Origin of the sequence: Chloroflexus islandicus (assembly GCF_001650695.1) — a bacterium.
Taxonomy (GTDB): domain Bacteria; phylum Chloroflexota; class Chloroflexia; order Chloroflexales; family Chloroflexaceae; genus Chloroflexus; species Chloroflexus islandicus.
This window is the reverse complement of sequence record NZ_LWQS01000058.1, coordinates 1-50,570: the sequence shown is the minus strand read 5'-3', so window position 1 is coordinate 50,570 and position 50,570 is coordinate 1. Positions and strand designations below refer to the sequence as shown.

The following is a 50,570-nucleotide window of genomic DNA, read 5'->3' as shown; positions in this document are numbered from 1 at the left end:
GGGGGGGGGGGGGGGGGGCCGGGGGGGGGGGGGGGGGGGGGGGCACAGCGGCGCTGTGCCCCTACCCCACCCCGCCGCCCAAACCACTCACAACTCCCACCGGCGCAGCTCTTCCAGCCAGCGGTGGCTGGTCAAATCCATCTGCACCGGCGTCAAGCTGGCGTAGCCTTCACTGATCGCCGCGATGTCGGTGCCCTCTTCGCAGTGGTCTTCCGGCTCGGCCCCGTCGATCCAGTAGTATGGCCGCCCGCGCGGGTCGTAGCGCACGACCAGCTCGTCGCGGTAGACGCGGCGGCCCAGCCGGCCCGCTTTGATCCCGCGCAGCTCGCCGGGAGCGACCACCGGGATGTTGAGATTGAGCAGCACTTCCGGCGGTAAACCGCGCTCGCGAATGATCGTCACCAACCGCCGCACCGCTACCTGCGCCGCCCGAAAGTCCCACTGGCCGTCTTTGGGCCGCACTTGCGAGACCGCTAACCCCGGTATCCCGAAGACGATGCCCTCCATCGCCGCAGCGACGGTGCCGGAGTAGAGCAGGTCGGTGCCGAGATTAGCTCCCAGATTGATCCCCGATACCACCAGATCGGGTTTGCGGTCGAGCAGGCCCATCACCGCGAGCGCCACGCAATCTGCCGGCGTGCCGTCGCAGATCAGCGCCGGCGAACCGTCGCTCAGCGTTCCTTCCCACGCCCGCAGCGGGTCGAACAGTTTGCGGTAGTGGCCGGCGGCGCTCCAGTTGCGGTCAGGGGCAACCACCGCCACCTCGCCGATTTCGCTCAACACGGCGCGCAATGCCGCTAACCCCGGACTTTGGTAGCCATCGTCGTTGGTGACAAGAATGTACATACGTGGTGTCCTTATGTGAAATGCCTGCGGTATGCCGGCGCCCACGCGCCGGTTGGTCAACTGGCCATGGTCGAACTCCCTCCATTCTACCGAGACTGTCCGTGATGAGGCAAGCGTCCGTTGGCCGCAAAGGGTTCAAACGCCAAGGCGCAAAGCGAGCAAAGGCGCAGAGGATGTAAACGCAAAGGCGCGAAGGACGCAGAGGGCGCAAAGGGTTTTGGGATATTCGTAGCGCCGCACGGCCGTGCGGCTCCACCCAACGGTTGTGGAGATCACCCGTAGAGCCGCACGGCCGTGCGGTTCCACCCGATGCGCCAAGAACGCAAAGACGCAGAGGATTCAAACGCAAAGGCGCCAAGCACGCAGAGGGCGCAGAGGGTTTTGTGTCACCGCTCACCCTTCCCCTCCGCGTCCTCTGCGCTCTCTGCGGTAAATATAACTCTCCTCACTCCTTCGGCAATTCAATATCAGTCAAGCGCACCGTCTTGCGGCCCTGAAACTTGATCGTCTTTTGGCCCTCGCTTGACATTTGGCCCTGTTGTTCGAGGTTGGCAATCTCTTGCTGCATCGTCGCCGCTAACTCCACTTCCCCCTGATTGAGCAGGCGCGTCACCGCGCTCTTCAGCTTCTGCGTTGCGCCGCTCACATCGCCGGCGGCAAGGTCTTGCAAGGCGCGGGTCTGGAGCTTAAACGCGCTCACCTTTTCGACAATGTTCATCACCGCCGGATTCACTTGCTGCAATTGGGATTGGTCGGCGGTGAAGGTGAGCATAATGTCGATCTTGGCCTTTTCGCCGGCCAGCCGCAACGCCGGCGCGTCGTAGCTCAGTTCGGCTTGCCCGATCCGGTAGGTGCCGAGCGGACGCGGATCGACCAGCAGCTCGATCAGCAAGGCGCGCGCCTGTGAGCTTTCGAGTTCGCCGAGATTGACGCTCACTGCCCGATCGCTGATCGGCTGGTAGCCGAGGTTGTCGATCAGCGGCGTCACTTGCCAGACGGCGCGCGGCGTCACGCCTTGCACTAAGCGCAGGGTGAGCACGCTGTTCTGAATGACGGTCTGTTGGGCGCGTTGGACGGTGTGCTGGAAGTAGTTGACGATTTCGCTCGGTTGGGCGATGTAGTCGGCCACGCCTTTCGAGCGATTCGCCATCTCGATCAGCAGGTCTTCGTTCCAGTCTTTGCCGATGCCGAGCGCGGTGATCGGAATGCCGAGCCGGCCCGCATCTTCGGCCCGCAGCAGACATTCCTTCTCGTGCTCGGTTTGGCCGTCGGTGAGCAGGATCAGGCGGCGCACGCCGGCAGGCATCTTTTGCAGTTCTTGCAACCCCTTCTCGACTGCCGGCGCAATCCGGGTGCCGCCGGCATCGCGGATGCGGTGAACGAGATCGAGAATGGCGGCCCGGTTGCGCACCGGTTGCGCCGGCACAATCACTTCGGTGCGGTGATCGAAGATCACGATCGCGATCGAGTCTTGCTGGTCGAGTTGCTCGATCGCCTTCACCACCGCCTGCCGCAGCCGTTCGATCTTCTCGCCCTTCATCGAACCGCTGCGGTCGAGCACAAAGCAGACGTTGACCGGCATCCGCACTTGCGTCATCTGTGGCGCCGGCTGCGCTTCGAGCAAGATGTACGCCACCTGCGGCGTAGTCGTAGCCGCCAAAAAGGGACGCGCCAGCGCGGCGCGCAGATTCACTTCTCCTGCCATAGCCAACTCCTCGTCGTAACCGGCTCGCCCGGTTGGCGAACGGCCCCGACGTATGCGACGATGCGATAGCGGCGGCGGTTGCAATTAATTGTATTGTACCGCACCCCGCCAGAGATCGCACCCCCGTAGAGCCGCACGGCTGTGCGGCTCCAACCAACAGTTGTGGGGATCAACCGTAGAGCCGCACGGCTGTACGGCTCCAACCAACAGTTGTGGGGATCAACCGTAGCGCCGCACGGCTGTGCGGCTCCCACAGCGCGCCGCAACCAGCGCACTGCTGGCTCTGCCTGATCACCGCAGATACCGCAACACCCGCCGGTTCAGCAGATCGCTGAGCAACAGCCGGTCGATCAACGGATCGCGCTGCAGCATGAGGTCAACTTCGGCGCTGCAATAGGGGCACGAGGCGATATGGTGGGCAAGAAGCGCTTGTTGGGCAGGAGACAAAAGACCTTGACAATAGTCAGCCAACTGCTCGGTCGAGGGGCAAAGAGCGCGGTAGAGACGGCGCCGCAACGCCTGTTGCATCGCGCGCAACGCCGCTACCCGTTGGCGGCACAGCTCACAGTGGCGTAAATGGTCAACGATGGCTTCATCAGCTTCGCCATCGGCAGCAGCAACAATCTCAGAGCCGGAAAGATGGGTTGCGCCGTCGCTCAATTGTTCTTCTTCCATACCGGCGCGCCTCCGTGAGCAACCAATTCAGCAGATGAACCTGCAAGCGTTTCCTGTTGAAAGAAACGCAAACGGGAACGTTTTTCACGTTCCCGCTTACACAAGATTTTCAGTATTGACCCTGAAGGTGCTAGGTATGGTTCAACACCGCTGTTCGATCCGCGTCAATCAGTCGCACTCGTGATCCATGCCCTTGCGTCACCGTATCGATCGCGCTTCAGCAGGAGATTGCTTCGGGCGCTGCGCGCCCTCGCAATGACAATCGGGAACGCCCACTGCGCGCCCTCGCGCCTTTTCATTAAAATCTCTGCGTCCTTTGCGCCTTTGCGTTTAAACCCTTTGCGTCCTCTGCGTCCTTTGCGCCTTTGCGTTTAAAACCTCTGCGCCTTTGCTCCCTTTGCGCCTTTACGTTCACGCCTGCGCAAACAGCGCCCGCAGGTGGTTATTGCGGCTCAGCCGGCTTAATACGTTGCGTTTGACGTTGTACACGTCGTAGACGCTCTCGAAAAGGGAGGCGTAGCGCTCGAAGATGGCGCGCGGCGTCAGGCCGAGCACGAACGAACCGTAGACCACCACCCGCTCGCTCTCGTTGTGCAATTGGCTGTCAATGAAACGCCAGAACTCTTGCCGATCGACCCGCTGCATCGCCTCTTCATCCGGCGAGAGGCGCGGCATGCGCTGTTCGCTGATCCGCTCCTCCGGCATCATCTCGGCCCACGACTGCGCCCGCACCGAGTCGATCACGACGCTTGACGCGCACAGTTGCAAGTATTGCAACAGCGAAGCCAGATTGGGGAACGAGGCGAAGCGTTCAGGCGTTACCGCGCGCCAAAACTTCGCGAACGCGCCCACGACAAAGTATTCGCTGCTCTCGCCGCTGCTGACAAACGCGCCGCTGCGCCGGATCCAACCCTCAACCAACGGGCTATAATGTTGAAAGAGATAATTCCACGCGGTTTCATCACGCTCAACCAGCGCCCGCCGGAATAACTCATAGCTGTAGCGCGAGTCGTGCGACTGGCCGCGGTAAAACCGCTCACTCTCAATCGCGCAACGACGGGCTAATTCTTCCACATCTATCGTGGCAAGGCCGGTCGCCGCTTCATCGCCCACGACTGACGCATGCAACGTTGCCGGTGAGTTCAAGGTGGTCATGGTAGGCGCAATCATCGATTTCCTCGCTTCGTATGCTCAACGTCTCCGCTTCGCGCCTCGGTGGCCGAAACAACCGGCGACACGATCGCTTGGTGTATGTCCCTCTGCGCTGCATTGTAGGAAGTTACGGCGCGATCGAGAAGTATGTAAGATGAGCAGGAGATGACAAATAAGGTTTAAAAATCGTAGCGATGTTGTTGCCCAATGATGCCCCGAATGAGACAATCGCATAGTTTAGCGACAAGACAATTGCTGAATAAACCATGAGTCATCTAACTATCAGCCCGCTATCCACTGAGATCCCCGCTCTGATCGATCCAGCGGTGTTGGCCCACCAGCAGCGCCACCCGCGCTACCGGCCTGATTTGCACCTGATCGCTGCCACCGAGAGCGGCGATCAGGCTATCGGTCTCGTCACCCATACACGCTGGCAACGCCAGCTCGCCCGGTTTGAGGTGGGCGAAGTGGAATTGGCCGGCAGTAACCATCCTGACCTCGTGGCTGCGCTGCTCGCCGCGGCTGCCGAGATTGCCGTCGCCGCCGGGATGGCATGGTTGCGTTGCCCATTGCCCCTGAGCGTAGCCGGCCAGTGGGGGATGATCCCGGCTACGCTGGATAGCCGGGTCGCGTGGCGCGGCGGTGATGGCTCGTTGGCGCTGGCCACCCTCGATGACGTGGCCGATTTGGTGGCGCTCGATCAGCACGCGCCCGCGCCCCGTTGCGTCATTCCGTTGCGCTACGAAGCCGATTGGCGCTGGCAGATCGCCGCGCAGCCGCCGCTGGTGGCGCGCGATCGGTTTGGGAATGTCACCGGCTATGCGATGCTGTACGGCGAATCGGTGATCGAGGGCCGTGCGGTTGATACCGGCGCGGCGCGCGCGTTGCTCAGCCGGTTGCCAAATACCGTGCGCGAGCTGTGGTTAACGCCCGATCACCCGCTGGCGCAGGCTGCGCTCGAATTAGGCGCAAGCGTGACCGTGCGCTTGCCGCCGGACGAAGCCGTGACGCCGGTCTGGATTGCGATCGATCCGCTCGCTGCGTTGCGTTCTCAGCAGCCGGCGCTGGCTGCGCGCTTGGCCGCTTCACGCTACGTCGGTTGGGAAGGCAGCATTGGCTTGCGCGGCGAGTGGGGATCGGCGCGGATTGAATGCCGCGCCGGGATGGTGCAGATCAGCGCTGGGGCCGGTATCGCCGATGTTGAGGTGGCGCAGATCACGATCGGCGGTCTCTCGGCGTTGCTGCTGGGCCGGCGCAGCGCGAGCGATCTGCGCGCGACCGGCGATCTGCGCTGCGCCAGCCATGAGGTGGGGGTGGTAGAGGCGCTCTTTCCGGCGGCGTGGTAGGGTCGAGCGCCGCTAGATTTCGCGCAACCGTTCCGCCGCCTGTTCAGGGGTCAGGTCGCGCTGGGGTTGGCCCAACATTTCGTAGCCGACCATAAACTTGCGCACGGTGGCCGAGCGCAGCAGCGGCGGGTAGAAGTGGGCATGCAGGTGCCAGCCATCATGTGCCAAGCCGTCGGTGGGACGCTGGTGGAAGCCCATGCTGTAGGGGAAGGTGACGTTAAACAGCCGGTCGTAGCGCGCGGTCAGTTCGCGCAAGATGGCAGCCAACCCCTCGCGTCCGGCTTCATCAAGATCGGGCAGCGCGCCGGTATGGCTGCGCGGCAGCACTAGCGTCTCGAACGGCCACACCGCCCAAAATGGCGCCAGCGCCACCCACGTCTCGTTGGCGCAGACGATCCGCTCGCCGGCGGCCAGCTCCAGCGCCAGATAGTCGCAGAGCAAGCAGCGGTTGTGCTCGTGCCAGTAGGCCGTCTGCGTCGCCAGCTCTTTGCGCATCTCGTTCGGCAATTGCTCATTGGCCCAGATCTGGCCGTGCGGATGCGGATTCGACGCCCCCATCATCGCGCCGCGGTTCTCGAAGATCAACACCGACTGCACCCAGTCGATTTCGCCCAATTCACGGTACTGCTCGGCCCAAACCTCAACCACCCGCCGCACATCGGCCTGTGACATCTGGGCCAGCGTCAGATCATGGCGCGGCGAGAAGCAGACTACCCGGCAGATGCCGCGCTCGGCTTCGGCGTGCAACAGCGCCGGGCCAATCTCGCCATCAACACCCGGTGCGCGGATACTGACCCGCTCGAGCGGAATATCCGGCAGCAACGCGGCAAAATCGTTCTCAAACACAAACGTCTCGGTGTAAGCTGGGTTCTGCGCCCCGTTGGCCCGCGTGTTGCCGGGGCAGAGGTAACAGTTCGGATCGTAAGCCGGCAACTCGGCGGGTGGCAACGTTTCCACCTGCCCCAGCCATGGGCGCTGCGTGCGGTGAGGCGAAACCAGCACCCACTCGCCGGTGAGCTGGTTGAGCCGGCGATGGGGCCGGCTAAAAAGTTCGTGATGGCGCATGCGCATCCTCCCCGCTTATCGCCCGGCCAAACCGGAAGTGGCGATCCCTTCGATGAAGTAGCGTTGGGCGAACAAAAAGACGATCAGCGTCGGCAAAATGGCCAGCGTCGAGCCAGCCATAATCAGATCGACGCGCGCTGCATAGAGCGCCTGTAGATCGACGAGGCCCTGCGTCACCACCTTGCGCGCTGGACTGCTGATGATGATCAACGGCCACAGGAAGCTATTCCACGCATAAAGGAAGGCGAACGTCGCCAGCGTCGCAATCGCCGGACGGGCCAGCGGTAAAAAGATACGGAAGAGGATGCCCCAATGCGACGCACCATCGATCAGCGCCGCGTCTTCTAAGTCTTTCGGCACACTCATAAAGAACTGGCGCAGCAAGAAGGTGCCGTAGGCGGTAAACAGCCACGGAATAATCAGCGCCTCTAACCGGTCAACCCAGCCAAAGACCAGCATCAAGCGGTACATCGGCACAATCAGCACAGCAAACGGCACCATCAGCGTGGCGAGGTACGCGCCAAACCAAAACTCGCGCCCGGGAAATTCGAGCCGGGCAAAGGCGTAACCGGCCAGCACCGACGTAATCACCCAGCCGAGCACCACCAGCGCGGTCACGATCACGGTATTAATCAATTGGGTGCCGAGCGGCACGATATTGAGCACTTCTACGTAATTTGACCAACGAATCTCGCTCGGCCACAGCGTCGGCGGCACCTGCACCACCTCGGTCGAAGGCTTAAGCGAGGAGAGCACCATATAGATAAACGGAAAGACCATGACAAAGCCGGTGATGCTCAGCACCACATAAGCCAGCAGCTTTTCCCATGGCCGGCGCAAGATCAAGCTTGCCATCACCCCACCTCGCTTACTCGTAATGCACCCACCGCCGCGACATACGGAACTGGATGAAGGTCAGCAGCAGAATAATCACAAACAGCAACCATGCCAGCGCCGAAGCGTAGCCCATCCGCCCGCCGATAAAAGCTTCGCGCCAGAGCAACGGCACGATGGTCAACATCGAATCGGCTGGCCCAACCGTATTCGAGCGGGTCAACCCGAGCGCAATCGGCACATCGAACACTTGCAGACAATTGATCAGCGTTGTCACCAGCACAAAGAACGTCGTCGGCGAGAGCATCGGCACCGTGATATAGAGAAACTGCTGCCAGCGGCTGGCCCCATCCAGACTAGCCGCCTCGTAGAGCTGCGGCGGCACGCCTTGCAAGCCGGCCAGAAAGATCACCATATTGTAGCCAATCGTCTTCCACGAGAAGACCAGAATCACGCTGGCCAACCCCCATTCCGGGCGCGTCAGCCACGGAATCGGCTCGAAGCCGAGCAGACGAATGGCGTAATTGACGAAGCCAAAATCGACGTTGAGCAGATAGCGCCAGAGCAGGGTCACGCCGACCACTGACGCCACCACCGGAATAAAGAAGACGGCGCGGAAGAAAGTGCGGCCAGCGATCCGCTCGTTCAAAATCACGGCCAGCAGCAAAGCCGGCACCGTGGAAACAATCAGCGTCACCAAAGAAAACGCTGCCGTATTCCACATCGCCCGATAGAAGGTCGGGTCAGACAACGCGCGCTGATAATTGTTCAAGCCAACCAGATTCGGATCACCAAACAGGCGCGCGTCAGTAAAGCTCAAGTAAAACGAGATAGCGAGCGGCACCAAAAAGAAGATCAAAACCCCTAAAATGGTCGGCAACAGCATGCCGAAAGCGTCGATCCATTGCCGCACACGCCGCCCGCTCAGACGGCGCGCGGTTGGTGCAGGCAGAGCGGCCGGCGCTTGGTTGGCCATGGCGTACCTCCGGGACATGGTGACGAGCCTGCCATCGCCGCCTGCGGCAACAAACGGCGAAGGCGAGCTATCACACGAGAATACGTTTTTGCACCGTTTTACGCTGGGCAGGCGAAGGTCACGCCCCCCTCCCCCAGTTGTCATTGCTTCGCCGTGCGGGGCAATGCAGCGCATTGCCCCGCACGGCGAAGCAATCCCCCACGAGCGCGGGAGCGGCACCCTTCCCGCTGACCCCCTCCCCCAGCGGGGGAGGGCTGGGGTGGGGGCCATTGTGCGTTCGCTCTCGCCGAAGCGGGAGATTGCTGCGGGCGCTCTGCGCCCTCGCAATGACAAAGCACGCCTCCTCGCAATGACAATCGGGCTCGCCCCCGCTCCCTTCCTGTCATTGCGAGCCGCCACCGGCGGCGAAGCAATCCCCCGCGAGCGCGGGAGCGGCACCCTTCCCGCTGACCCCCTCCCCCAGCGGGGGAGGGCTGGGGTGGGGGCCATATCCCCCCACGAGCGCGGGAGCGGCACCCTTCCCGCTGACCCCCTCCCCCAGCGGGGGAGGGCTGGGGTGGGGGCCATATCCCCCCCAACCACGGGAGCCACCCGCTCAGGCATCCTGCCCTCTACCCCCTCCCCCAGCGGGGGAGGGCTGGGGTGGGGGCCATATCCCCCCCGACCACGGGAGCACCCCGCTCAGGCATCCTGCCCTCTACCCCCTCCCCCAGCGGGGGAGGGCGGGGGTGGGGGCCATATCCCCCCACGAGCGCGGGAGCCACCCGCTCAGGCATCCTGCCCTCTACCCCCTCCCCCAGCGGGGGAGGGCTGGGGGAGGGGCCATATCCCCCCACGAGCGCGGGAGCCACCCGCTCCGGCATCCTGCCCTGTCCCCCCTCCCCCAGCGGGGGAGGGCTGGGGTGGGGGCCATATCCCCCCACGAGCACGGGAGCGGCACCCTTCCCGCTGACTCCCTCCCCCAGCGGGGGAGGGCGGGGGTGGGGGCCATTGTGCGTTCGCTCTCGCCGAAGCGGGAGATTGCTGCGGGCGCTCTGCGCCCTCGCAATGACAAAGCACGCCCCGCACAAGGGTATAGCCGATCAGGCGAAGCGGCGCACGCCCGCCGCTCCGCCCATCGCGCCGGCCTCTACTTGAAGGTGCTGGCCGTCTGCTGGCAAGCCTGCTGGCCAAACTGCTCAGGCGTGATCTGGCCGGCGATCATCTGATCCCAAAGGCTCTGGACAATACCGCTGAAATCGGCCCAGTTGCCGTCCCACACCGGCGCTTCCAGCGCCGCGTAGGGAATGCCGTCGAGGAAAGCCTGATTGTTGGCCGGCGGGGTCGAAGCGAGGAAGGCATTTACCGCCTCTTGATCGCTGCGCGGCGGGATGTTGGTGCCCAGCGCGGCCACCTTCGCCGTTGCCTCGGCGCTGGTCAACACCTTCAGCACCTCCCATGCCGCCTGCGAGTTCGCCGTCTTGGCGCTGACAAGGTACGGCCCCCAGAAGAGCCACGTGCTCTTGACCTTACCCTCCGGCATCACCGCCACGTCCCAGTTGAACTGAGCATTGGTGCGGACACCGGGGGTAAACCAGCGACCGTTGAAGTACATGGCGACCTTGCCGGCATTGAAGAGCGCCTCGCCGTCGGCGTCACCAGCCGGCAGCAGCTTCTCGTCGTAGAGCGTGCGCACCATCGTTGCGCCGGCAATCGCCTCTGGGGTGTTCAGGGCGCAGCCGCGCCGGTCGGGGGTGAAGGGGCTGCCGCCGGCGGCATTGATGAAATAGCCCCAACCCGGCCCCCACCAGTTGCCGAAGCCGAGACCATACTGCTGGTTAGCCGGATTGGTCAGCTTGCGCGCCGCATCCAGCATGGTGTCCCAGTTCCAATTGCCTTCAGCCGCTAGCTCCTTGGGAGTCTTCAGACCAGCCGCCTTGAACAGGTCTTCGTTGAAGTAGACGACCATGGTCGAGATGTCGCGCGGCAAACCGTAGATCTTGCCATCGCGCGTCAACTGCTCGATCACATTGGGGTAGAATTTGCTCAACTGGAAGCTGCTGTCGGCATCAATCAGCGGCTTGAGATCAAGAATCTGGCCGGTATTGACGAAATCGGCCAGCTCAACACCGCCGATCCAGAAGATATCGGGCGCATTGCCGGCAGCCAATTCGGTCTTCAGCTTCTCGAAGTACCCCTGATTAGGCGCCGGATCGTAGACCGCGGTAATCCCTTTATCCTTCAGCTTCTCGTTGACTAGAGCATTCAGTTCTTCATAGACACGCTGCTCGGCGGCATCGCCGGGGCGGGTGCGCCAGCGAATCGTCACCGGCTGGCCGCCAGTGGTCACATTGCTGCCACTACCGCCGCTACCGCCGCTAGTAGCCGGTTGCCCGCCGCCACAAGCCGCGAGCAACGTTGCCAACAATGCAACCAGCGCAATCCACGACAGGGTGTGTTTCCGTAGCATCTTCGCTAGATCCTTTCTCAACAGAACATCCCTTGCCACACACTACCCGTTCACACAGGCAATCATCAACGGGGCGTGCCGCCGGCGAATGCAGCGCTGCGTGTGACGGGTGCAATGCATGGTGAACGCATTATATGGTTGTTGTGCGAACTATGCAAGTATATCCCGCCATAACCCAACGGGCCGTACCTGCTTGTCTTGTCACACATCTGCGCAAAACGCGGTACAATGTGTCACATAAGGCCGTGTCGGCGCTCAGCGCCGGAAAGGAGAGAGGTATGCAGCCCGAGTGGAGCGGCGATCCTGAGGTCAAGCCCGTCTTCTTCGCCATTACTCTGACCGGAGCGGTCGCGTTTCTGCTGATGGTCTGGCTGTTCGCATTCTACTGGTGAGCACGCCGCAACCGCTGCGCCTGACACCGACACGCTTGGGGTCAGGCGCAATTCTTACTTGCCAAATCCAATACTTCTGATACAATAGTTGACAAGTCTAGGATAAGCGTATGCCTGAAATTAGCACCACCGATTCACCCCAGATCGAAGCCTATCGTCTCTTCCTGAAGCTGCATCGCCGCTTTCAGGAGCTCAATCGTGATGAGTTCCGGCCTTACGATCTCTCAACGCCGCAGTATGCGATCCTCTTCTACGCTACCGAAGAGGGGGTACCGCTGAGCTATATCTGCAACGAGATGCTGGCTGATAATTCCAACCTCACCCGGCTGGTTGACCGGCTTGAGCGGCGCGGCTTGGTGCAGCGCGCTACCGACCCGCGTGACCGGCGGGTGACACTGGTGCAGTTGACGCCTGCCGGCAAGGCGCTGATTGAGGAATTGCGCCCGCGCCACCGGCGGCTGGTGGAACAACGTTTGAGTTACCTTTCCCCCGAAGAGTTAACCGCCTTCCACGACGCGATGCAACATCTGTATGAAGCACTCCAGACTCATCGCGATCGTGAAGACACCGAGTAACGTCTATGCGCACAAGCCATGTTCTTGCCGACTCTGACCATTGGCCGGCGATGTTCCGCGCTCTGCGCCATCGCAACTACCGCCTCTTTTTCAGCGGGCAACTGATTTCGCTGACCGGCACGTGGATGCAGAGTGTGGCGCAAGGCTGGCTGGTGTTGCGGCTATCTGACTCGCCATTTCTGCTCGGCTTGGTGGCGGCAGCCAATTCGCTGCCAGTGCTGTTGTTTTCCCTCTTTGCCGGCACCATTGCCGACCGCTTCCCTAAACGACGGATTTTACTCATCACCCAATCAACCGCGATGGCGTTGGCGGCAATCCTTGCTGCACTCACCCTCAGCGGAATGGTGCAGATTGGCCATGTGCTCATCTTGGCGTTGCTGTTGGGGGTGGTGAATGCCTTTGATGCGCCGGCCCGGCAGGCGTTTACGGTCGAGATGGTCGGGCGCGAGGATTTGCTGAATGCGATTGCGCTCAATTCGTCAATCTTTAACGGCGCGCGCACGATGGGGCCAGCCGTGGCCGGTATGGTCGTGGCATGGATTGGCGAGGGGCCGGCGTTCCTGTTTAATGCGTTGAGTTTTGGGGCGGTGTTGGCTAGTTTGCTGCTCATGCGCCTCGACTCCCAAGCTCCGGCTGGCCCGCGCCGCGGCGGAATGCTGCAAGCCGGTTTGCGTTATATTATGACCGAACCAAACGTGCGGGCGCTATTGTTCCGCGCCGGTGCGGTGAGTTTCTTTTGCTTCGTGCATCTGCCGCTGTTGCCGGTCTTTGCCCGCGATATTCTGCACATCGGCGCTGCCGGCCTCGGCTGGCTGTCGGCGGCGAGCGGGTTGGGGTCGCTGGTAGCAGCATTGATACTGGCCCAATTACGCGATGATGCACCCCGCGATAAGCTGCTAACCGCAGCGGCGCTGCTCTATGCCCCGCTGCTGATCGCCTTCACCCAAGCGCGCAACGTGCCGCTCGCACTCGTGTTGATCGGGTTATGCGGCTGGGCCGGTGTGACCACGATGGCATTGACCAATACGCTCATTCAACTGATCGTGCCCGATGAGCTGCGCGGGCGGGTGATGAGCGTGTTTACCCTGATGCTGATGGGTCTGAGTCCATTGGGTGGTATGCTGGCCGGCACCATTGCCGAACTCACCGGCAACGTACCGTTGGTCGTCGCCGGGAGTGCGGTGATCGGTTGGGTATTAGTGGTGCTGGTCGAGCGGCGCGCTCCTACCGGGAAGGAGCACACGCCGGCGGCGCCGTCAACCACGGGGCAAACGTGATATTGCTGCCAACCGCTTCGCCAATGCCTTGCGGGTTGGCGTCAGGCTCATACGGCCCCGAAGCATGCCCCCACCAATTATTGCGCATATCGAGCGCGATCTCGCTGGCCGCGCCGCGGCCAATGCCAAAGGTGAGGTAGGTTGGCCGGATCACCGGCGTATGGCCCTCGATGAAGTTTTGCTCGACGCGCAACGGCATGGGGAACGTGCCTTCAGGGTTCACTTGCACCGTCTCGCTGCGCAAACTCAGGCCAAGATTGTCGCCGATCAGCGCATTGCAAACGATCGTGCCCTGTAACGTGCCATTGGTCGTCAGTTGCAAATTAGCGCTACCGCCGCGGAAGAGATTTCCTTCAATCGCCAGATTAAGGGTATCGCGGGCATTTTGATTGGCCAACCGCACCATCGGCGCGCCAGCGCTCAGCACATTGCCGCCAATCCGGTTGCCGGTGAGGGTAACGAAATTGCCACGGCTGTAGGCCGCATCGAGGGCAGCGCCAAATGGCACATCATTCCCGGCAATCTCGCTGTACGTCATTTCGAGCCGCGAATCAACCACTAACACGCCGCCGCCGTTATCGGTAATCCGGCTAAACCGCACGACGAGACCGCCCTCTTCGCTTACCAACACCGTCCCACCCAGACCGCCACCCCGAATCTCGGTATGTTCAAGCGCGATAAAGCCGCCGGGTCGGCCAAAAATCCCGCTCCAGCGCGCGCCGGTCGCCCCCACAAAGCGCACCGGCTGGTTGGGCTGGCCCAGCGCAATCATCCGGCCACCATCAACATAGATCGATACCCCCGGCGCCAACCGCACTTCGACCCCCGGCTCGATAATCAACTCACTGCCGGGCGGAATTTGCACATCGCGGTTGAGGACAATCGGACTCTGCCCGGTAGCCCAGCGCGTGCTGCCCCGCAACACCAGCGCCGGGATGGGAGTAGGCGCGGGAGTCGCCGTCGGTAATGGCGTCGCGGTTGGCGGCGGCGGCACGGTCGGACTATCGTCAATCACGAGATCGGACGTGGTTGGCGTGGGAGGCGGCGGCGAAGTTGGGCGCGGCACGGCAATCGTTGGCGGCGGGGACGTGGGAGGCGGCGGCACCGTTGCAGTTGGCGCAACCGTCGGCTGAGACGGCGGCGTCCCTTCTGGCACCGGATAGGCCGGCGCTGCCGTGGCGGCAGTGGCGGTCAAGGTCGTTTCCGCCTGCACCGTAGCGGCGAGCGCAGTCAGTTCGAGCACCACGCTGGTTTGGGTTTGGGCCAGATCAACGGTCGGCTGCGTAGCGGGGTAGGCAGGCCCGACCGTTGCCACCCCGCCAGCCGGCGCTGGCGATGTTTGCACCGGGTATGGCCCAACCTGCGTCGGCGGGCGTTCGCTGGTCGCCGTTGGCACCGGGTTCGCTACATCATTCGTGCCGGGTGAAAAGATAAAGGTCAAGGCGACGCCAAGCGCCAATAATGCCAGCGCGCCAATTAAGAGCAACGTATCGCGGTTGAAGCGGGGGGCCGGCGATGGTGGCGGTGAAGATTCGGTCTCAGACACAGCAAAGCCTCCGCTGCAAAGCAAGCATCTCTCGTTATCTTATCACACGGCGCAAGTAGCTATGACACCGCCAACGCCGCTAATTCGGTCAGCATTTCCACCGGTGTCAAACCGCCGTGCAAACCGCGTTGCTTGAACGGCTTGGCCCGCGGGTGATCCCAGATCATTGCCTCGCCGGGTGCAGGCAAAATGGTCAGTTCACCCAACCGCGCGCGTAATCGTTCGCTGGGTTGGGGGCCAAAATAGCCGGCAGCCAGCAGTTCGGCAGTCGGCATGACCGTTGCCTTCCCGGCCAGCCGTTGCTGGAGCTGCGCTTGCACGTCAGCCACTGCTCCCGGCTGCACATGAAGGATGGCAACGCGCGGCGAACCTGACGGCGGCAGCGGCTGGCGATCGCCGCCACGGCGCAGATAACGTTCGAGATCGGGCCAGAGCCGGTTTAAGACGATCGCCTGCTGCGGATCAACGGCGATATGGCCGTGATCGGCAGTCAGCAAGAGCAGGGCCGGCTGCGGCGCAACGCGCAATGCCGGCAACAGATGTTGTTCGAGCTGATCAAGCACGGTTTGGATTTCAGCCATCACCGCATCCGCTGTTGGCCCATGCTCATGCATCTTCGCATCAATTGAATCAACGTACACGAGATAGAACGCCGGCCCGCGCTGGCGTTCGAGCAAATAGTGTAAACGGGCCGCTGCATCAGCAAGGTTTTGAAATGGCGTCACTAGCGCGCCGCTGCACAACGTGCGCGTGTAGACTGAATGGGCCAAGGGCGCCGGTAGCAAGACGGCACTCGCTACGCCGGCTGCACGCAAGCGATGGTAGAACCGTTCGGGCGGATAGACTAGCGCCGGATCGACCCCATACGCCATCAAGCCATCCGCTTTCACTTCAAACACCGGTGAAAAGAGCAATGAACCAATCACCGCTTGCAAGTCAGGGTCAAAGATATGCCACTCGTAAATGCCGCTCTGATCGGCAGCCAGACCAGTATGCAACAACGTCACATGGACGGCGGTGGTCGAAGGGAAGGCGCTGGTGAGCTGGCTAATCCGGCCTTCATGCAGAAACCGGCGTAGAAACGGCGCCTGATCAACGAACTGGCTGAAAAACTGCCAGCCAAACGAATCGAGCAACACGAGCACGACCGTCTGCGGATGTTCCGGCAAGCCGGCCAGTGCCGCAGCCGGCAACCCATCAACCTGAGCGCCGGCCAACAGCCGCTCGATCGTCGCCGGAATGCGGGCAAATCCGTAAGTATCGTAAAGCGGACGGACGTGATCTTCCGCCTGTACTGCCGCAGTCACAACGGCAGTCGATTCGGCAACCAGCATACGATGCTCCTTTGCACCGAGAGATGACAATCCAGCGTCTCGCCATCTCACTTCGCCTTATAGCAACGTTACGTCGCCCCATCTGCTTGCACGTTCTTGGATATGGATGCAACGTTAGTATACTGCGAGTGCTGCGGGTATGCCACCCAGCATCGCCGTCAGGGGGCAAAAGAGGACGCAACAGCGCTTGCCGTAAGCTCGTAGTGGAGGGATGGAGCGTGACAACCACCGCATTCCAGCAACTGGCTCGCTACTTGCCTGCCGCTTGGTGCGTAAACAGGCATAGTATGCTCGCACTGAAGATTGTCATTAAACATTCACACGATATACCATGATTGATCAATTGACGATTTGCCCGCCTACGGTATAGAATAAGAGGCAAGTTTCGCCATCGATAGCATCGGCGCCACTATGAGTACACGCGATCTGATCGGCCTGCTTGTCTCGTTCGGGTACGCCTTTGGCCTCCTCATCATTGCTGAAGTGATCCGCCGTTGGCGCGGCTATCCGCAAGATTTCACCCGCAAGTTCGTCCACATTGGCGCCGGGATGTGGGTATTTGGCGTACTAGCCCTGTTTGAGAACTGGACGATCGGCATTATCCCGTTTGCCACCTTTATCGTGCTCAACTTTATTTTTTACCGTTTCCGGCTGCTTGCAGCGGTTGACGCACCTGACAGCACACCGGGAACGGTCTATTTTGCTTTGTCAATCACGATCTTGTTTCTGATCTTCTGGCGCACCAATTCACCAGACGATCGTGGATATATTGCTGCCGCCGGCACGATGGCCATGACGTGGGGCGACGCGCTCGCCGCCATTATCGGCAAGCGCTGGGGCCGCCATCACTACCAAGTCGGGCGCGGAAGGCGCTCGTTTGAAGGCTCAGCCGCAATGTTTGCGGCGAGTGCGATCGCAATGTTCCTCACCCTGTTGCTGGTGCCGGGGTCGGCGCTCAGCCCGCAGAGCGCGCCGATCGGGGCAGGGGCGGCGCTGGCGGCGAGCGTGGTCGCGGCATTAGTTGCGACGGTGGCCGAAGGGGTCTCCCCACACGGCACCGATAATCTAAGTGTACCATTGCTGGCCGGTGCAGTCGTTGCCGGAGTGCTCGCAATTATGCGATAATATGAGGGCGAGAAGATAACACTCGCTGGAATGAGATGAGGAGCGCGTCTTGGATAATCTTCGCATCCCAATCTTGAAAATTGGAGACATCCTGATCGCCTCGATTCAGGTGGCTCTCCATGATGCCTCCGCAGTACAATTCAAAGACGATCTCTTGCAAAAGATCCATGACACGCGCGCTCGCGGCGTGATTATCGATCTGACGGCGCTCGATGTCGTCGATAGCTTCATCGGGCGTCTCATCGCCGACATCGCGGCGATGGCCGGCCTGATGGGGGCGCGGGTGGTGCTCACCGGTTTGCAGCCGGCAGTTGCGATTACCTTGGTTGAGCTAGGGCTTGAATTACCGCGCGTGCTCACGGCGCTCAACCTCGAAAAGGGGTTGGCTATGATGCAGCGAATGACCAGCGAGGAGAGCGACGATGGCGCAGAGTAAGACTGCTGTCATTCGAAGCGACCTTGATATCGTCATCGCGCGCACCATGGCTCGCGATATGGCCAAAGCGCTTGGCTTTGGGCCAATCGATCAGGCGCGCATCGCCACTGCCGTGAGCGAGCTGGCCCGCAATATCTTTCTTTATGCAGGCACCGGCAACGTGACGGTACGCGATATCGAGAAGGGGTCGCGCAAGGGGATCGAGATTATCTGCGAGGATCAGGGGCCCGGCATCCCGAATATCGATCTGGTGATGCAAGATGGCTATAGCACCTCGCGCGGCATGGGGATGGGGTTGCCCGGCGCCAAGCGGTTGATGGATGAATTCGATATTAAGTCGAAAGAGGGCGTTGGGACGACGATTGTTTGCCGCAAGTGGCGCACGTAGGGGCACATGGAGGGGCACAGCGACGCTGTGCCCCTCCATGTGCCCCTACGCTGTACCCGCCGGTTTGTTACCCAGCCATCCGGTCGCCTTCGTCGTAGGCTTTGGCGTACAATTCGATAATCTCTTGTTTGGTCGGCTTGCGCGGATTATTGGCCGGGCTGCCGCTATCGATCGCCGCATCCGCCATAGCTGGCGCTAGCTCCATCAACCGCTCGCGCTCGACACCCAATTGACGCAACGACGGGATCTTGATATCGCGCACCAACCGCCGGATCGCCACGACTGCCCGATCAGCGGCTTCCATCATCGACAGACCCTCGATCGGTTCACCCATCGCGCGCGCCACATCAGCATAACGCTTCGGATCACCCACCAGACTGAATTCTGTCACCACTGCCAACAAGGCGGCGTTCGAGACGCCATGGGCAATATGGAAATAGGCGCCAATCGGGCGCGACATACCATGCACCAGTGCCACCGATGAATTGCTAAAAGCGATACCGGCCTGCGTCGCGCCTAACATCATCTTCTCGCGCGCCTCGATATTGTTGCCGTTTGACCACGCTTGGCGGATATTGCTCGAAATCAGCTCGATCGCCGACAAGCACAGCACATCGGTCATCGGTTGCCGCTTGACTGACACGTAGGCTTCGATGGCATGCACCAGCGCATCAACGCCGGTGGCCGCCGTCACGCTCGGCGGCGACGAAACGGTCAACATGGGATCGACAATTGCAATCGTCGGCATCAGGTACGGGCTGCCGATCAGCATTTTGACATCGGTTTTTTGATCAGTAATCACCGTGTAAATCGTTGCTTCGCTGCCAGTGCCGGCAGTGGTCGGAATGGCGACCAATGGCACACCGGGATTAGCGATCTTGCCGATCCCCTTATACTGCTCAATCGAGCCGGGGTTCGTCACCAGCACCGCCACCGCCTTAGCAGTGTCGATCGGGCTGCCGCCACCCACCGACAAGACAAAATCACACCCACCCTCGTGATACGCCGCTAACGCCTCTTGCACATACTCCACCACCGGCTCGGTATTGACGCCGGCATACACGACGCTGGCAATCCCATGATTGGCCAGATTCTGCTCAACCTGCCCAACAACGCCGATCTTCTGCATAATCTGATCGGTGACAATCAGCGCCTTTTTCCATCCCCGTTTGGCGCACTGCGCGCCGGTCTGCTCAACGGCGCCCGAACCGATCACCATCTGCGCAGGCATGATAAACTCTCGTGGCGGCATCATACGCCCTCTCCTTTCTGGCGAGTAGATTGCGAACATGTGGGACAGTAACACGGCGTGATTGCTGTGAAGTGTAATACAATGTGCGCATTGCGTCAAAATGTGTCCTGACGGTGATTAAGAAGAATTGCCGTCAAAAGACGCAAAAACGCACAAATGAAACACTATCTGCTGCGCTGTCCCGCTTGGCGCGCATCGTCGCCACTCACGGTATAATCAAAGCATTCGTGTAGCGGCGAGCGCGGCTGGCCCGCTCGGCCCGATACAAAGGAGTATCGCAATGGATTTGACGGCAAACTACGACATGTTTCTCGGCCCTGAACACGACATGCTGCGCCAGACGGTGCGCAACTTCGCCGAGCGCGAGGTGGCGCCGCATATCCGCGAATGGGATCGCAGCGGCGCAAAAGCTGAAGGGCCAGAAGATCGCCCGCATCTGCGCCCGGTGCTCAAACGAATGGGAGAATTGGGACTGCTCGGCATCTGCATTCCGCAACGATACGGCGGGGCCGGGATGGATTATCTCGCTTTGGCAGTGGTGTGTGAAGAGTTGGAGCGGGTCGATAGCTTTCTGCGCGTGGTGATGAGCGTGCATACTGGCCTCAACTCGCTCTCGCTGTTGCAATGGGGCACCGAAGAGCAGAAGCAACGTTTCCTCGCGCCGCAGGCCCGTGGCGAAAAACTGGCCGCCTACTGCCTCACCGAGCCGAACAGCGGCACCGATGCCGCCGCGATGCAAGCCACTGCACGCCGCGACGGCGACGCTTACATTCTCAACGGCGAGAAGATCTGGATCAGTCTGGCTGATTTAGCCGATAACTTCCTCGTCTTTGCCAAGACCGACCCGGCAGCCGGGCCGCGCGGCATCACCGCGTTCATCGTCGAGCGTACCATGCCCGGCGTGAGCAGCTACCCGATCCACGGCAAACTCGGCGTGCGCGCCGGCAACACCGGCGGCGTCGTCTTCCAAGACGTGCGGGTGCCCCTCTCGCACCGGCTTGGTGAAGAGGGTGAAGGCTTCAAGATCGCGATGGCTGCGCTCGACAACGGTCGCTACACGGTAGCTGCCGGCGCCACCGGCCTGATCCAAGCCAGCCTCGAAGCCAGCATCCGCTATGCCCGCGAACGGCAGACCTTTGGTGTGCCAATCGGCGAACACCAGCTCGTGAAGCGCATGATTAGCCACATGGTGCGCAAACTCGACACCTCGCGGCTGCTGGTGTACCGGGCCGGCTGGATGAAAAACAAGGGCCTGCGCAACACCCGCGAGACGACGCTGGCCAAATGGCATGCCACTGTGAGCAGCTTTGAAGCCGCCGACGACGCTATCCAGATCCACGGCGCGTATGGCTACGCCGACGAGTATCCGGTGGAGCGGTATCTACGCAATGCACGCGGTGCAATCATCTACGAAGGCACCCGCGAGCTGCAAGAGCTGTTGCAGGCCGATTTCGTGATGGGGTATCGCAAGTATCCCAACCTGCGCTGCGAATTGCCGGCGTACGATCCAGACGTGTGGGAGGGTGAGGGGTAATGCGCTTGTGAGCGGCACGGACGTTCCCGCACCGTGCATTACATCCAGCATTGCGGTGTGGAGTGCGGCAGTCAAACTGCCGCACTCCATATTTGAGCGAGCGTGCCCAATGGTCATTGCGAGGAGGCGTGCCCGATTGTCATTGCGAGGGCGCGCAGCGCCCGAAGCAATCTCCTGCTTTGGCGAGAGCGAACGCAAAATGACCCCCACCCCAGCCCTCCCCCGCTGGGGGAGGGGGGACAGGGAAGGGCGCCTGAGCGGGTTGTTTCCGTGCTTGCGGGGGATTGCTTCGCCGCGCGGAGCGCGGCTCGCAAGGACAACGGGGGAGCGGGAGAGGGTCGCGCCACCCCCCCACCGGTCATTGCAAGTTACGACTCTTCGGTGAGGGTGGCCAGCATCTCTTGGGTGTCGATCAGGTGGTTATTGAAAATTTGCCGGGCCACGTCGAGCAACTGAAAGATCATCGGATCACGCACTCGATAGTAGACGACGGTTCCCTCTTTGCGCGAATCGACGATATTCTTATTGCGCAGCACAGCGAGCTGCTGCGACACGTTCGATTGCTCGATCGCCAGCGCCTGCTGCAACTCCTGCACGCTCCGCTCGCCGGCGCGCAGTTGATCGAGAATGGCGAGCCGGGTGGGATGGCCAAGGGCCTTGAAGAACTCGGCTTTGAAGCGGTGCAGCGGCATAGGATACCTCTTTAAATACTCTAATATTTAGATACTTGTAACATAAAAGCGAGCAACCGTCAAGATAGGTATAGATCCGAGCGAGCGCACTGACCAGTTTGCCCGTAATTGGATGCGTATCGAGATGGTTGACTGGCAAGGTGGCTATGCCCGCGCGCCAAAGTATCGCTGCGGGCAGCTTGAGCGATTCATGGCATTGCCTGCCTCACCCACGCTATATGCCCGGCTATCCCGTTGACAGCCCTCGCCAACAGTGCTATACTTCGCAAATATGAAAATATGCAAGTATTATCATATTTTGATTAAGGCATCATCATGCACAACCTACTCAATCGAGTCCCGTTGATCTCCGTCTGGCAACGCGAATTCGCCGGCTATTCAGGCGCTAAACTGCGTGCCGATGTGCTGGCCGGCTTAACGACCGGCGCGGTGGCGCTGCCGCTCGCTCTTGCGTTCGGAGTTGCGTCCGGCGCTGATGCTCCGGCTGGCCTCGTCACCGCTATTTTGGCCGGCCTGATCATCGGCGGCCTCGGTGGCGCGGCCTACCAGATTAGCGGGCCGACCGGCGCGATGTCGGCGATCTTGATCGCGATTTCGGCGCGTTACGGGATCGAAGGGGTCTGGATCGCCACCCTGCTGGCCGGCGTGATGCTGATCGCGCTTGGCCTTGCCCGGCTGGGACGCTACATCTCGTTTATCCCTTCACCGGTCATTGCCGGCTTTACCAGCGGGATCGCGCTGATCATCGCGATCGGCCAGCTTGATAATGTGCTTGGTATTCAAACTCCTAAGGCCGGCAATGCGCTGGAAAAGCTGCTGCACTATTTTACCCAGCCGTTGCTGCCTGATTGGCACACCGTGCTGATCGCCGGCACCGTTATTGCAGTGATGCTAGTATTGCCGCGCTTCAACAAGACCATTCCTGCTTCGCTGGTTGGGATTATCGTCGCCACTGTCATGAGCGTTGGGTTAGGGTGGAATGTGCCGATCATCGGTGACATTCCACGCACCATCTTGCTCGATCATCGTTTGACGTGGGAGCAAATACCGTGGGCACACTTCAGCGATCTGTTAACGCCAGCCGTCTCGATTGCCGCACTCGGCGCGATCGAGAGTCTGCTCTGCGGCGCCGTCGGTTCAACGATGAGCGGCAAGCCATTCGACAGCAATCAAGAGCTGGTGGCGCAAGGGATTGGCAATCTGCTGATTCCCTTCTTCGGCGGCGTACCGGCCACTGCTGCCATCGCCCGCACCAGCGTGGCGATTAAGAGCGGCGCGGTGACCCGGCTGACCAGTATTGTCCACGCTTTGCTGTTGCTGTTGAGTGCGCTGGCGTTGGGGCCGATCATCCGCTATGTGCCGCTCGCCGCGTTGGGTGGCGTGTTGTTGGTGACGGCGTGGCGGATGAACGAGTGGGAGAGTATTCACTTTTTCGCCAATGCCCGCCTGCGCCATGCGCTCGCCGGCTTTTTCATCACGATGCTGGCGACGGCTGCGCTCGATCTGACCCAAGCCATCTTGATCGGGATTGCCATTTCGGCGGTGATCTACCTGCGCCAGTCGGCTGCCAGCACCGTGGTCACCAGCGCTCCTGTCAATCCGCAGCAGATGCAGGGAATGCCGATCACCGCCACCTGTCCCAGTATCCACGTCTACTACTTGACTGGGCCGGTCTTTTTCGGCAGCGTGACAACGGTGCTGGAAGCATTTGAGACTGCCGGCGATTATCACACGATAATCATTAGTATGCGCGGTGTGCCGCTGGTTGACGCGATGGGGATTCAGGCGCTGCACCAGATCGTCGCAGAACACCATGCCCGCGGCGGCGAGGTCATCTTCACTGCGCTCCAACCCAATGTGCTCGATATGTTCCGGCGCACCGGCTTGTTTGAACTGGTTGGCGCGCGCAACATCTATTGGAGCTCGGCGGACGCGATTGTTGAGTTGCACGAAAAGCGGCTGGTCGCCGGTTGCCCGCGCTGCCATGCCCACAGCGAGAGTTGCCAAGTGTGGCAGATGGCGCGAGCGCGGCTGAGCGGGCAGTTAGCGAATCAGCCGGCGCCGGGTTCTGAGTCGTCAACTCAAGCCGGATAAGCACCCATTCGACGAACAGAACGATCCCTGAAGGTTGAAGGACAGACAGTAGCCCTACGTCCAGAGGACGTTATGCGCCGTTTCGCCCTCACCCCCAGCCCCGCTCCCACTGGCGCGGGAGAGGACAGACAGAACACCTGATTGGAACCCGGCCCTGAAGGGCCGGGCTATCCTTACGAAGCCCGCTGCGCGGGCTGCTGGCCCTCCCCTCCCCCAGCGAGGGAAGGGTTGGTGATGGGGGCCTCATCCCCAGCGGGCGCGCAACACCCGCCGCCAGCTCCCCCTTCGGCGGAAAGGTTCCGCTCGCGTACTCGCGGGGGATTGCTTCGCTGCGCTGCGCTCCGCTCGCAATGACAACCGGGGAGCGGGAGATTGCTTCGCCGCCGTTGGCGGCTCGCAATGACAACCGGGGAGGTGGCGCTGCCGATCTTTTGTCATTGCGAGGGTGCGTCAGCACCCGAAGCAATCTCCTGCTTCAGCGGAACAGCCGCCCTGACAGGTGTCGCTTCCCCTCCCCCAGCGGGGGAGGGGTTGGGGGTGGGGGCCTCATCCCCAGCGGGCGCACAACACCCGCAGCCAGATCCCCCTTCGGCGGAAAGGTTCCGCTCGCGTACTCGCGGGAGATTGCTTCGCCGCCGTTGGCGGCTCGCAATGACAACCGGGGAGGTGGAATCCAACTATGCCCCGCTCCCACTGACGCAGGTTCAAGGGCGAACAGCACACATGATCCGGCACCCGGCCCTGAAGGGCCGGGCTAGGGCGGAAGGGTAGCGGAACTATGCGCCATGATTTAGTATACTCATATCAGATTCCCTTTTGCTGCTCCTCTTGTTGAAGGAGCAGAAGCCAGCAATCCCGCCACCGGCAGGAATGGCGTAAGAGGGGACGTTTCACAACTAGACATGAGGAACGCATGCCGCAACCAACCCTCTGCGTCATCACCCCCAACCCGGCGCTGGATCGGATCTTAATCGCGCCAGAGCTGCGGCTCGGCGCCGTCCGGCGGGTTGCCGAAACGCGGGTGGCCGCCGGCGGCAAAGGCTTGAATGTGGCCCGTGCCGCCAAGGCGATCGGAACGCCCGCCGTGGTCTGTACACCGCTCGGCGGTCTCACCGGCCAGCAAGTGGCGTGGCTCGCCGCGCAAGAAGGGGTATACATCCATACGGTCGCGATCGCCGGCGAGACACGAGTCTGCACGTTGATCGTCGATCCGGCGACGGGTGAGGTAACAGTTTTGAATGAAGTCGGGCCACACCTGAGCGACCGGGAATGGAGCGCGTTCACCGGCCGGGTCTTAGACATTGCTGCCGAGTGGTATCTGATCTGCGGCAGCTTGCCGCCGGGGCCGCCGCCAAGCGCATTAGCTGAACTGATTGCAACGCTCCACCAGCAAGGTCGCCGGGTGATGGTTGACACTAGCGGCGCGGCACTAAAGGCGGCAGTGGAAGTGAAACCGGCGGTGGTGAAGGTGAATGGGGAAGAACTAGGGGCATTGCTCGAAATGAGTATCACCAGTGTGGCCGACGCGCAACACGCAGTGCTCAAATTGCATCAGCGCGGCATCGAGGTGGTGGTGGTCACGCTCGGCGCATACGGAGCGGTAGGGATTGACGATCACGACCGCGTGATCGCGACCCCGCCGCAGATACCGGTTCGCAACCCGATCGGCTGCGGCGACACATTTTTCGCCGGGTTAGCAAACGCCTTCAGCAACGGTCACAACCTCGCCGCTGCACTGCGGATTGCAACGGCATGCGCTGCTGCCGACGCGCAAACATTGGCGCCGGGAGCGGTTGATCGCGCAACCGCCCAAGCGCTGCTTGACCACGTTGCCATCAGTTATTGGTGAACCTCAGCCGGTTGCGGCGGAGTTGCGCCGATCAAACGCGCCAACTGGCGCATCTGATCAGCTGTGAGATAGGCGCTCCGCTGGCCGGTGGCCGTATAGAAGGTAAGATCGCCGCCAGCGCCAAGGATCAACCGGTAGCCGCCGAGTTCGCGAATCCGCTTCTGCACCGCGCCGAGCAATTCGCGCAACACTGCCACTTCGTCAGCATTCAGCACAACCGCATCGTAACCACGAATCAGATGGTGCAATATCAACGCCGGCGTCGCCTCAGGATGGTAAGCCGCTTCAAATTCACCGATCAGCGTGATCTGCATCCTCTGCCTCCCTCATCACCGGCCGGTCGCGAGTTGCGATCACCACCTGCCAGACACTCTCTTCCGCAAAGGGCACCGGCGGCAAAGCCGCATCGCCAAAAACGCTCAGGGGACGGAGACCAGCGGCGCGCAGCATTGCCGTCAATTCAGGGAAGCCATAGAGCCGGATCTGGTCGCCGGGATGGGTGACATCAATCCCGCGACTGGCATCAACATAGCGATAATCGATTTCGAGCGTCGCGCGCCGCGGATCAAACCGCGCCTCACGCAACACGAAGCCACTGCCGATCGGATACCAACCACTGCGAAAATCGCGCAGATAACGGCTAATCTGGTACGGGTTCAGGCACTGCACCACCAGCTTGCCGCCGTACACGAGCGCGCGGGCAATGCCGTTGAGCACCGCTTGGTTGGTGGCATCGTCGAAAAAGCCGAGGCTGCTATTCATGAGCAGCACCACATCAAACCGCTCGCGGTACGGCAAATCCCGCATATCACCGGTGACAAACTCCACGTTCAAGCCACGTTCGGCAGCAGCGGCGCGGGCATGGTCGATCACCGGCGCAGCAGCATCAAGGCCGGTGACCGTCCACCCGCGCGCCGCCAATGCCAAGCTATGGCGACCACCGCCGCAGGCCACATCGAGAATCGACTCGACCCCTTGCAAGCCGAGCGCATCGATCAAAAAATCGACTTCGCGGCGGGTCAACTCATCGGCATACTGGCGATAGTGGGCAAACTCATAGACTTGCAGCAGCTCTTCCCACCACTCACGCGACGCCTGCTCGGCCATAGCAGCTCCCAGCGCAATTACAGATCGACGGTGCGCGGCATAATGGGCAATTCATCAACCCGCAGGCTGGGCGGCAAGGTGCAGACCCATAGCAGCGCCTGCGCCACATCATCGACCGTCATCAAGCGCTTGCGTAGTTCTTCAGCCGGGTTGAGCGGGGCGATATCGGCGTCGATCATCCCGGAGAAGACGGTGGTGACGAAGACATTGTACGGGCGCAACTCTTGGGCCAACGCCTGCGATAATCCTGACAGCGCGAACTTCGCCGCACAGAAAGGCGCGATATTCGCGACCCCGATTTTGCCGACTCGTGAACCAAGATTCACGATCGTCCCGCTGCGCTGGCGCTTCATATACGGCGCCACAGCTCGCATCAGGTAGAAGACACCATTGAGGTTAACATCCATTACCGCCTGCCATTCGGCATCGGTAAACTGCTCAAGCGGAGCGATCTTCTCGACATTGCCTGCGCAATTGAGGACGATATCGATCCGGCCTAACATCTGCACGGTCGAATCAACCAGATACTGCACCTGCGCTGGCACAGTGATGTCGGTAGGAATGGCGAAGGCGTTGTAGCCTTCGGTTGTAATCATACTAACCAGATGTTCGAGCCGATCACGCCGCCGGGCAGCGACAATCACGGTTGCGCCTTCGCGCGCAAAAAGACGAGCAGCCGCGTAACCTACCCCACTCGAAGCGCCGGTAACGATGACAACGCGCCCTTTCAATTTCATAGCGTCTTCTCCGATCATCACCACATCACAACGGCTCCATGGGTATTATACCTGAGGAATATCTGAAATATAGACCTTTTCAGCAGAGCCGGATGGTAATGCCGTGGTAGAATCGTTGCGCTACCATTGCGTTGGCGGGCAAGAAGTGGTATAACATAACAGGTATGACGACATCAGGAGAAGGGGCGCAATGTACTGGGAGACGATCGCCGATCTACTACACCACCCACGGGTTGTTGAGACACGCCACCACATGCACCACAGTGTTCCCAAGCACGATCATCTGCTACGCTCGGTTCACTTTTCATATTACCTAGCGCCTTTTTTTGGCGCTGATCAGGTGACGTGCGTGCGCGCAGCCCTTCTCCATGATCTCGACTCACGGTATGGCACGCTCACCACGCACGGCGCAATTGCCGCACGAGTGGCCGCCGAACTCGGCGAGCCAGCAGAGGTTTCGGCGGCAATTATTAGCCATATGTATCCCTTCGGGCCGCGCCCAACCACGCGGGAAGGCTGGGTATTGGCGGTAGCCGACAAGCTGGCATCGCTCGCCGATCTAGGTGCATTCGTTGGCGGTCTCGTATCAGGGCACAGCCTGCGCGTGCGCCGGCAGCTTTGCCAGAGCGACCCCTTCTACGCCGCCCGTTATGCTCGCCGCCGGCGCCGCCGGCTGATCAGCTCGCTCTGGCGCCGGCTTGGGCGCACGAGCTTGTCGCGTTGGCGCTTGAGCGGCCAAACGCCGCAGGCCCACTAGGATTGCCCCGCTCCAAACCGGCTCATACAACGAGCGACAGGCGCTATTGCCTGTCGCTCGTTCATACTTCACCAATACCAAAGCAACACCTGCACCAACCGCAGGCAGAGCGTAAGAGACGGTACGGGCATCAATCGCTGCTCGACCGCTCGACAGGCGCCTCATCAGCCGGAGGCGCACGAGGCGTATCTTGGGCCGGTTGATCCTCAGACGGAGCAGGCTTGGCTCCTGCTTCAGCCAACGCTGCCACTGGACGCAAACGCGCCGGCAGCACACCAGCCGGGCTCGGCGGATCACTGAAGCGGCCATACAGATACAAGAATAGATCGCGCGCCATCGCGCTGAGCGGAGCCGAGAGAATCGCTCCTAGCAGGCCAAAGACCTGCGAACACACCACCAACACCACCATCAGGATAGCCGGATGCACGCCGACGCTCTCGCCGATGATGCGCGGCACCAGAATATGGTTTTCGAGCTGCTGGATCGCGATGTAGAGGATCGTCACCGCTAGCGCAGTGGTCGGCGAATCAGCCAACCCCAGTAAGATCGCCGGGATCGCGCCGATAATCGGGCCGATCACCGGCACAAGCTCGGTGATACCGGCAACGACCGCCAGCAACACCGTGTACGGAATCTTCATTCCCGCCATATTGAGCGCCGTGAGCCCAATCCACGAGGCGAGACCGACCGAGGTGCCAAGGATCAACTGGCCGCGCAGATAGCCGCTGAGGTCGTGATCGATGATCGAGAGCATCGCCCACACATCAGCCCGCAAGCGGGGGTGGATCATGTTGTTGAAGTACTCGCGCCCGGCACGGGTATCCATCAAGACATAGAAGAGCCAAAACGGGACGAGGAAGAAGCCAAGCAGGAAGGTCACGGTATTGACGACCGAGAGCACGCTATTGATCAAAAACTGGCCAATTCCTTGCAAGTAACCCACAAAATTAGCCCGTAGCGTGCTCAGACCTTCGGCTGCCGCCGAGGTAATCGCGTTCTGCACCTCCGCTTGCACTGGCGGCGGCAGGCTTGCCAGCAACTGTTCGTACTCATCGATCAGCCGGTTAGCTTCGCGCTGGATCGTCGCAATATCCGGCAGCGCGCGGATCAATTCGGCGATCTGGGCAATCAGCGGCGGCACCACAAACGCAATCGCGGCGACAATAGCGCCAAAGGTAAGCACATAGACCGCCAGAATGGCCAGCCAGCGCGGCACCCACCGCTCAAAGAAGTTCACTAACGGCAAAAACAGATACGCGAGCACGCCGCCAAAAATAAACGGCGTGATCGACGAACCGGCATGGCTCACGAGCCAACCGACGAGATAGAGCGAAACTGCGACTAGCAGCCAGCGCGCACCGCGACGGATCCGTTCAGGGGTGAAGAAGCTCATGCAACCTCTACGACACTACCGGCTTGACATCGATCGACCATCAGCGTTCATCACGTGGATTCAACGTACTGACAGTCAACATAGTTGCGATCGAATTGCCGGTATTTGTCCAGCTATAGGCCGTATCATCGCGGAAGAAGAGCGTATCGCCGGCAGCGAGGTCATATTGCTCTTCACCTAAAGTATACCTTACATTGCCGGCCAGCACATATACCATTTGGCTGCCCCGCGATGAGAACCCCTGCTGGCTACTGCCGGGATAGGCCTCGATCAAGCGTGCATCAAGATCGCTATTGGGCGGCAGCAACGAAAAGACTTGCACCGGCGCATCATCAAGCGACAAGCGCACCCGATCGGCAGGCCGCACAACTTGGCCAACTTGCTGATTATCTTCACCCTCAAAGAAATGGGTCATCTGCACGCTGAAAAACTGCGCCAATTTGCGCAGATTAGCCACCGAAATATTGACTTTATCACGCTCGAGGCGGCTGAGGAACGATGGCGTCAATCCCGATCCTTCAGACACCTCTTGCAGCGTCAGGCCACGCTCCTGACGCAATCGCCCGATCTTTTGTCCGAGTGACATACGCTATCTCGAAATAATACAAAAGCAAGCGCGCATCACCGGCGCGCTCTGCGGTTGCCGTCATCTCAACAGTTTCACTTTGTCAATTGTGATTATACGCCAGCGATAGCCCTACGTCAAGGTGTTGCACAGGAGTAATAGCAGAGGTTTAGCCGATATTAAAGCGTGAGACGCAAAAATTGCACAGGTTTCATTAATGTAAATGACGTATTAGTTCATGCGGTAGGTGATTATACCATCCGATCACGGCGGCGCAGCACCCATGCCGCAATCGCCAAACAGATGACTGCATACCCGATCAAGGCCAGCCAGCGCCCCACGAGATGCACTGGATCATGGCTAAACGCGGCTTCCGTTTCGAGAAAGGCCGGCGTACAGCCGGACGGAATACTACCCTGATCATCGGTATTTGGCAAATTGCACAGCCGGTTGAGGTCAAGGCTCGCGCCGAGCGCATCCATCGCCCAGCGGCTAATTGTCAACCACGAAAGCGGGGTCGCCAGCCCTTCGATCGTAAAGATGAGGCCGGCAAACAAAATCTGGGGAATCAGCGCAAATGGCACCAGACTAATCGCCCGATCAGGCGTCGCCGAAGCCGCACTAATCGCCAACCCCAGCGCCATGCCTGCGCTGGAAGACAAGACCAACGTGAGAAACGTTTCGATCAGCGGCGGCAACAGAATGCCGGTCTCACCCGGCAACACCACTTTCAGCAACACGATGCCGAGCAAGACAATCGTCTGCACCAAAACCAGCGCGCTCAACACCGTCACTTTCGAGAGGAGGTACGGGCCGATGCGCAGATTCACCAACCGTTCGCGCCGGTACACAGCCTGCTCTTTGGTAATCTCGCGGGCGGCGTTAATGATCCCAAACCAGACACTCACCGTCGCCAGCATAAAGAGCAGCTTCTTGGCTTCACCGCGCTGGATGAGGTCTTGGGCCTGCACACCGGTCAGCGCATCACTGCGCGCCACCAACAGCAGGAGCACAGCAATGATAGGCGCTTGCAGCAACAAGATCAGCAGATTCCGCCGATCTTGCAGCATCAGGTCAAAATAACGCCGGGTGAGCAAGACAAACTGCCGCCACGCTGATACGCGCTGCGGCGGTTGCGCAGCAGCATTGCTCTGCACCAGCGGCCCGCTCGGCGTTGTCGCCAGCCGGTTAGCGACATATTGCTGGTACAACGGCGACTGGCGATAGCGGATTTCCCACAATTCCGCTAGACTCGGCGGCGTCTGCGCTGCCGGATACGCCGCACGCCACGCCTCGTATTCGGCCCGCAGATCTTGTTGCACTACCGGATGATCGGCAGCGGCCACTCCCTCGATCTTGGTGTAGATGTCAGCAAAATCGCCGCTGGCAATCTGAAAGAAGCGCAGCGCCTCAGCCGGCGGGCCAAAGAAGACCATCCGCCCGCTGCCGGCCATAAAAATCACGTGGTCGCACTGGGTGATGTTGGCGGTAGCGTGCGTCACCAGCACCACCGTGCGTCCACTGTCGGCTAACCGGCGCAGGGTATACATCATCTTCTTTTCGAGACCGGGATCGAGGCCACTGGTTGGCTCATCAAGGAAGAAAAGACTAGGGTCAGCGAGCAGCTCCGCGCCAATGCTCACCCGCTTACGCTGGCCGCCCGACAGCGCCTCAATCGGCTTGTCACGGTGCGGCGCCATTTCCACATCGTCGAGCACGCGCTCGATCCGCGCCTTCACCTCGCTCTCAGCGGTATCAGCCGGCAAGCGCAGCCGCGCTGCATATTCCAAGGCCCGCTGCACCGGCAACACCCGATGGAGGATATCGTCTTGCGGCACATAGCCTAACACGGCCTGATAGGCCGCGAAATTGCGGTAAAAATCGTCGCCATTGACCAGCACTTGCCCCTGTTCGGCGGGAGCATAACCGCAGAGCGCTTTCATCAGGGTGCTTTTGCCGGTGCCGGAACCGCCGACAATCGCGACAAACTCGCGCGGCGCAATCGAGAGCGAGACATCGTTGAGAATGACCCGCTGCACGCCGTTGCGCGTCACCACCCGCGACAAATTGCGCGCATCAATCCGGAGCGCCCCTTGCTGGTCGTAGCGATCAAGGCTGGTCACGTTATAGACCAGCTTAAAAGCGCCGATCTGGATCACATCGCCCGCCTTGAGCGCCACCGGCGCGGTCACCCGCTGGCCATTGACAAACGTGCCGTTGGTGCTGCCCATATCGCGCAGAACCACGCCGCCGGGAGTGCGATCAAGCTGGGCATGAAAGCGTGACACTTGTGGATTATCGAGAATGATGTCGCAGCCTACCCGGCCAATGGTGATCGCCGGATCGGTGGGGTCGAGCGGAAACTTGGTCGGAGCCGCGCGCAGCGCCTCCGCCGTCGCCAGCGCCGCATTGCGGTAGGTCAACGAGACAAAATTGCCGGTCGCCGGATCACCGATCCGGATCACATCGCCATCGGCCAACACGCGCTCGGTGATACGCTGGCCGGCAAAGAGCAGACCGTTGCGGCTGCCCACATCAATAATCCGGTGGCCTTGGCCCACCGGCTCGATGCGGGCATGGCGACCGCTGACAAAGCGCGACTGCAAGACCAGATCGTTATCAGGCGCGCGCCCAAGCGTCACCGGTTGCGCACCCAAGACAACATCACGCTCGACACCCGGTTCGCTAACATGCAACACAGCGCCACCGGCAGCGATAAGCGTCGCCGGGGCATTGACCGCCGGTGCGGGCAACGAGCGTCCGCACGATGGGCAAAAGCGAGCATCGGCGCGGGCCAGCGGGGCTTGGCAAAATGGGCACAGCGGCGGCTTAGCAATCGCCACAGGATGGCTCCTATGCTATAATGCGAGGCGTTCTAACCGATCTTGTGATAGCACAGATTAGCACGATTTGCAACTAGATGCACTCCAACGGTTGCGGCTATCCGCGACAAAACGCGCTTTTGGCGGTTCGGGCAAGTTGCAAGACTGGCCTCGTGACCTGAACCCAAGCGCATCCCGTCCCTTTTCCTGAACGTCATATCACGCAGTGAGCGTAACGCATCTCGGCAGCGGCAAGGATCAGCGGTGGCAACACAAGATATTGGGCGATGCAGAGTTTGCGGTAAGGCAACCGGGAAAGCCCAGCAGGTTTGCCCGCACTGCGGCGCACCGCTGGATCCGTTCCCCGAACGAGTGATTGTAACCGGCGAGCGTCAATTAGCCCTGACCGCCGACACCATCAGCTTACACGATTTGTTAGCGATTGTGGAAGCGGGAGTTGCTTTCTGGCGGCGGCGCTACGAGAGTTCCACCGGGGTGGCGCGCGAGCAGGCCGCGTATGCCCTGCATGAATTGTCACAAATTCTCGCCAGCCTTGCCCAACAGATCGCGCAAGGGCGCGAGACCGTGCAGATTACCACGCGCCTGCCTGCGCAGCGCCGCTACCCGCTCGCCTGCCCGCTCTGCGGGCGCGGCAACCGTGCCCAAGCGCGGTTTTGCGTCTCGTGCGGCGCGGCGCTGCAACCGTCACGGCGGGCTAGCGTCCCGCCGCCGCCGCTGCAAGCCCAAATCGCCGTGCGTAGCCACATCGGGCAGGTGCGCACGGTTAACGAAGATACGGTCTATGCGGGGGCGTTTAGCCGCGGCGATGAACCGCTTGGTGCGTTGTTGTTGGTAGCCGACGGCATGGGTGGCGCGGCTGCCGGCGAAATTGCTTCGCAGATCGCCGCTGAGACGGTCAAAACCAGCTTGCAGCAGGCATTGAATAAAGCGTTGCCCGATCATGATGATGGTTGGCTGGCGCTGTTGCAGGCAGCGGCGCAGGCTGCCCACGAACAGGTCGCAGCGGTGGCGCGCGCGGATCAACAGCGGGCCGGGATGGGCACAACGTTGACGGTTGCGCTCGCCGTTGGCCGGCGGGCGTATCTGGCCCATGTCGGCGATAGCCGGGCCTACCTGATCACGCCGGGCAGCGCCGGTGAATCGCCAGCGTGGCAACAACTCACCACCGACCATACGATCGTGGCGCGCTTGGTTGATATTGGCCAACTCAGTCCGGCGGCAGCGCGTACGCACCCGCAACGCCACATCCTCTACCGCTCACTCGGCGCCGACCAGCCCTTGGCAGCCGATACGCGCGCCCAGCCACTGGCTCCCGGCGATATTTTGCTGCTCTGCTCTGATGGGTTGTACAATCACGTCAGCGATGATGAGCTGGCCCGCTTGGCCGTCAGCCAGCCGCCAGATCGGGCCGCTACAGCATTGATCGAACTCGCCAACCAGCGCGGCGGCCACGATAATATCTCGGTCGCGATCGCTCGCTTTACCAACCGATCTGCAACTTAGGCGAAGGGTTATGCGTTGTTCTATATGTGGGGCGGAAAATCGCGCGCAAGCTCGTTGCTGCGCTGTCTGCGGCCAACCATTGCCGGGACGCCAGCCATTGCCAGCCGGCGAGGGGTTGCTGAGCGAGATGCTCACCCAAGCGATTGCACCGCCGGAGTCACTGTACGCCGGCGAGGAGGAGACGATGGAGACCAACTTGCCACTGTTTGCCAACCGGTTTGCCCCGGTCTATCCTCTCACCGAACCATGGCCGGTTGGCCCGCTCGAAGTACGCGATCTGGCGCCGTGGCAACGCTGTTGGGCATGTGGCTCAACCGCCAACGACGCCAACGAGTCGTACTGCATTGATTGTGGCGCTGCGCTGGAAGCGCGTGTCTACCCCGCTTTCCTCTCGCAACGCGATGCGCCGTCTGGCCCGGCCTTAATCGACCGGCTGGCCGACCCGCTGGCCCGCGCCATCTTGCCCGACATTGTTGAACAGTGCGATCTGAATGGCATGCAACTGACGGTGCTCGCCGAGACGGAATTGGCCCCATTGACGCCGCCGCTCGATGAGACCACGGCACTGACGATTGGTGCCTCGCTCGCCCAATTGCTCGTGAATCTGCACGGCTCCGGTATCGCCCTCGGCTCGTTGACGATCGATGATCTCGGCTTGAGCGGGCCGGCCAAGGTCTGCTTGCGGCAGGCCAACCAGCTACGGTTAGTGAATGATGCCGAGCGCGACGCCACGTTTCAGGCTGACTTGTTGGCGTTGGCGGAAGTGCTGGAACGGCTGACCGCCATCCCGCGCACGACCCAACGGTTGAGTGAAGAGACGGCGGCGGATGCTGACCAGATGCCGGATGGCTTGGGGGTTGTATTACGCCAAATCCGCACCGGCGAGCTGCACGATGCTGCTGCGGTCGCGGCCCGTTTGAGCGCCCTGCGCGATGAACGCACCCATCCCGTTCCCCTCTTCCAACTCGCCGGTTCGTATACCGATGTCGGGCGCGTGCGCGATCACAACGAAGATAGTCTGTTTAAGCTGACCCTTTGCATCGAAAACAATGGCCAACGCCAGAGTTGCGGCGTGTATATTGTCGCCGATGGTATGGGCGGCCATGCCGCCGGCGAAGTCGCCAGCGGGATGGCAATACGCGCCGCGGCGCGCGTGATCATCGACAACTACCTGCAACAAATGATCGCCGGAGCGCGTCTGTACCACGAGGCTGAAATGCGTGAACTGGTGCGGCAAGCGGTGTTAGCCGCGAACGAGGCGATCCATCGCGAGAGCCGCGCCCAAGCGAACGATATGGGATCGACGCTGACGATGGCGTTAGTCGTAGGCGATCGGGCCGTGATTGCGAATGTTGGCGATAGCCGCACGTATCTGTTTCGCGATGGCAAGCTGCGCCGGATTAGCAAAGACCATTCGTTGGTGATGCGGCTGGTGGAGCTTGGCCATCTGCGCGAAGAGGACATCTACACCCACCCGCAACGCAATGCGGTGCTCCGTTCACTCGGCGATCGGGCTGAGCCGGACGTTGATCTCTTTAGTCTGCGATTGCTCCCCGGTGATGCGCTTTTGCTCTGTTCCGACGGCCAATGGGAGATGACGCGCGATCCGGAGATGGAACGGATTTTGACCGAAGAACCCGATCCGCAACGGGCCAGCGCCGCGCTGGTGGCAGCGGCTAATCGGGCAGGCGGCGAGGACAATATCGCGGTGATTCTGGTGAGAATGACGCTATGAACTGTCCACAATGCGGCGCAACGATCCACAATGAGGTACTGTTCTGCCCTGAATGCGGCGCGCGCATTCGCAGCAGCGGCCAGCCAGCGAGCGCAACGCCGCCGTTGCAGGTGTTGCAGGGCCGGTATGAATTACGGCGCCGGTTAGGTGCCGGCGGCATGGGATCGGTCTATCTGGCAACCGATCGCCGGCTCACCACGGCTCAATGGGCGGTGAAGGAGATGAGCGACGTGTCGATCACGTCACCGCTTGAGCGCCAACAAGCCCAAGAGGCCTTCCGGCAAGAGGCCGAATTACTGGCGAAACTCAACCATCCCTACTTGCCGCGCGTGACCGACCACTTTGAAGAGAATGGCCGCCACTATTTAGTCATGGAGTTTGTGCCCGGCGAGAACTTGCGCGATTATGCCAATCGCGTCGGTTTGCCCCGGCCCCTGCACGAAGTCTTGCGCTGGACGGCGCAAATTTGCGAGGTACTCGCTTACCTGCACGCGCAACAGCCGCCGATCATCTTTCGCGATCTCAAACCGACCAACGTGATGATTACACCTGACGGCACGATCAAGTTGGTTGACTTCGGGATCGCGCGCTTGTTCAAACCGGGCAAAGAACGCGACACCCAAGCTTTTGGCACCCCCGGTTACAGCGCCCCCGAACAGTACGGTCGCGGCCAGACCGATCCGCGTTCGGATATTTACAGTCTTGGTGTGCTGATCCACCATCTGCTGACCGGCCATGATCCAAGCACCACCCCGTTCCGGCTGCCGCCGGTCAACCAACTCAATCCCTCGGTTCCGCCGTACATTGCGGCGGCCATTGCCCGCGCCACTGACAATGACCCCGCCAAGCGCTTCGCCAGCGTGATCGAGTTGCAACAGGCGCTGTTCGGCAGCAGCAATTTAGTGAACCGGCAAGCTAGCCCGCCCCCAGTGGCGCAAGCGGCGCGCGTCGAAGCAATGGCCGCCACTCCAGCGGTGAGGATGGCGAGTACCGGTATGGCGACTGCCGGCCTTTGGATTGGGATCATCAGCGCGGTGCTGATGGTGATTGCAATTGGAATGGCAGGCCTCGATCCGGCCACAGACGGCGAGGATATCTTGGCCGGTTTGGGCGTGTTGATTGCGATAGGCGCCGCACTCTTTGCTTTGATTAGCGGCATTTTGAGTCTGATCGCGCTTGTCAGCCCCAATACAGCCCAAACGCTGCATGGCCGCCGTGATGCTGCGATTGGGTTCGCCGCCAGCGCTGGCGCGTACTTGCTTTGCTGCGTGTTGGGGTTTGTCATTGCGTAGATAGGCTTATAAGGTGCTAGCACTACGGTTCGATGTTATATAAGGATAGTGAGTATGTCTTTGCAAATCACGCTCTCTTGCCAGTGGGGCCGCGCGCCAATCCCAGCTAGCGCGACGCCGCAAGCCGGCTATCTGCTGGTTGAGGCGTTGGCGCCAGCTTCACCGGCGACGGCAATGCCGCTCAATCTCTGTTTTGTGCTCGACCGCTCAGGCTCGATGCAGGGTGCTAAACTCGCCAGCATGAAAGCTGCCACTCGCCGGGTGATCGAACTGCTCCGTCCACACGATGTCGCGGCTATCGTGATCTTCGACGATACGGTACAAACGCTGGTGCCGGCCGCGCCGGTTGGCGATAAGGCGGCGTTGCTGGCTGCGGTTGACACCATCAGCGAAGCCGGCGGCACGGCGATGTCGCTAGGGATGCAGGCCGGCCATACCGAGCTGCAAAAGCATCTCGGCCCCGATCGCATTAGTCGCATGGTGCTGCTCACCGATGGCCAGACGTGGGGTGACGAACCGCTCTGCCGCGATTTGGCTCAAGAACTGGGCAAGGCCGGCGTGCGGATTACAGCGCTGGGACTAGGGGCCGAGTGGAACGAACAGTTGCTCGATGATATTGCCGCAGCCAGCGATGGTCACTCGGATTACATTGCCGAGCCGGAACAGATCACGACCTTCTTCCAACAAGCAGTGGAAGCGGCGCAAGCGACGGTAGCCACCGATGCTCGCCTGCTGCTGCGCTTCGTCCGCGATGTCACGCCACGCGCAGTCTATCGGGTCAAACCGGTGATTGCCAATCTGGGGTACCAACCGATTGGCGACACCGCGGTGGCAGTGCGGTTGGGTGATCTGGCGGGCGGCCAACCGGCAGCGGTGTTGCTCGATCTTATACTGCCGCCGCGGGCCAGTGGCCGGTTCCGGCTGGCGCAGGCCGAGTTGCACCTAACGCCGGTGGATCAAACAACTGAAATGGTCATCAAACAAGATGTACTGCTTGAGGTGGCCGATCAGGCCGGGCCAGAGAGTTATGATCCTACCGTGATGAATCTGGTCGAGCGCGTAACGGCATTTAAGCTGCAAACGCGCGCGTTGAGTGAAGCGGCCAGCGGCAACGTCGCCGGCGCAACCCAGAAATTACGCGCTGCCGCCACCCGCTTGCTCGATTTGGGGGAACTGGAGCTAGCCGAAAAGACCAACCAACAAGCGGCAGCGCTCGAACAGGGCCAACCACTAAGCGCCGCAGCGTAGAAAGAGCTCCGCTACGCGACCCGGCGGCTGACGCAGCGGCTGGAAGATGAGTAAGCCAACGTTGCGATGGAATCGTGCAATCGCCATTCGGGAGCGATTGCTTGCCAAGGTGAGGAACGACTATGATCATCTGTCCTTCCTGTGGAGCGCAGAATGAGCCGACCAACCGCTTCTGCGATCAGTGCGGCACCCGCTTAACCGGCGCAGCGCCAACTGCTCCCGCGCCCACAGCCGTTTCGCCTGATCAACCCACCGCGCTTGCGCCATCCTGCCCAGTGTGCGGTACGACGGTGCTCCCCGGTGAACGGTTCTGCGACAATTGCGGCGCTGACTTGCTAGCAACGCCGGTTGCGCCACCCGCGACACCCGATCAGGCAACGCTGCTCGCGCCGCCGAGCGCGCCGCAACTCTTCTGCCCTGATTGCGGTGATCCGGTGTTACCCGGCGAACGGTTCTGCGACAATTGCGGCGCCGACCTGAGCAGGTTGTTTGCCCCGCCACCCGCTGCCGATGCGCCCACCGTCATCGCCCCGCCACCCGCTGCCGATGCGCCCACCGTCATCGCCCCGCCGCCGGTAGCAGAGCCTGTTGCCACCCCTACGCCACCGGCCAGCGCAGCGGCAGCTCCTGCGCCAACCATCCCGGCGGAAGGGCCAACCATGATCGCGCCGCCACCGCCGCCGGTAGCCGAACCACCCGCGCCGCCACCGCCGCCGGTAGCCGAACCACCCGCGCCGCCACCGCCGCCAGTGGCCGAACCACCCGCGCCGCCACCGCCGCCAGTGGCCGAACCACCCACACCACCGGCGGCACCAGCCGCTCCAGCGGTTGCACCGCTCGATCTGGCAGCCGAGCGCGCCCGGCTGGAGGCGTTGCTGGCCGCCCACCGGGATACCGTCGCCCAGTACGAGCAGATGGCTGCCCGTTACCCCGCCGGCAGCGTACCGGCGTTCATCACTGCCGGTCTTGATGCGGCGCGGGCCGAACTGGCCAAGACCGAAGCAGAATTGGCGGCGCTCCCTGCCGGCCCCGATCCAGCCGAAGTTGCCCGGCTCGAGGCGTTGTTAGCGGCGCATCGCGACACCATTGCCCAATACGAGCAGATGGCTGCCCGCTACCCCGCTGGCAGTGCGCCAGCGTTTATCACCGCTGGTCTCGATGCGGCACGGGCCGAACTGGCCAAGACTGAAGCGGAATTAGCTGCTCTAATCGGCAGCCCGCCGGCGCCGGCAACAGCGCCGGCTGCGCCGGTAGAGCCGGTAGTCGCTCATCCGGCAGCCCCGACCCCAATTGCCACCCCCATCCCAACCCCGCCGCCAGCGGCAGCCCGGTTGGAACTGGCCGATGGCAGCGAGATTATCCTTGAGCCGGGCAAACACGAGTACGTGATTGGCCGCGAAGACCCGGTGAGCAACATCTTTCCTGAAATTGACTTGACGCCCTATGGCGGCGAGTCGGGTGGCGTGAGTCGCCAGCATGCCAAAATCGTGCATGCCGGCAACCAGTGGAGCATTGTTGATCTCAACAGCACCAACCACACGCGGGTGAACGGCACGCGGATCGAACCGCAAACGCCGACCCCGATTAGCGATGGTACAAAATTGCAATTTGGGCGATTAGTGGCAACGTTCCGGATCGGTTAACTCTGGGGGGCAGCGGCGCCGCAAACCGCGCACACTGGCGGATCACCGGTTGCCGCCACCCACACCTTGCAGGCCGGACAGCGGAAACTCAGCACGCGCGGCGTTGGCGTGGGCCGAATCGGCGGTTGCCGCCACGCCGCGCGCAGAGCGGCATAATCCGGCGCACCGAGCAGGGTCGCCTGCTCGACTCGATCGCCGGCAAACTGCAACTCAAGGATCATCCCCGGCGCTAGCAGGTGGCGCGCAATCACATTCGTGAGCGCCGCATCGTCAATTGTCACCGTCTGCTCGGGGCCGCCGTCTGGCCATCGCTGCGCCGCCAACGTCACCGTCTCGCCGGCAAAAAAGCCGCCGACGTTCAACACTTCCCGTATCACAACCCGCATTGCGTATCATTCCTTGTTATGGAGCGTGCGGCAGACGAACTGCTGTACGCTATGAACCCGTACCGGACAAGAGGGTGCTCGGCAATGATACCGCAAACTAGCGTACCGCTCAATCTGGCGCCGGCACAAAAGTCGCCGGTGTTCAACGCTCTCATGAAGCGTGCGGCAGCCAAGCTGCCGCACTCCATCATAACGCTTACCCTGCGCCGCGCCAGCAAGGTTGGCACGCGGCCCATGAACCTCTACGGATGCAGAAACAACCGGTCGATCGCCGTCGCCAATTGGCGCAGCGTCGTCACCTCGTGCATCGCATCGCACATCGGCGCATACTTGTAAATATCGCTACTGAGCGAACCGGGATCGTAGACCCCCCACTTTGCCCGCTCTTCCGTCGCAAACCAAACGATGCGGCGGGCGCGGCGGCGAATCTGCTCGAAGGCTGGCAGATTGGGATCATTCTCGTTGTTGCGGCCATCGCCGAGCACGATCACCGTGGTGCGCCGGTCGACCAGATGCAGTTGGTCACGGCAAAATTCCCCCAACGCATTGCCCAAATCGGTGCTGTAGCTGCGGGTAGGCCGGATCTCGGCCAGCACCTGCGCAATCGCCTGTTCAGGACGTGATTCAGCGAAATAGTGCGACATATCGTAGAGCCGGTCGATGAAGGCGAACGAGCGGGTGCGGCTGACCTGATCGTGCAGGGCATAGATCATCAGCAGCATGCACGACATCGCCTGCTGGGTACTGACACTGCGGTCGCACAAGATGACCAGCTTCGGTTTGAGATGGCGCTTGCGGTGGCGCACAAGCATGGGTACGCCGCCAAAACGCTGGTTGGTACGGATGGTTGCTTTGGCGTCAAGAGTGCCGGTCTTGCCGCGGCGCTGGCGCAGCGCTAGCCGGGTGCGCAGGCGCGCGGCCAATTTACGCACCAGTGTGCGCGTCTCCGGCAACAGGCTCTCATCGATCCGCTCCAGCGGCATGTCGAGCAGCTCGCGCTCACTGGGCCGGCCTTGACCTTGGCGCGGCCCTTGCCCCTGCGCCTGTTCTTGCATCTGCTGGGCCACTTGCTGGCCGATCTGTTGCTCAAGCGCCTCAAGATTCGCGCGCGCCGCCTGCTCGATCGCGCGCAGCGCCTCTTCGCGCATACCCTGCTCACGCAGTTGCTCAAGCAATTGGCGCAGCATCTGCTGCAACCGGTTCATCTGCAATTCACGCATCGCCTGTCGCGCCATCCAATCGCGGTAGCGCGGGTTGGTGAGGTGCGGCGGCGAGACGTTGGCCAGCATGGCGCGGATTTGCTGATTGCTGAGCGGCTGGCCGCTGATCATGCTCTGAAAGAGCTGGCCTAGCGGGCTCGGCGGGAATTGGGCGAGCAGTTGCTGCAACTGGCGCAAGAGCTGCTGCTGCTCTTCGGGTGAGAGCTGGCCACCGCCGGGTTGCTGCATCGCCGGCGGCGCGTCTTTGCCAAAGTAGAGCGGGAAGAGGTCGTTAAAGATCGCCTGATCCTGCCGCTCTTTAATCAAGGCTGCCTGCAACGCCAGCCGGAAGATATTGCGATCGCTAATGCCGGCCTGCTCAATCGCCCGCAACGCATCAGCCGACTCAGCTACGCTGATGCGAACGCCAGCCGCGCGCAACCCGGCAATAAACTCGGTAATCCGTCGATCCATGACTTGCTCCGCTAGTTATTGCTCCAATCGCCACCGCGATAACCGCCGCGCGGACGGTCAGGCCGGTCGGGGCGATCTGGACGGTCGGGCCGGTCGGGCCGGTCGCCTTGCTGCAACAGCCGGCGCGCCCGCTGCAAATCGCTCTCGTACTTGAGCAGCACGTTCAGCGTGGTATCAAGCGTCGCCTTATCGAGCTGGCGAGCATTCAATTCGACCAATGCCCGCGCCCAATCGAGCGTCTCGGAGACGCTGGGATGCTTCTTGAGATCGAGCGCGCGCAGGCGCTGCACCAGCGCCACTGCTTCGCGGGCCAGCTTGGGAGCGAGGCCGGGCACCTTCAACTGCACCACCCGCAGCTCAGCTTCGAGGTCGGGATAATCGATGTGAATGTAGAGGCAACGGCGCTTGAGCGCCTCGCTCAGCTCGCGGGTATTGTTCGAGGTGAGGATGACGGTCGGGATGTGCTTAGCCTTCAAGGTGCCCAATTCCGGCACCGAGACTTGAAAATCGCTCAGCACTTCAAGCAGGAAGGCTTCAAACTCGGCATCAGCCCGATCGATCTCATCGATCAGCAGCACCACCGGCTTATCGCTCGTGATCGCGCGCAACAACGGGCGCGGCAGCAAGAAACGCTCAGAAAAGAAGACATCCTCTTGGGCAGCGAGCCGGTCAGCGGCTTCGCGCAAGCTCTGCGCATCACCGAGCATCTCTGACAACTTCTCGCGCAGCAGTTGGGTATAGAGCAACTGCTTCGCGTACTCCCATTCATACAAGGCCTTCGTCTCATCGAGACCTTCGTAGCACTGGAGGCGGATTAGCTCGCGGCCCTGCGCCGCGGCCCACGCTTTGGCCAGCTCGGTCTTGCCGACGCCGGCGGGGCCTTCGGCCAGCAACGGCTTGCCTAACCGTTCAGCAAGGAAGATGGCAGTGCTGATCTCATCAGAGGCGATATAGTTTTGTCGCCCCAACATTTCGCGCACATCGGCCATTGAATGAAACATGCCGGGGGCCTTTCTGTGATGAGTAAAGACGCGAAGGTCACAATCATTGATATAGCCAGCGCAACGAGAGAGGCGTTCCGTGCCGTATGCTTGCCTTGCACCGCCCCGCTTGCCCGCAGCACTCGCTTCCCTCGCGATGATGACCAAACGCCGGATATATTTATTATAACACCGTTTCTCGGCGCAAACCGGCCATCGCTCTTGCGGTATACTAGCTGCATGAGCAGACAACAACCATTTCACGCCATCTTATTCGACCTTGACGGCACGCTGACCGACCCTTTCACCGGCATTGCCCGCAGCGTCAACTACGCGCTGGCGCAGATCGGCCACCCGCCGCTGCCCGATGACGAACTGCGCGGCTGGATCGGGCCGCCGCTGCACGCTTCATTCGAGCAACTGCTCGGCGATCCGGCGCTGGCCGATCAGGCGGTTGCCCACTACCGGCAACGCTACTGGGAAATTGGGATGTTCGAGAACACGGTCTTTCCCGGCATCCCTGAGCTCTTGCGCGACCTGCACGCGGCTGGAGTGCGGCTGTTTGTCGCCACCTCGAAGATTCGCCCACCCACCGAGCGGATCTTAGCCCACTTCGGCTTGCAAGCCTACTTCGAGGCTATCGCCGCTGTTGACCCTGACGACCGCAACGGCAACAAGGCGATGGTCATCGCCACCCTGCTGCCCCGGCTCGGCGCTGACCGGGCATGGGCCGTGATGGTCGGCGACACCACCTACGACATCGCCGGCGCGCGGGCGCACCGGATGCCGTGCATCGCCGTCACCTACGGCTACGGTGACTACCACGACCTCTATCTGGCCGCGCCGCTGGCGCTCGCCCGTTCGGTGGCGGAATTGCGGGAATTGGTGAGTTAAAGCGCCAACCTTGCCGCCGGGTCGCCGAGCAGCATGTAATTGCGAGCATCGTTGCGCGCCATCCAGAGCGTGGACAACTCGCGCGGTTCGGGTTGCTTGCCGAATTTGATGTTCTCTAACTCTTCGGCCAGCGTCAGCGAACGGGCAGCCTGAATGATGTTGAACTGATCGGTCGCGCTGCCGAGCCGCTTGCCCGCCACTAACCGCCCGATCACATCTTCAAAGCTCTGAGTCTGGCCGCGCGCGCCATCCATACTGAAGCCATACGTCCACGCCCGTTCGACGTGGCCGACCACGCCGAGCGCGCCGCGCAGCAGCATCTGCTGCGGCAGTTGGGCGACGAAGGTGAAGGGGGCGATCAGCGGGCGGCCTTTGTTGGGATCGAAGATAAATTCGTCTTGCTGCGGGCAACCGGCGCCGTAGCAGGCAAACAACAGCACCACCATCCCTTCGAGCGAGAGGGTGCTGGGCAGGTCTTCGGCAGCAAACCAGTGCTCGCGTTTAATCCCGCCGAAGCCAGTCCAGTCTTGCGTCACCAATGCACCTTGGTAAGGGATCAGTTCGCGGTCGTTGGCTGGCAGACCGAGGCCATGGGTGGCGCTGAAGAGGATGGCCGGCGGTTGGTTGCCCTCGCGCAGCGCCTGCTCGAAGTTGCTACGGGTGGCATCGTTGGCCAGCAACAGCCGTTTGCTATACCCCTGCCGCTGCGGCAGACCGCGATCGTGCCACTCGGCTAGCGGCGTCACCAGCTCGGCTGCGCTGCGCTCAGTCGATTTATCGAGATCGTGGCGGGTGCCGAAATAGACAATCTCGCGGCGCAGGCGAATCTCGCCGGCCTTACGCCGCTCGTAATCCACCAGCCGTTGGGCATAGGCGGCGTAATCGGCATAGCGGTGCTGGCCGCGTTCATCGGTAAAGCAAACTCTTCCCACCCCCCAGAAGATATCGAGTTCGTACTGAAAGTTAAAGCTGATGAAGGCTTGATCGTTCGGCGCCAGCGGGCCGGGCCGAGCCGCGATCAGCAGGTAGAACGGCACACCTTGGCTCGGTTTGACCGGGCCGGCCATCGTGCCGTGGCGGGCCAACCAACCATTGACCCGCTCGTTGGGACGGCACACCAGCACCGGCGCGCGCTGCTCCCACGGCTGGCGAATGTCAGCGTAGCGACTGGCCCACTCGGCGCAGGTCTCGCCGGGACGGAAGGCAATCGATGGCAGCGCGATGCCCTGTTGTTGGGAGCGGTGCTCAATGAGCGGCCACAGCGCCTCGATAATCCGCGCGTCATCGGTGGCGCTGACCACCAGTGCCCAGCGCGCTTGGGCCAAATCCTCTTGATCGACATCGGCAACCACGCCGAAGTGTTTCTCTTCGGCCTCGGTGCGTGTCTTATGCAAGGTCTGCAACTCTTTTGGATCTTCGCTGCGCTGAGCGAGATCGCTGGCGGTTTTGGCGTCAATCCGCAACAACGGCTCGCCACGCCGGCCATCAATCCCGTTGGGGTAGAGTTCGCCGGCGCTCTGTTCGTTCGCAATCAAGATGAGCGGGCCGCTGTAGCCGGCGACCACCGGCGGGGTTGGTTCCGGTGCTGCCGGCGCTGCGCCAACCGGCGCCGATGGTTGCGGCTGGCCGGCGGCTAACGCGCCGATCCGCTCGATCAGCGCGTCGAGGCGGGCGCGGAGTTCCTGCGCTTCGGCGAGGATAGCGGCTAAGGTATTGCTTGGCGCAGCGCCTAATGCCGGTGTTGCTACCTCTGGCCGCTCGATGATCACCCCAGTGGCGACCAATGCCGCTAACCCTTCGTCATAGATCAACTGGTACGGCACGTAACAATAGCCAGCACCGTCCGGGTTCTCGTTCGCCCAATCGCTGCCCCACGAATTGCGCACAATGAAATAGCCGCCGCCGGGAGCAGCCGGATCATCGCGGTAGCCGAGGGCGCACATCGCATGCCCACCCAACTTCTGCTCGCCGGGCAAGGCGCGGCGCACCCGCCCGATGCGGCGAATTTGGCCGCTGCTCGTCCAATGCTCGCCGATCATCAACCCGATCAGCACCGGCTTGCCGGCAGCCAGCGCCGCCTTGATCTGGTTGACATCGCGGGCCGGCAACTGCTCGACGCCGGTGATCCGGCGCTGCTTAGCCTCGCGGAAGGCAACCTCGCTGGGCCGTTCGTGGCCGGGATTGGTATGATCAACCGGTTCAGGCCGGTACGGCCACGTCTCTTCGCGGCACACCCCCAGTTCGGCGACTGCGCGCAGCGCCACCAGCGGGTTGGTGCCGACATCACCGGGGATACGGTCACGATCCTTGCTGATCCAGTAGATAAACTGCTCGGAGAGATCGGTAGGATCGTTGCTCAGCGTCTGCACCATAGCAGCGATGGTAAACGCGACGCAGGTATTGCGCGGCCCTTGACTGACCGGCGGCGGCAGGGTCGCCAATGGCGGCACTTCTCCCGGCAGACCGACCGGCGGGCTGAAGGCAGCGGCATCAACCTCAGGCAGATCATCGAAGATCGCGCCGGTGCCGACCGGTTCCATCGCCACATCAACGCTAAACGAGCTGGCATCAGGCACGACATCGAGCGCCGCCATCACCATGGCCCGCACCTCGTCTTCGCTGCGACCCAGCACCTGCGCTAGCGCCGTGAGGCCGCTGCCCAAGCCAGTATTGCTCGACCGCGCCGTCGCCACCAACTCTTCGACGCTGGTAATCCAATAGGCGGCCAACGCGGCGCGGGTCGCTTCATCGATCGCGGCCACTTCGGTCAGCGGGGTCAAGGTACGCATAACAACCTCCATGGAACGCGAAAGACGTTAACGCAAAGACGCGAAGAACGCTAAGACCGCAAAGGGTTTTATATGTTGAACCCAAGCGTGCTTGTCCTATTCCCTAAAACTTTTGCGATCTTTGCGTTTATCATCCTCTGTGACTCTGCCCCCTCTGCGTCTTCCCCCATTCACATACGCGCCAAGATGCCGCGCAACAACGCCGCAAACCGCGGCTTGGCCGCCTCACCGGCCTCGATCACCTCGACGTGATTAGCCGGCGGGCCATCCGGCAAGGCAAGGTTGGTAATCAGCGAAAAGCCAAGCACCCGCATCCCGCCGTGAATGGCGACGATAATCTCTGGCGCGGTAGACATCCCCACCGCGTCAGCCCCCAACATCCGCACCATCCGAATCTCAGCGGCGCTCTCGAAGTGGGGGCCGCTCAGCATGCAATAGACCCCTTCGCGCAGCGTGATATTGAGATCGGCGGCAACGGCGCGGGCCAGCGGTACCAGTTCATTATCAAACGCCCCCACCATCGCCGGAAACCGCGGCCCTAGCCGCTCGTCATTCGGCCCACGCAGCGGATGGTGGCCGGCCATTCCCGGCAAAAAGATTTGGTCGCTAATCCGCATAATATCGCCGACCTGCCAATCGGGACGCAAACCGCCGGCGGCATTGGTGACGATCAACGTATCGCAGCCGAGCGCGCGCAACACCCGCACCGGGAAGGTCACCTCTTGCATGCTGTAACCTTCGTAGAAGTGAAAGCGTCCACGCATCACCGCCACTGGCTGCCCAGCCAACACGCCAACCGCCAGCTCGCCGCGATGGCCCACCACCTTCGGCTCGTGGAAACCGGGAATGTCGCGGTAGGGAATGACGACTGCATCATCCATTTCATCGGCCAGCGCACTCAGACCGGAACCAAGGATCAAGCCAACCCGCGGGATGTGGCGCAGGCGCGGCGCAATCGCAGCACGGGCCTGTTCAATGTCGTTGTACATGCGACACCTGTTTGGTTGTTCAGTGTATTAAGGATTATAACGGTTTCTTGGGCTGATTGCCATCGCACACCGCCATTCCCCTCCTGTTATTGCGAGCCGCCCGTAGGGCCAGAGCGATGCTCTGGCCCCGCGCGGCGAAGCAATCCCCCGCGAGCGCGGGATAATCCCTCTCAGTGGTTACTTTCGCCGAAGCGGGAGATTGCTTCGGGGGCTGCGCCCCCTCGCAATGACAAATCTGCATCCGCTCAGGCATTCCCGCCGCTCCCCTTCTGTCATTGCGAGCCGCCACAGGCGGCGAAGCAATCCCCCGCGAGCGCGGGATAATCCCCCTCAGTGGTTACTTTCGCTGAAGCGGGAGATTGCTTCGGTCGGGCGGCACCCCGCTCGGCTGGGTGCCGCCCGACCGAAGCAATGACAGGCGGGCCGCAGCGACGCCATCCCCCACCAGCACGGAACCTCGCCCCCTCGCAATGACAGCTTGGCAACCGCCTAGATCCGGCTCAACAAATCGCGCTTCTTGGCCTCAAACTCTTCGGGAGAAAGAATGCCGCGATCGCGGAGGCGGGCCAGTTCTTCCAGTGTGCGCTGGATATCGATCGCCCCGCCGGCTTGGCGACCGGGAGCGTACCCATCGGTATCAAGGTAGCCATAGCCGCGATCGAGGTTATGCTTGGCTTCGAGCAGCATCCGCTTGAATTCAACCGGCGCTTCAATGCGATCCATTACATTGGCGCCTTCGCTGCCTGATGCGGTTAGGATTTCGATCGTGCCAAAATTGAAGATGCGCCCCAAAAGGCTCTGGCGTAGCTCGATGTCGTTGATCTTTTCGAGCGATGAATCGATCACGCGCTTGTTAAACACACCCCGCACCTGCAAGACCCGCCGGTCAGTAATGATGATCTGCTCAGAATTCCAGCGCAGAAAATCAATGAACCCACTGATCAGCACGATGATACTGATCACAATACAGATCAATAGGATCAGATTACTGATACTCATCCCGCCGATCATTGCCGTTGGGTTATTGCGAAACGCCATATTTGAGGCGACGCCAGCCGCAACCAAGACGGCAATTAAGGTGAGTTCGGCCAAAATGTTCACAATCAACACATAAATGTGCTGGCGGGCAATGTATAGAATCTGTTCTCCCCGCCCGAGCAGGCTTTCGACGTAGTTCATGGCCCGCCCTCCTCTGTTGTTGGCAACGTTGTGGTCATACCATCCTACCGAGACGAAAGTAGACGATCGAGAAAATCGGCAGATTTGAGATCACGTTCAAGTAGATGGCGCAAACTGGCACGCAGTAGCTCGGCTGCTTCCCGGCGCGTCGCTGCCGAGATGCGCAATTCTTCGCTGGCGGCGACCGGTTGGGACTGAAGGTAGCGCAAGAGGCGAAACGTCGCTTCGCTCATCGGCAAGGCAGCCGGGTCAGCCGCTCGATCACGCGGGCAGAGCACGCCTCCGAGGGCCGGACTATAGCGATCAGCTTCAGGTGTCAAGAGTTCGTCACACACAACGCACCGGTGGAGTTGCGGGCGATAGCCAAGCAAGTGCAGTAAATGCAACTCGAAACTGCGCAGAGCAAGCTCAGGCAGCGGACTACGATCGAGCGATCCGAGCGTCTCAACTAACAATTGGAACAGCGGCGGATTCTCCTCCGCCTCGGTGGTGAGACGGTCGTACAATTCGGCGACGTAATAGCCGCACCCCAGCCGCGTCAAGTCGGTGCGCAGCACCGGAAAGGCATTAACGATCTGGCTCTGGGTGACAATATCAAGATTGCGCCCGACGGCAAGCATCATCTGCGCGTGGGTGAAGAGTTCGATATGGCCCGCAAGCCGGCTTTTCATCTTGCGCGCGCCTTTGGCGATGACCCATCGCTTCCCGGTTGGCGTGGCAATGAGTAGCAGGCGATCGGCTTCGGCCACATCACTACGGCGAAGGATCACCGCCTCGCTGCGATAGACTCGCTCTCGCATGGATCTGGTCGCCATTGCGCGCCGTCGGGCTGGGCCGGCGATGCGCCTTGCGCGGGAATTGGTTGATTGCCCGCCGGATAATTACGCTCACTTGGTCGTTGATCAGTTCATGACCATTGCAATTTACTTGCACGCTGTATTATAGCCGCTCATAAGAGGCCGATCAAGCAGGTTTTCGCTTTACCGCTGCGCCGGTCTGGGGTACAATGATGAGCCGGTGCGCTTGGCAGTCGCATCACGAGTGAGGAAACAGGGAACGCTCTCTTGCGTTCCCGTCGTTACGATGAGACCAGATGTATCTCAAACGGCTCGAAATCCAAGGCTTCAAAACCTTCGCTTCTCGCACCGTCTTCGAGTTTCAACCGGGGATTACCGCTGTTGTCGGCCCGAACGGCAGCGGTAAATCGAACTTGGCCGACGCGGTGCGTTGGGTGCTTGGCGAGCAGAGTATGGCAGCGTTGCGCTGCAAGCAGGCCAGCGAGCTGCTGTTTGCCGGCGGTGGCCGCCGCCCGCCT

General features: G+C 61.3%; 42 protein-coding genes. 17 read left to right on the top strand and 25 right to left on the bottom strand.

The window, feature by feature from the left end; translation table 11 throughout:
• Window positions 1–87: 87 nt before the first annotated feature.
• The 4 genes from surE to A6A03_RS11345 form a co-directional block, all read right to left on the bottom strand.
• Window positions 88–846: a 5'/3'-nucleotidase SurE gene (gene surE / locus A6A03_RS11360; protein WP_066788080.1), complete on the bottom strand. Its 759-nt coding sequence runs from the start codon at window positions 844–846 to the stop codon at window positions 88–90.
• Window positions 847–1,291: 445 nt separating this feature from the next.
• Window positions 1,292–2,551 carry a vWA domain-containing protein gene (locus A6A03_RS11355; RefSeq protein ID WP_066788077.1) on the bottom strand — a complete coding sequence of 420 codons (1,260 nt, stop codon included), beginning with the start codon at window positions 2,549–2,551 and terminating at the stop codon, window positions 1,292–1,294.
• Between the two features lie 291 nt (window positions 2,552–2,842).
• On the bottom strand, window positions 2,843–3,226 hold the full coding sequence (locus A6A03_RS11350) for a zf-HC2 domain-containing protein (RefSeq protein ID WP_066788074.1): 384 nt from the start codon (window positions 3,224–3,226) through the stop codon (window positions 2,843–2,845).
• A 411-nt stretch (window positions 3,227–3,637) separates the two neighbouring features.
• Window positions 3,638–4,396 (bottom strand): RNA polymerase sigma factor, encoded by a 759-nt coding sequence (locus tag A6A03_RS11345; RefSeq protein ID WP_066788071.1) that lies wholly within the window; start codon window positions 4,394–4,396, stop codon window positions 3,638–3,640.
• Window positions 4,397–4,644: 248 nt separating this feature from the next.
• Between A6A03_RS11345 and A6A03_RS11340 the strand changes: the two genes are divergently transcribed.
• A complete protein-coding gene (locus A6A03_RS11340) occupies window positions 4,645–5,724 on the top strand; it encodes a sterol carrier protein domain-containing protein (RefSeq protein ID WP_066788068.1) in 1,080 nt (359 codons plus the stop codon).
• A gap of 12 nt (window positions 5,725–5,736) precedes the next feature.
• Here the strand turns inward: A6A03_RS11340 and A6A03_RS11335 are convergent, their stop codons facing one another.
• The 4 genes from A6A03_RS11335 to A6A03_RS11320 all read right to left on the bottom strand — a co-directional run bounded on the left by A6A03_RS11335 (window position 5,737) and on the right by A6A03_RS11320 (window position 11,048).
• A complete protein-coding gene (locus A6A03_RS11335) occupies window positions 5,737–6,789 on the bottom strand; it encodes a UDP-glucose--hexose-1-phosphate uridylyltransferase (RefSeq protein ID WP_066788065.1) in 1,053 nt (350 codons plus the stop codon).
• A 15-nt stretch (window positions 6,790–6,804) separates the two neighbouring features.
• Window positions 6,805–7,644, bottom strand: coding sequence for a carbohydrate ABC transporter permease (locus tag A6A03_RS11330; protein WP_066788062.1), 840 nt, complete (start codon window positions 7,642–7,644; stop codon window positions 6,805–6,807).
• Window positions 7,645–7,657: 13 nt separating this feature from the next.
• Window positions 7,658–8,599, bottom strand: coding sequence for a carbohydrate ABC transporter permease (locus tag A6A03_RS11325; RefSeq protein WP_066788059.1), 942 nt, complete (start codon window positions 8,597–8,599; stop codon window positions 7,658–7,660).
• A gap of 1,129 nt (window positions 8,600–9,728) precedes the next feature.
• Window positions 9,729–11,048, bottom strand: coding sequence for an ABC transporter substrate-binding protein (locus A6A03_RS11320; protein WP_066788056.1), 1,320 nt, complete (start codon window positions 11,046–11,048; stop codon window positions 9,729–9,731).
• A gap of 502 nt (window positions 11,049–11,550) precedes the next feature.
• On the opposite strand from A6A03_RS11320, the gene A6A03_RS11315 reads away from it, so the two are divergent.
• Window positions 11,551–12,015: a MarR family winged helix-turn-helix transcriptional regulator gene (locus tag A6A03_RS11315; protein WP_066788053.1), complete on the top strand. Its 465-nt coding sequence runs from the start codon at window positions 11,551–11,553 to the stop codon at window positions 12,013–12,015.
• Window positions 12,016–12,020: 5 nt separating this feature from the next.
• Window positions 12,021–13,292 carry an MFS transporter gene (locus A6A03_RS11310; protein WP_066788049.1) on the top strand — a complete coding sequence of 424 codons (1,272 nt, stop codon included), beginning with the start codon at window positions 12,021–12,023 and terminating at the stop codon, window positions 13,290–13,292.
• Here the strand turns inward: A6A03_RS11310 and A6A03_RS11305 are convergent.
• Window positions 13,240–14,838, bottom strand: coding sequence for a hypothetical protein (locus A6A03_RS11305; protein ID WP_066788046.1), 1,599 nt, complete (start codon window positions 14,836–14,838; stop codon window positions 13,240–13,242). The genes A6A03_RS11310 and A6A03_RS11305 overlap by 53 nt on opposite strands.
• Window positions 14,839–14,897: 59 nt before the next feature.
• Entirely contained in the window at window positions 14,898–16,172 is a 1,275-nt protein-coding gene (locus A6A03_RS11300; protein WP_066788044.1) for an alkaline phosphatase family protein, read from the bottom strand.
• 411 nt (window positions 16,173–16,583) lie between these two features.
• Between A6A03_RS11300 and A6A03_RS11295 the strand changes: the two genes are divergently transcribed.
• From A6A03_RS11295 to A6A03_RS11285, 3 genes are read left to right on the top strand one after another with little or no spacing between them, the layout of a single operon-like run.
• Entirely contained in the window at window positions 16,584–17,297 is a 714-nt protein-coding gene (locus A6A03_RS11295; protein ID WP_066788041.1) for a diacylglycerol/polyprenol kinase family protein, read from the top strand.
• A 49-nt stretch (window positions 17,298–17,346) separates the two neighbouring features.
• On the top strand, window positions 17,347–17,733 hold the full coding sequence (locus A6A03_RS11290) for an STAS domain-containing protein (protein ID WP_066788039.1): 387 nt from the start codon (window positions 17,347–17,349) through the stop codon (window positions 17,731–17,733).
• Window positions 17,720–18,121 carry an anti-sigma regulatory factor gene (locus tag A6A03_RS11285; protein WP_066788037.1) on the top strand — a complete coding sequence of 134 codons (402 nt, stop codon included), beginning with the start codon at window positions 17,720–17,722 and terminating at the stop codon, window positions 18,119–18,121. Before A6A03_RS11290 ends, A6A03_RS11285 begins: the two co-directional genes overlap by 14 nt.
• A gap of 67 nt (window positions 18,122–18,188) precedes the next feature.
• Here the strand turns inward: A6A03_RS11285 and A6A03_RS11280 are convergent, their stop codons facing one another.
• A complete protein-coding gene (locus tag A6A03_RS11280) occupies window positions 18,189–19,376 on the bottom strand; it encodes an iron-containing alcohol dehydrogenase (protein WP_066788035.1) in 1,188 nt (395 codons plus the stop codon).
• Between the two features lie 277 nt (window positions 19,377–19,653).
• On the opposite strand from A6A03_RS11280, the gene A6A03_RS11275 reads away from it, so the two are divergent.
• Window positions 19,654–20,907, top strand: coding sequence for an acyl-CoA dehydrogenase family protein (locus tag A6A03_RS11275; protein ID WP_066788033.1), 1,254 nt, complete (start codon window positions 19,654–19,656; stop codon window positions 20,905–20,907).
• Window positions 20,908–21,275: 368 nt separating this feature from the next.
• On the opposite strand, the gene A6A03_RS11270 is transcribed toward A6A03_RS11275, so the two are convergent.
• Entirely contained in the window at window positions 21,276–21,599 is a 324-nt protein-coding gene (locus A6A03_RS11270) for an ArsR/SmtB family transcription factor (RefSeq protein WP_066788031.1), read from the bottom strand.
• A gap of 315 nt (window positions 21,600–21,914) precedes the next feature.
• Here A6A03_RS11270 and A6A03_RS11265 point away from each other — a divergent pair, with 315 nt between their 5' ends.
• On the top strand, window positions 21,915–23,693 hold the full coding sequence (locus A6A03_RS11265; RefSeq protein ID WP_066788029.1) for a SulP family inorganic anion transporter: 1,779 nt from the start codon (window positions 21,915–21,917) through the stop codon (window positions 23,691–23,693).
• A 913-nt stretch (window positions 23,694–24,606) separates the two neighbouring features.
• Complete coding sequence (locus A6A03_RS11260; RefSeq protein WP_066788027.1) at window positions 24,607–25,542, top strand: 1-phosphofructokinase family hexose kinase; 936 nt, start codon at window positions 24,607–24,609, stop codon at window positions 25,540–25,542.
• On the opposite strand, the gene A6A03_RS11255 is transcribed toward A6A03_RS11260, so the two are convergent.
• The 3 genes from A6A03_RS11255 to A6A03_RS11245 are packed head-to-tail and all read right to left on the bottom strand — an operon-like array spanning window position 25,533 to window position 27,386.
• Window positions 25,533–25,856, bottom strand: coding sequence for a hypothetical protein (locus A6A03_RS11255; protein ID WP_066788025.1), 324 nt, complete (start codon window positions 25,854–25,856; stop codon window positions 25,533–25,535). The two genes, A6A03_RS11260 and A6A03_RS11255, sit on opposite strands and share 10 nt — an antisense overlap.
• A complete protein-coding gene (locus A6A03_RS11250) occupies window positions 25,834–26,649 on the bottom strand; it encodes a class I SAM-dependent methyltransferase (protein WP_066788022.1) in 816 nt (271 codons plus the stop codon). Before A6A03_RS11250 ends, A6A03_RS11255 begins: the two co-directional genes overlap by 23 nt.
• A gap of 17 nt (window positions 26,650–26,666) precedes the next feature.
• Window positions 26,667–27,386, bottom strand: coding sequence for an SDR family oxidoreductase (locus A6A03_RS11245; RefSeq protein WP_066788083.1), 720 nt, complete (start codon window positions 27,384–27,386; stop codon window positions 26,667–26,669).
• Between the two features lie 190 nt (window positions 27,387–27,576).
• Here A6A03_RS11245 and A6A03_RS11240 point away from each other — a divergent pair, with 190 nt between their 5' ends.
• Window positions 27,577–28,143 carry an HD domain-containing protein gene (locus tag A6A03_RS11240; RefSeq protein ID WP_066788019.1) on the top strand — a complete coding sequence of 189 codons (567 nt, stop codon included), beginning with the start codon at window positions 27,577–27,579 and terminating at the stop codon, window positions 28,141–28,143.
• Between the two features lie 130 nt (window positions 28,144–28,273).
• Here the strand turns inward: A6A03_RS11240 and A6A03_RS11235 are convergent, their stop codons facing one another.
• The 3 genes from A6A03_RS11235 to A6A03_RS11225 form a co-directional block, all read right to left on the bottom strand.
• Complete coding sequence (locus tag A6A03_RS11235) at window positions 28,274–29,536, bottom strand: AI-2E family transporter (protein WP_066788017.1); 1,263 nt, start codon at window positions 29,534–29,536, stop codon at window positions 28,274–28,276.
• A 40-nt stretch (window positions 29,537–29,576) separates the two neighbouring features.
• Window positions 29,577–30,122, bottom strand: coding sequence for a helix-turn-helix domain-containing protein (locus A6A03_RS11230; protein ID WP_066788014.1), 546 nt, complete (start codon window positions 30,120–30,122; stop codon window positions 29,577–29,579).
• Between the two features lie 230 nt (window positions 30,123–30,352).
• Entirely contained in the window at window positions 30,353–32,944 is a 2,592-nt protein-coding gene (locus A6A03_RS11225) for an FHA domain-containing protein (protein WP_066788011.1), read from the bottom strand.
• A 243-nt stretch (window positions 32,945–33,187) separates the two neighbouring features.
• Here A6A03_RS11225 and A6A03_RS11220 point away from each other — a divergent pair, with 243 nt between their 5' ends.
• From A6A03_RS11220 to A6A03_RS11200, 5 genes are all read left to right on the top strand, one after another.
• On the top strand, window positions 33,188–34,447 hold the full coding sequence (locus A6A03_RS11220) for a protein phosphatase 2C domain-containing protein (protein ID WP_066788009.1): 1,260 nt from the start codon (window positions 33,188–33,190) through the stop codon (window positions 34,445–34,447).
• Window positions 34,448–34,457: 10 nt separating this feature from the next.
• Complete coding sequence (locus tag A6A03_RS11215) at window positions 34,458–36,182, top strand: PP2C family protein-serine/threonine phosphatase (protein ID WP_066788004.1); 1,725 nt, start codon at window positions 34,458–34,460, stop codon at window positions 36,180–36,182.
• Entirely contained in the window at window positions 36,179–37,474 is a 1,296-nt protein-coding gene (locus A6A03_RS11210; protein ID WP_066788001.1) for a serine/threonine-protein kinase, read from the top strand. Before A6A03_RS11215 ends, A6A03_RS11210 begins: the two co-directional genes overlap by 4 nt.
• 54 nt (window positions 37,475–37,528) lie before the next feature.
• Window positions 37,529–38,722, top strand: coding sequence for a vWA domain-containing protein (locus A6A03_RS11205; RefSeq protein WP_066787998.1), 1,194 nt, complete (start codon window positions 37,529–37,531; stop codon window positions 38,720–38,722).
• 122 nt (window positions 38,723–38,844) lie between these two features.
• Window positions 38,845–40,365 (top strand): double zinc ribbon and FHA domain-containing protein, encoded by a 1,521-nt coding sequence (locus A6A03_RS11200; RefSeq protein ID WP_066787995.1) that lies wholly within the window; start codon window positions 38,845–38,847, stop codon window positions 40,363–40,365.
• Here the strand turns inward: A6A03_RS11200 and A6A03_RS11195 are convergent.
• The 3 genes from A6A03_RS11195 to A6A03_RS11185 all read right to left on the bottom strand — a co-directional run bounded on the left by A6A03_RS11195 (window position 40,362) and on the right by A6A03_RS11185 (window position 43,425).
• Window positions 40,362–40,751: a hypothetical protein gene (locus tag A6A03_RS11195; protein ID WP_066787992.1), complete on the bottom strand. Its 390-nt coding sequence runs from the start codon at window positions 40,749–40,751 to the stop codon at window positions 40,362–40,364. The genes A6A03_RS11200 and A6A03_RS11195 overlap by 4 nt on opposite strands.
• Window positions 40,752–40,993: 242 nt before the next feature.
• Window positions 40,994–42,424, bottom strand: coding sequence for a VWA domain-containing protein (locus tag A6A03_RS11190; RefSeq protein ID WP_066787989.1), 1,431 nt, complete (start codon window positions 42,422–42,424; stop codon window positions 40,994–40,996).
• Window positions 42,425–42,435: 11 nt separating this feature from the next.
• Entirely contained in the window at window positions 42,436–43,425 is a 990-nt protein-coding gene (locus tag A6A03_RS11185) for an AAA family ATPase (protein WP_066787986.1), read from the bottom strand.
• 219 nt (window positions 43,426–43,644) lie between these two features.
• Between A6A03_RS11185 and A6A03_RS11180 the strand changes: the two genes are divergently transcribed.
• A complete protein-coding gene (locus A6A03_RS11180; protein ID WP_066787983.1) occupies window positions 43,645–44,298 on the top strand; it encodes an HAD family hydrolase in 654 nt (217 codons plus the stop codon).
• Here the strand turns inward: A6A03_RS11180 and A6A03_RS11175 are convergent.
• From A6A03_RS11175 to recO, 4 genes are all read right to left on the bottom strand, one after another.
• On the bottom strand, window positions 44,295–47,087 hold the full coding sequence (locus tag A6A03_RS11175) for a C1 family peptidase (protein WP_066787980.1): 2,793 nt from the start codon (window positions 47,085–47,087) through the stop codon (window positions 44,295–44,297). The two genes, A6A03_RS11180 and A6A03_RS11175, sit on opposite strands and share 4 nt — an antisense overlap.
• A gap of 170 nt (window positions 47,088–47,257) precedes the next feature.
• Window positions 47,258–48,076, bottom strand: a complete 819-nt coding sequence (locus A6A03_RS11170; protein WP_066787977.1) for a purine-nucleoside phosphorylase — start codon at window positions 48,074–48,076, stop codon at window positions 47,258–47,260.
• Between the two features lie 489 nt (window positions 48,077–48,565).
• Entirely contained in the window at window positions 48,566–49,255 is a 690-nt protein-coding gene (locus tag A6A03_RS11160; RefSeq protein WP_066787970.1) for a PH domain-containing protein, read from the bottom strand.
• Window positions 49,256–49,299: 44 nt separating this feature from the next.
• Window positions 49,300–50,055: a DNA repair protein RecO gene (recO, locus tag A6A03_RS11155; protein WP_066787967.1), complete on the bottom strand. Its 756-nt coding sequence runs from the start codon at window positions 50,053–50,055 to the stop codon at window positions 49,300–49,302.
• Window positions 50,056–50,348: 293 nt separating this feature from the next.
• Here recO and A6A03_RS11150 point away from each other — a divergent pair.
• Window positions 50,349–50,570: AAA family ATPase (locus A6A03_RS11150; RefSeq protein ID WP_156525327.1), on the top strand; the 222-nt coding region annotated here is incomplete at its 3' end.

Bases quoted from the DNA above. Each gene is read 5' to 3' on its own strand.
- A6A03_RS11190 (WP_066787989.1), bottom strand. From the start codon at position 42,424: ATGGATCGACGGATTACCGAGTTTATTGCCGGGTTGCGCGCGGCTGGC.
- A6A03_RS11285 (WP_066788037.1), top strand. From the start codon at position 17,720: ATGGCGCAGAGTAAGACTGCTGTCATTCGAAGCGACCTTGATATCGTC.
- A6A03_RS11320 (WP_066788056.1), bottom strand. From the start codon at position 11,048: ATGCTACGGAAACACACCCTGTCGTGGATTGCGCTGGTTGCATTGTTG.
- A6A03_RS11185 (WP_066787986.1), bottom strand. From the start codon at position 43,425: ATGTTTCATTCAATGGCCGATGTGCGCGAAATGTTGGGGCGACAAAAC.
- A6A03_RS11350 (WP_066788074.1), bottom strand. From the start codon at position 3,226: ATGGAAGAAGAACAATTGAGCGACGGCGCAACCCATCTTTCCGGCTCT.
- A6A03_RS11310 (WP_066788049.1), top strand. From the start codon at position 12,021: ATGCGCACAAGCCATGTTCTTGCCGACTCTGACCATTGGCCGGCGATG.
- A6A03_RS11315 (WP_066788053.1), top strand. From the start codon at position 11,551: ATGCCTGAAATTAGCACCACCGATTCACCCCAGATCGAAGCCTATCGT.
- A6A03_RS11340 (WP_066788068.1), top strand. From the start codon at position 4,645: ATGAGTCATCTAACTATCAGCCCGCTATCCACTGAGATCCCCGCTCTG.
- A6A03_RS11330 (WP_066788062.1), bottom strand. From the start codon at position 7,644: ATGGCAAGCTTGATCTTGCGCCGGCCATGGGAAAAGCTGCTGGCTTAT.
- A6A03_RS11355 (WP_066788077.1), bottom strand. From the start codon at position 2,551: ATGGCAGGAGAAGTGAATCTGCGCGCCGCGCTGGCGCGTCCCTTTTTG.
- A6A03_RS11160 (WP_066787970.1), bottom strand. From the start codon at position 49,255: ATGAACTACGTCGAAAGCCTGCTCGGGCGGGGAGAACAGATTCTATAC.
- A6A03_RS11230 (WP_066788014.1), bottom strand. From the start codon at position 30,122: ATGTCACTCGGACAAAAGATCGGGCGATTGCGTCAGGAGCGTGGCCTG.
- A6A03_RS11260 (WP_066788027.1), top strand. From the start codon at position 24,607: ATGCCGCAACCAACCCTCTGCGTCATCACCCCCAACCCGGCGCTGGAT.
- A6A03_RS11250 (WP_066788022.1), bottom strand. From the start codon at position 26,649: ATGGCCGAGCAGGCGTCGCGTGAGTGGTGGGAAGAGCTGCTGCAAGTC.
- A6A03_RS11325 (WP_066788059.1), bottom strand. From the start codon at position 8,599: ATGGCCAACCAAGCGCCGGCCGCTCTGCCTGCACCAACCGCGCGCCGT.
- A6A03_RS11275 (WP_066788033.1), top strand. From the start codon at position 19,654: ATGGATTTGACGGCAAACTACGACATGTTTCTCGGCCCTGAACACGAC.
- A6A03_RS11240 (WP_066788019.1), top strand. From the start codon at position 27,577: ATGTACTGGGAGACGATCGCCGATCTACTACACCACCCACGGGTTGTT.
- A6A03_RS11345 (WP_066788071.1), bottom strand. From the start codon at position 4,396: ATGATTGCGCCTACCATGACCACCTTGAACTCACCGGCAACGTTGCAT.
- A6A03_RS11175 (WP_066787980.1), bottom strand. From the start codon at position 47,087: ATGCGTACCTTGACCCCGCTGACCGAAGTGGCCGCGATCGATGAAGCG.
- A6A03_RS11170 (WP_066787977.1), bottom strand. From the start codon at position 48,076: ATGTACAACGACATTGAACAGGCCCGTGCTGCGATTGCGCCGCGCCTG.
- recO (WP_066787967.1), bottom strand. From the start codon at position 50,055: ATGCGAGAGCGAGTCTATCGCAGCGAGGCGGTGATCCTTCGCCGTAGT.
- A6A03_RS11245 (WP_066788083.1), bottom strand. From the start codon at position 27,386: ATGAAATTGAAAGGGCGCGTTGTCATCGTTACCGGCGCTTCGAGTGGG.
- A6A03_RS11295 (WP_066788041.1), top strand. From the start codon at position 16,584: ATGAGTACACGCGATCTGATCGGCCTGCTTGTCTCGTTCGGGTACGCC.
- A6A03_RS11210 (WP_066788001.1), top strand. From the start codon at position 36,179: ATGAACTGTCCACAATGCGGCGCAACGATCCACAATGAGGTACTGTTC.
- surE (WP_066788080.1), bottom strand. From the start codon at position 846: ATGTACATTCTTGTCACCAACGACGATGGCTACCAAAGTCCGGGGTTA.
- A6A03_RS11205 (WP_066787998.1), top strand. From the start codon at position 37,529: ATGTCTTTGCAAATCACGCTCTCTTGCCAGTGGGGCCGCGCGCCAATC.
- A6A03_RS11270 (WP_066788031.1), bottom strand. From the start codon at position 21,599: ATGCCGCTGCACCGCTTCAAAGCCGAGTTCTTCAAGGCCCTTGGCCAT.
- A6A03_RS11200 (WP_066787995.1), top strand. From the start codon at position 38,845: ATGATCATCTGTCCTTCCTGTGGAGCGCAGAATGAGCCGACCAACCGC.
- A6A03_RS11335 (WP_066788065.1), bottom strand. From the start codon at position 6,789: ATGCGCCATCACGAACTTTTTAGCCGGCCCCATCGCCGGCTCAACCAG.
- A6A03_RS11300 (WP_066788044.1), bottom strand. From the start codon at position 16,172: ATGCTGGTTGCCGAATCGACTGCCGTTGTGACTGCGGCAGTACAGGCG.
- A6A03_RS11265 (WP_066788029.1), top strand. From the start codon at position 21,915: ATGCACAACCTACTCAATCGAGTCCCGTTGATCTCCGTCTGGCAACGC.
- A6A03_RS11235 (WP_066788017.1), bottom strand. From the start codon at position 29,536: ATGAGCTTCTTCACCCCTGAACGGATCCGTCGCGGTGCGCGCTGGCTG.
- A6A03_RS11280 (WP_066788035.1), bottom strand. From the start codon at position 19,376: ATGATGCCGCCACGAGAGTTTATCATGCCTGCGCAGATGGTGATCGGT.
- A6A03_RS11195 (WP_066787992.1), bottom strand. From the start codon at position 40,751: ATGCGGGTTGTGATACGGGAAGTGTTGAACGTCGGCGGCTTTTTTGCC.
- A6A03_RS11180 (WP_066787983.1), top strand. From the start codon at position 43,645: ATGAGCAGACAACAACCATTTCACGCCATCTTATTCGACCTTGACGGC.
- A6A03_RS11215 (WP_066788004.1), top strand. From the start codon at position 34,458: ATGCGTTGTTCTATATGTGGGGCGGAAAATCGCGCGCAAGCTCGTTGC.
- A6A03_RS11255 (WP_066788025.1), bottom strand. From the start codon at position 25,856: ATGCAGATCACGCTGATCGGTGAATTTGAAGCGGCTTACCATCCTGAG.